Here is a 56,149-nt window from a genome sequence, read left to right as displayed (position 1 = left end):
GGGCTGCACGCCCATGACGTCTCGACGGTGATCGACCGCCGCGGCGTCGCGGTTCGGGCCGGCACGCATTGCGCCATGCCACTCTTGAAACGCTTCGGCGTCACCTCCACATGCCGTGCATCCTTCGGCATGTACAACACCCGCGCCGAGGTGGATGCCTTGGCCGACGCGCTGGAATATGCGCGCAAGTTCTTTGCATAAGGAGTGGTCCGCATGAGTTTGGACGACAGCGAACAGAAGATCGACGTGCGCGAAGGCATCGTGCATTCCAGCATTCCTGAAGATGAACTGGCGCGTCTCAGCGACGACGTCATCATGGCGCTGAAGACGGTCTACGACCCGGAAATTCCGGCCGACATCTTCGAACTCGGGTTGATCTACAAGATCGACATCGAGGACGACCGCATGGTGAAGATCATGATGACGCTGACGGCTCCCGGCTGCCCGGTTGCCGGCGAGATGCCCGGCTGGGTCGAAAATGCCGTCGGTTCCGTCGAGGGCGTCTCGGGCGTCGAGGTGGCGATGACCTTCGATCCGCCGTGGACGCCGGACCGGATGTCGGAAGAGGCGCAAGTGGCGGTCGGCTGGTATTGAGCGGCCGTTTCGACTAGCATGGTGCTGGTTGAAAAGGAGCTTTGCCAATGGGCAGCCGTGAAATCATCAGCGTGGAGCTCACGCCTGAAATGTCTGAAGCAGTAAATGCTGCGGTCAGTTCGGGGCAATTCGGCTCGGCTGGCGATGTGCTTCTTGCTGCGCTTGACCAATGGCAGTCTGGCCAACTGATTTACGGCTACACGCTTGATGAAATCGACCGTTTGATCGACGAAGGCTTGGAAAGCGGCGAACCTATTGATGGCGAGGAATCCTTTGTGCGTTTGCGCAATCGATTTATTCAGGAATTCGGGGACAAGGCGTAATGGCCTATCGCCTTCATCCGAGGGCGGAAAACGATATCTACGATATCATGGTCCATATCGGCGGGGATAATCCGGCCGCCGCCTTGAAGTGGCAGGCGGATCTCTACGAGACATTTGCGGTGCTGGGGGATTTTCCGGGCACGGGCGTCTCAAGGACGACTTTGAAACGGAAACTGCGGCTCTTTCCCAAGGGGAATTACCTGATTTTCTACCAGATTGCAGCGCGGCATGTGGTGATACTTCGCATCATCCACGCCGCCCGTGATTGGCCGAAGCAGATGCGGTGACGTCAGCCGGTTGATCGATCGCCTGCAAGCGACTACATATTCGATATAACAAGCACCGGATCTTGACCCCGGTTGCGGAAGGAGAATGGGCCCATGGGCTTTGCAGTCATGAGCATGACCGACACCGCCGCGGCGCGGGTGAAGGCGATCGTCGAGAATTCGGGACCGGAGGCGAAGGGGATTCGCGTCGGGATCAAGAAGGGCGGTTGCGCCGGGATGGAGTACACCATCGACCTCGTCACCGAGCCCAATGCCAAGGACGACCTGATCGAGCGCGATGGCGCCAAGGTCTGGATCGAGCCGTCGGCCGTTCTCTATCTTCTGGGCACGGAGATGGGCTTCGAGCAGACGACGTTGCGCTCCGGCTTCACCTTCACCAATCCGAACCAGACGTCGGCTTGCGGGTGCGGCGAATCGGTCGAGCTCAAGCCTGCCGATCTAGCGGCCCTTGCGGCGCGCGGCGACGCCGTGGCGCCGGCCTCGCGCTAGGTCCACAGCTTCTGCCCCGATGCGAGCCGCCAGCGATGGCGGCTTTTTTATTTTTACGGTCTTCGCATCTTGCGCCGTCGAATTGGCTGCGCCAAACGTTTGCCTCATATGACCCTCGACGCACTTCCCCTGCTTTTCGCCAAAGGCGCGCTTCTCGGACTGATCATCACCGTTCCGCCGGGACCGATCGCGACGCTCTGCATCAACCGCAGCCTGCGCGGCGGGTTCGGTTCGGGGACGGCGATCGGGATCGGGGCGGCGATCGGCGATGCGTTTTACGCGCTGGTGGCTCTGGCCGGGATCGCGATCGTTGCGGATGCGATCGATTCCTATGCGATGGTGATCGCCGCTATCGGCGGAATGCTGCTGATCGCGCTCGGCATTCGTGATCTGGTGACGCCGCCGGCGGACGCGGCCGATGTCGGCGGGCGCGATCTGGCACGGACGATCGCCTCGACCTTCGTGCTCGCCATTTCCAATCCCGGCGCACTGCTCTCCTTCGGCGGGCTCTTCGCAGGGCTCGGGCTGGTCGAGGGCGGCACGGCCACAGAGACGGTAACGATCGTGACCGGGGTGTTCTGCGGGGCGATGGCCTGGTGGATGGGATTGAGCGGCGCCGTGACGCTGGCCCGCGACCGCATATCGAGCGACCTGACGCTGCTGGTGCGTCGCATTTCCGGCTGGCTGATCATCGGCTTCGGCGCCGTGGTGCTCGGCTATGCCGTGGCGATGCTGTGGGGATGACGTCCTAAGAACCGGGCTAGTCGCGCTTGACTGATCGCAGCAGTTCCCAGAAATCGGCGCCCGTTTCGAACATCACCGCATTGGCCTGATAGGCCTGCTTTGCCTCGATCATGTCGGTCATCTCGGCGGTGATATCCATCGGCTGGCCGGTCTCGACGCCAGGCCTGGCGCTGTCGACCCTCGTGTAGCCCGGCGTCGTTGCATTGGCGACGTTGGTCGCGACATCCGCGAACCTGCGGGTCTGCGCGCGCATTCCCGAAAGAGCCGTGTTCATGACAGCAGAGACATTCATCGACCATACCTCGATCTCAGTGCTTCCTTCTTAGCGCCAAGGATTTAGCGAATGCTGAATCCGTCCGGCCGGCAATCTTATGCCGGCGAGGGCGGTTGGCCCGATATCGTCCCGATCCGGTACAGCCGCTGAAACAGAGGTCATGCCCGGCCGGGACGATCCCTCCGGGTGATGATGCCTGGTTCGGACGGGGCGCCAGAAACAGCCTCTAATAGTTTAGTTTAGTGACATCTTCCGGCGCCCCGTTCGCCGGTCCGCAATCGTGTCCCGGTCTCTTTACCGGGTGGTCGGCATCTTGTCAGAGATATGCTCGCGGGATTGTTCTTGCTATTGAGGCTTTCGCTGGGCGGGCATTCGGGCGCGTAGCCGCCGGCACGTGGAAATCAGGTCAGGTCGGTCGTCTCGGTTTTGTCGCGCTCATATTAACTCCGGCGGCTCGAAAGACTCGGGTCGGGTGAAGCTAGCGGTGATTTGCGACAATGCTGTTGCAGCGGTCATGAGGCAGCGCAGGTGGAGCACCTTTCCATCACCGCTTCGGCAGCTCCACCTGTTTTCGCTTCTCCATGCGGTCGACAAGCAGCGAATAGGCCACGTAGTACTTGTAGATGTTGCTGACGTATTGGACCGTTTCCCGACCGACGATGGCGGCGGCTCCGTTCTCGACATTGCCGAACCAGATGTCGGGATCGAGACCCATGGATTTTGCCTTCTCGCGGAATTTTCGCAGATTTCCGGGACCCGCGTTGTAGGCTGCGAAGGCGAAAAGCTGGCGGTCCTTGGGTGTCAGCGACTGATCGTCGATATAGGTCGCGATCAGATGGCGCAGGTATTTCGCGCCGGCCTCGACGTTCCGGTCGGGATCCTTGTCGATGCCGCTGATGTCGATGACCTTGTCCCTGGCCGTTGAGGGCAGCATCTGCATGATGCCGACGGCGCCGCGTGGCGAGTGCCGCGATTGATCGAGTTGCGATTCCTGATAGCCCTGGGCCATCAACATCAGATAGTCGAAGGAGTAGGTCCCTCCGTATTTCCGGAAAATTTCGACGAGCTTCTGGAAGCGTTCGACGTCCGAGGGGGAATAGGCGCGTTTGACGATCTTGTCCTGCTTGTAAAAGCTGTTGCGCAGGATGTTGCCGAAGGTGCTGCCGACCTTGTGGTTGGCAACGAAGCCGTTGAGCTCGGCTTTCAGCTGCGGACTGTTCTTGCGGATCGCCCAGGCGATCTTTCCCTCACTGGACAGGACGATGTCGTGACGGACCTTGATGTCGGGAAACACGTGGGACCAGATATCGGCCTTGTAGGCGTCGACGATGATGAAGGGTAGCAGGTCCGCATTGACCATCTCCATCAGGTCCTCGTCCTCCAGGCTCTCGTCCATGGGCTCGATGACGATCTCCGGCTTGCCCGCTGCGGCGAGCTCTCGGTTTCTTGCCAGAAGATGCTCGTGGTAGCTGCTCGATAGCCGCACGGCGACGTGCTGGCCGGAGAGATCGTCAAGGCTTGCGACGGGAGGGCTGCCAGGAGACGCGACCAGAATTTCCTCCGCCGCGGAATAAAGCGGGTCGGTGAAATCGACTTCCTTCGACCTCTCGTCGGTAACGGTGAGGTTGGCCATGACGATGTCACCAAGCCCCTCGTTCAACGCCGCCAGTAGCCTGTCGCGCGGCATGGGTACGAAGACGATGTTGATATGGTCGATCTGTTTCTTGCGGTCCTTGTTCAGAGCCTTTTCGAGCTCGCGCCCGAACTCGACAGCCGTGCCGAACTGCCGTCCCTTGTCGATGAAGTAGATCGTCTTGCTGAAAGGGACGAGCACGCGAACGATACGGCGTTCCTTCATGGCGCCGAGATCGATGACGTGGCTTTCGATGAGGGCGGGTTTTGCGGGCGCCTGAGCAGAAGCAGCCATCGCGCCGACGAGCGCCAAAGCTGCGGCGAGAGCAATCGACAGCTTCGAACGGAACCTCACTGCGGCCTCCCAGCATAGGCCATCATCGATCTTCGTCGCGGGAGCATTATGTTGCTCCCGCGACGATCTGCGAGAACTATTGCGGTGCCAGCCGCTCCAGTTCGTTGAGCCGCTTCAATGCGGCCTGCTGGCGTAGCAGGCCGTAGTTGATGTTGCTTGCGTTCAGGCTGCTGCCTTCCTGATAGGGGTATTGGGTGAAATCAGAGAAGAAGTCCTTGATCTTCGCCTGCACCGGCACAAGCAACCACATGTTTCGGGCGAGGAACTCAATGGCGCCGCCGCCTTCGTGCAACCCACGTTCATACGGGTCCATACGCAGGTTTGCGATGTTGGCCCAGGCTGGAACCTCACGCGTGGCCGTGGCGATATTGCCTTCGCTGTTGATCGCGAAGCTGAGTTTCCAATCGTTCCAGCGGATGGCGTTGAGGTTGCCGCCCTGGTCGAAATAATAGACGGAATCGCGTGGCCCGGTCTTCACTTCGCCCTTGAGCATGGGCGCCAGGTCATAGCCGTCGAGATGCACCTTGAAGGTCTTCGTTCCCGAGGTGAAGCCAGCCTTCATCTGCTCCTTCAGATCCGAAATGCCCGCCGCGCCGGCGAATGTCGGCATCCAGTCCATGAGGGTGACGATGTCGTTGACCTCGGTTCCGGGCTGGACGACGCCCGGCCAGCGCACCATCATGGGAATGCGGAAACCGCCCTCCCATGTGGTTCCCTTTTCACCGTGGAACGGCGTCATCGCTCCATCGGGCCACAAGGCAATTTCGGCGCCGTTATCGGTGGTGTAGAGCACGATCGTGTTATCGGTGATGCCAAGCTCGTCCAGCTGATCGAGGAGCTGGCCGACATGGCCGTCATGCTCCACCATGCCATCGGCATGGATGCCCTTTCCGGTCTTTCCGAGGGAATCCGGTTTCAAGTGGGTGAAGACATGCATGCGCGTGGCGTTGAACCAGACGAAGAACGGCTTGTCCGCTTTCGCCTGCCGGCCGATAAAGTCCTTGGCGGCGCTTAGAAACTCCTCGTCCACGGTTTCCATGCGCTTGGTGGTGAGCGCGCCCGTATCCTCGATCTTGCCGTCCGCTGAGGACTTGATCACGCCGCGCGGGCCGAACTGACGGCGGAATGCCGGGTCCTTCGGGTAGAAATACCCTTCCGGCTCTTCCTCGGCATTGAGGTGGTAGAGATTGCCGAAGAACTCGTCGAAGCCGTGCTTGGTCGGCAGATGCTGATCCTGATCGCCCAGATGGTTCTTGCCGAACTGACCGGTGGCGTAGCCCTTCGTCTTCATGACATCGGCGATCGTCGGCATCCAGTCCTGGATGCCATGCGGATCGCCGGGCATGCCGATCGTCAGCAGGCCGGTGCGGAACGGTTCCTGGCCGAGGATGAAGGAGGCGCGGCCGGCCGTGCAGCTCTGCTGGCCGTAGGAATCGGTGAAGATGGCGCCCTCGCGTGCAATGCGGTCGATATTCGGCGTCCGGTATCCCATAAGGCCCATCGTGTAGGCGCTGATCTGCGGTATGCCGATATCGTCGCCGAAGATGACGAGAATGTTCGGCGGCTTTGCCGCGCCTCCCGCCTGCGCGGGGGCAGGCTGTTCGGTCTGTGCGACAGCAGGCGGCGCAGCGCCCGCGACGGCAAAAGCCGTGAGCGCCAGCGAGGTGCCGCCCAGCAGCAAATCGCGGCGGCTAACGGAAGCAATCGGTTCATCGTGCTTTTGAATTTCGACGTCACTCATCGGAGTTCCTCCTGAGACGAAATCTGCGAGTGGATGGTCCGGCTGTATCGAGGATTGCGGAAGTACGTTACGGTAAACACCCGAGGTTTATGTGGCTGGCGACTTGGCGACCTAGTACTGGTAATGACGACATTAACTCGCCCTTAACCGTGTTGATGCAGCCTTCCATCACTGCTTCGGCAGCTATCGCCGCAGCCGGTCGTACACCAATTGCCCCTTGGTTCCGACCTCAAGGCCGCGGGTTTCCTGATGGGTTCGATTATTCGAGCCTGTCTGCAGATATTGGTGGCACAGGTCTACATGATTGGTTTTGTCGTCCGGCTGAAAACACGCGCTCACTTCAGCGTGCAGGGGAACACGAGCTTCGGGAGAAACGCGCGCGGCGCTTGCGAACAGCGGCGGCGGAGTTCCCGGCAGAGGCTGACGATGCTGATCGTCGGGCTTTCAGTGATATATCTCATCATCGGCGCGCGCCTCGTGCATTATGGCGCTAGCGAGCCCGAGGATACGGCTTCAATCCATTTCAACGGCAATGCGGTGGCGACCCGGCCCGATATCATCGATCGCAACGGTGCGCTTCTGGCGACTGACGTCAACACCGTGTCGCTCTATGCCGAGCCGCGGCGGATCGTCGATGCCGACGAGGTGGTGGAGAAGCTCGCCACCGTGCTGCCCAATCTCGACTGGAGCGACACGCACAAGAAGCTGCGTTCCGGTTCCGGCTTCCAGTGGCTGCGGCGGCAGCTGACGCCGCGGCAGCAATCGGAAATCCTGGCGCTCGGCATTCCCGGCATCGGCTTCCGCCCGGAAAAGCGGCGGTTCTATCCGGGTGCCGCCGGCGCCTCGCATATTCTCGGCCACGTCAATATCGACAATCTCGGGCTGGCCGGGATGGAGCGCTATATCGACCAGCAAGGCTATGCGGATCTGCGCGCCACCGGCCTCACCAACGATACGCGGCTGGAGCCGGTGCGGCTTTCGATCGACATGCGCGTGCAGCACATCGTGCGCGAGGTCTCGGCGCGGGCGATGGCGGAGTACCAGGCGGAGGCGGCGGGCGCGGTCATTCTCGACGTCGAGACCGGCGAGGTGATCGCCATGGCCTCGGTGCCCGACTACGACCCGAACCAGCCGTCGCGGCGGCTGCCCGACGGTTCCGTCGACAAGGAGTACGAAAAGGGCTGGTTCAACCGCATCAGTGGCGCCACCTTCGAGATGGGCTCGACCTTCAAGAGCTTCACGCTCGCCATGGGGCTCGATGCCGGGAAGATCACGCTCGACACCATCGTCGACGCCTCGCGGCCGATTCGCATGGGCGGCTTCACCATCAAGGACTTCAAGGGCAAGAACCGGCCGCTGTCTATTCCCGAGGTGTTCCAGTATTCCTCCAACATCGGCACGGCGGCGGTGGCGGACAGGGTCGGGATCGACGGGCACCGCGAGTTCTTGACGCGGCTGGGGCTGCTCTCGAAGCTGGAGACGGAGATGCCTGGTGTCGCGACGCCGACGCAGCCGAAGACGTGGAAGAAGATCAACTCTGTCACCATTTCCTTTGGCCACGGTGTTGCTACCACGCCGCTGCAGACGGCAGTGGCGGCGGCGGCGCTGATCAACGGCGGCAACCTCATCAACCCTACTTTCCTGCCGCGTTCGAAGACGCAAGCGGCGGAAATCTCGCGCGCAGTCATCAAGGATGAGACCAGCGCCGACATGCGCTTCCTCTACAACTGGAACGGTGTCAAAGGGTCGGGCAGGGGTGCGCAGGTGGAGGGTTTTCACGTGGGAGGCAAGACCGGGACGGCCGACAAGGTGGTCGACGGTCGCTATGCCAGCGATCTCAACTTCAACGCCTTCGTGGCGGGCTTTCCGATGGACAAGCCGCGCTATGTGGTGCTGACGATCATCGATGCTCCGAAGACCGGCCTGCATGGCGGCCGAACGGCGGCATCGACGGCGGCGCCGATGACCAAGGAGATCATCGCCAGGACGGGCGCGCTGCTCGGCGTCAGCCCGCGTTTCGGCATGCAAGGCGAGACGCTGCATCTGGTCAACTACTGACCGGAGTGCAGGAAAGCCACGCTCGATCACGGAAGCGACGCGGACACGAATTTGTGCGCGTCAATCTTCCGCCAGATTGTTGGCGCTTTTTGCGATTGGCGATAGAAGCGTCGCCGCGCGCGCAGTCGCGCGCCGGACGTTTCGCTGGAACGCTCGTGGCACTCTGGGGAATCCATTCATGCATCAGTCCGTCTCCCGCTTCCTGTGGCCTCTGGTCGGGGGGCTGGCATTCGCGAGCACGACGTTGTCCGCGCAAGCCGAACCACGTCCGGCTGCGCCGCCGGTAGAGGCGGCCGCGGTCAAGTCCTATCCCGTGCCGGCGCGCCGGCCGTTGCATATCGCAAGGCAGGGCGACGGCATGTCGCTGTCGACGCTGTTCGATTCCGCCGGCGGCAACCGGGCGAAGATCCTGCATGCCATGGGCGGGCTGCAGATATCCGTCAACAAGGATATCGGCGACGCGATGGAGGCCTATTACGCCGATCCGAAGGCGAAGTTGATCTGGACCGACGGCAAGGGCGCGACGGCCAAGGCTATGCAGGCGATCGGCCTTCTCAAGCAGGCCGAGGACTGGGGCCTTTCCAACAGCGACTACGTCGTCGATGCCAGCTTCGAGCAGCTGCCGCAGGGTTCCGAGCAGCGCGTCCAGGCGCTGGCGCTGTTCGAGGCATCGCTGTCGGACAAGATGCTGATGTTCCTGCAGGACAATTTTCGCGGTCGCATCGATCCTAACCAGCTCTCCAACTATTATGATTTCAAGCGCAAGCCGGTCGACATCAAGGCGACGATCGGCCAGCTTTCGGCGTCGCCCGACCTGATGCCGATCTTCGACCGGTTCATGCCGAGCAACCCGAAGTTCGCGCAGCTCGCGGCCGAACTGCATTATCTGCGCAGCTCCAACCAGGGCGGAAGCGCCACGGCCGACATCGACAAGGTGATCGTCGCGATGGAGGAGATGCGGTGGCTGCCGCAGGAGTTTCCGCAGCGCTACGTCTTCATCAACCAGCCGGAGTACATGGCCTATTACCATGAGAACGGTGAGCTGACGCTGTCGATGAAGGCGGTGATCGGCCAGCAGGACCACCAGACGAACTTCTTCGATGCCTCGATCAAGACCGTGGAATTCAATCCGGAATGGGGCGTGCCGCAGTCGATCATCCGCAACGAGATGCTGCCGCATCTTAAGCGTGATCCTGCCTATCTCGACAAGGAAGGCTACAAGGTCTCGGTGAAGGGCAAGTCGATGTCGTCCGCCAAGGTCGACTGGTCGCAGCCGCTGGAAAACATCTCCGTGATCCAGCCGCCGGGTCCCGACAATGCGCTGGGCCAGCTGAAGATTCTGTTCCCGAACCCGCACGACATCTACATGCACGACACCCCGGCGCGCGGCAAGTTCGCCTCGCAGGACCGCATGTTCAGCCACGGCTGCGTGCGTCTGGAAAACCCACGTGCGATGGCGGCGGCGGTGCTGAAGACCTCGGTCGAGTCCGTCGACCAGGAAATCGCGGGTGGCGCGAAGAAAGACGTGAAGGTGCCGGAGGAGATCCCCGTCTACGTCGCCTATTTCACCGCCTGGCCGACGGCCGACGGCACGGTGCATTATTTCGACGACATCTACGGGCGCGACGCCCAGACGCTAACGGCGATAGCGGCAACGACGGCAAGCCGAGGCTAGGCGAGGCTAATTCAGCCGACCTCTCCGAGGTGGCGTCGGACCCAAGCTGATTCCTGCGATGCGGTACGGCCGAAGTGGCGCTTGAAGTCGCGACTGAACTGGGCGGGGCTGACATAGCCGACCAGGGCCGCGACCTCGGCGATCGTGCTCTCTCCCCGCGCGATCATCAGCCGCGCCTCGTGCAGCCGCATCGCCTTGACATACTGGATGGGGCTGCTGCCGGTCAGATCCTTGAAATGGGCGTGGTAGGAGGCGACGCTCATGCCAGCGTCCTTGGCCAGATCGGCGATCGAGATTTCCGATCCGTAGTGTTCCCGCAGCCACGCGAGGCTGCGGCTGATCTTTCCGGCGGATCCCTGCTGGCGCAGCGCCGCGATCATCGCGCTGCCCTGCGGGCCGACCAGCACGCGGTAGTGCAGTTCGCGCAGGATGGCGGCGCCGAGAACGTGGGCTTCGGCGGGATCGGCGAGGGCCTTCAACAACCGCAGCAGCACATCGTCGATATCATTGGACATGCGGCTCGAGACGAGGCTTCTCGGCCTGTTGTGGACAGGCAGCACGGCATTGGCTTCCAGATGCATCGCTATTTCCGCGGCGACCTGCATGTCGAACTCGACATAGACGGCGATCAGAGGCCGCTCGGGGCTCGCGGCCGATTCCATGCGGAACGGCACGGGCACCGAGACCGCGAGATAGTGGTCCTCGTCATAGAGATAAATTTCCCCTTCAAGGATGCCCTGCTTGCTGCCTTGCAACACGAAGACGGCGCCGGGCTTGTAGAGCACCGGGATATTGTGGAGGACCGCTTCGGTGCGCAAAATGCGGACGCGGGCGAGGGCGGTCGCGTTGTAGCCGAGACGCGGGGCAAGTACCGAGGCGCGTTCAACCAATGCACGCCTTTCTCGGTTTATAGGATTTGGCAAGGCAATCATAGGATCCGCGATCGAAGAGGCGTCTTGGGTATATTATCTGTCAATCCCGTTATTATCCATGGGAGTTTGACGAGATGTCAGGGAAAACATTCTTCATCACCGGCGCCAATTCCGGCTTCGGCCTTGCCGTAGCAGCGGCTGCGTTCCGAGCCCGTCATACCGTGATCGGTACAGTCCGTTCGGATGCCTCACGCGCACAGCTTGTGGAGAAGCTGCCCGGTGTCCGCACCGTAATCTGCGACGTCACCGAGTTCGACCGCATCGACGCCGTTGTCGATGAAGCGGAGCGGGCGCATGGGCCCGTCGATGTGCTGATCAACAACGCCGGCTACGGCCATGAGGGCGTGCTGGAGGAATCGCCGATAGCGGAAATGCGCCGGCAGTTCGACGTCAACGTTTTCGGCGCGGTCGCCGTCGCCAAGGCGTTCATCCCGAAATTCCGTACGCGGCGCAGCGGCTTCATAATCAACGTGACGTCGATGGGCGGGATGATCACCATGCCGGGGATTGCCTATTATTGCGGCAGCAAATTCGCGCTGCAGGGCATATCGGAGGTCATGCGTTCGGAACTCGCGCCGTTCGGCGTTCGCGTCATGACGCTTTGCCCCGGCTCGTTCCGCACCGACTGGGCGGGGCGGTCGATGGTCCGCACCGAGCGATCGATCGCCGACTACGACACGCTTTTCGATCCGATCCGTGAGGCGCGGCAGGCCGTCAGCGGCAAGCAACTCGGCGACCCGGAAAAGCTGGCGGCGGCCGTGCTGACCATGATCGACGCGGACAATCCGCCACCGCAGCTTCTGCTCGGCAGCGATGCGCTGAAGCATGTCACCGCGCGGATCGAGCGTCTGCAGCGGGAGATCCAGGCGTGGAAGGCGGTGACGCTGTCTACCGACGGGTGACGGGCGGCTGGTGGCAGGCCACCCTTCAAACCTCACGAGACTGGATAGGCAACGCCCGCCCATCTTGTGCGTCTCGTGAAAACGCGCTTAGCTGGCGACGAGGAGCGAGGGGCGCGGCTGTCGAGGCCGGCGCGGGGGTTGATCATGGCTGTCCAGATTCCGCGTTCGCTGCTGGGCTGGTCCAGGCCGTTGCGGCTGCATCTCGGCGTGCTCGTCGTGGCGTCGCTGATCTGCACCTCGACGCCGATCATCTGGATGGCCTTCAGCCAAGGGCGCACCGCCGCCGTCGCCGCCGGGGCGCAGCAGATGCGCGAAATGAGCATGCGGCTGATCGAGGGATACCGCAACACTCTGCAGGCGGGCAACGATGCGGTGGCGCTGGCCTCGACGCTGCAGCAACTCGCTTCGCCACCGCCCGGTGACATCAGGGCGAAGGAGACGTTTCTGATCGAGGCGCTGCGCAATGTTCCCAATGCGACCAGCATCTATGCCGGCTATCCCGACGGTTCCTACCTGCAGGTGATCAGCACTGTTCGTGACGACGTGCGCCGGACGCTTGCCGTCCCCGAGGGGACCGCCTTCGCGGTCCGGACCGTCGCGCGGCGCGACCGGCCGGACGTGATCTCGACGCTGCGGTTTCTCGATAATCGCGCAGGCGAGATCAGCGCGCGAAACGTCGAATATGCATCTTTCGATCCGCGCGAGCGCCCGTGGTATCGGGCGGTGGTCCAGGACCACGCGCCGGTGTCCGTCGGTCCCTATGTCGCCGGAACGCTGCAGGCACCGACGCTGACCATCGCTGCACCCACGCGCGACGACGGCAAGGTGGTCGTCGGCATCAACATTCATCTGAGGACGGTGAGCCGGCTTCTGGACGCGAGCGCGATCTCGCCGCGGGCACGGGCCTATATCATCGACGATGGAGATTATCTGGTTGCCCATTCCGATCCCGCCATCATGGGAAGACTGATGGCGCTTTGGTCGCGAGCCAGAGGCGCCATCGGCGCGACGTCCGATGGCTTCGACAGCAGCCTTCCGACCGTGGCACGGCTGCGGCAAGATCCAGCTTTCGCGGATGGCGGGCTGGCACGCGTCACGCTCGATGGCGAACGCTATCTGATCCAGATCGCGCCGATCGCCGTCTCGGGCCTGTTTACAGGCAGCGAGGCGGCGATCGTCGTGCCGCTCGATGACCTCGTGGCGCAAGCCAACAGGCTGCTCCTCCATAACCTCCTTATCGCCGCCGGCTTCGTGATCGCCGGGGTGGCGGCATCAGTGCTTTTGTCGCGAATGGTCAGCCGGTCGCTGAACCAGCTTGCCGAGGAGGCGCGGCGGATCGGCGATCTCGATATTCGCGAGAAAGCCGTTTCGCATTCCTGGATCACAGAGATCAACATGCTGGCGACGGCGCTCGCGGCCAGCCGCCGTGCCATCGGCCAGTTCGCGCTTTATGTACCGCGCGAGGTCGTTCGGCGGATCGTCGATCCCGAGGGGCCGGCGATCGACAAGGCGAAACGGCAGGAGGTGACGGTGCTGTTCACCGACATCCGCGACTTCACCACCATTTCCGAACAACACTCGCCGGAAGAGGTGGTCGATACGCTGTCGGCCTATTTCGAACTCCTGAACGGCATCGCCGAACATCACGGCGGCACGGTCATCCAATATCTCGGCGATTCCATCTTCGTGATGTGGAACGCGCCTGTCGAGGATATCAGGCACGCCGAACACGGCTGCCGTTGCGCGCTCGCGATGAAGGCGGCGGTGGACGTGCTGAACGAGGACAGCAGGCGTGACGGGCTTCCCGAACTGGTCACGCGCTTCGGCTTGCACACGGGGCCGGCGGTGGTCGGCAGCTTTGGCGCCGCATCGCGCCAGCAGTACACGGCCATGGGCGACACCATCAACGTCGCTTCGCGGCTGGAAGGGCTGAACAAGGAGTTCGACACGTCGATCCTGGTGAGCGGGGCGACGCGAGACGCCGTGGGCGATCGCTTCGATCTTCGCCCGCGCGGACCGGTGCAGCTCAAGGGGCGCGCCGGGAAGGTGGATGTGTGGGAACTGGCAGGAGCGTCCGGCAAGGCGGGGCATCGCCAGCAGTGACATGGCCGCCTTGGCTGGGCGCAGTTAGGCTCTCGGTCATTGTCCACGCAGCCGCGGGTTGAACCTCCACGCAATCCCTATACACGGCCCGAGTATTCAGAACGGGAGGATGAAAATGGCTGTTTTGCGAATGGCTGCGCTGGCGGTGGCCCTGTCGATCTCGCTCGCGGGAGGGGCGAGGGCGGCGGATTTCCAGGCGCAGGCGGCTTCCGTCTTCGCGCCTGTCGTCAGGGAATACAACATTCCTGGACTGATCGTCGGCGTCACGCGCGGCGGCCGGCATGAATTCTACGCTACAGGTCTCGCCTCGCGGGCCGACCGCCGCGCGGTGGATCCCGATACGCTGTTCGAGCTCGGCTCGATGAGCAAGGTGTTCAACGTGACGCTGGCGGCACTCGCCGAGGGGCAGGGCAAGCTGCGTCTAGACGATACCGTCGCGCAGCACGTCTGCGCCAATGCCTGCACGATCGGCGACGGGCTGACGCTGATGGACCTCGCAACCCATCATTCGGGCGGCCTGCCATTGCAGGTGCCGGATGGCGTCACCGATGTCAGCGGGCTGGTGGACTGGCTGAAGGCATGGAAGCCGCCGCAGCCCGGCGCGCGCAGCTATTCCAATATCAGCATCGGCCTGCTCGGCCACATCTCCGCCGAGGCGCTCGGCATGGACTACCGGCAGGCGGCGCGCACGATCCTCTTTCCTGGCTTCGGGCTCGACAATACGTGGATCGACGTGCCGAAGAGCGCGATGAAGCACTATGCCTTCGGTTACGACCGGAAGACCGACAAGCCGATCCGCGTGACGCCGGGCGTTCTCGATGCCGAGGCCTATGGCATCAAATCCAGCGCGCGCGACATGCTCACATTGCTCGACGTCGAACTCGGACGCGGCAAGGCTTCGGACGAGATCCGCGCGGCTGTTCGACGGACGCAAGAGGGCCAGTTCCGCACCGAGAAATTCGTGCAGGACATGATCTGGGAGCAATATCCATGGCCGGTGGCGCTGGAAACGATGACCTCAGGCAACAGCTACGACTTCATCCTGAAGCCGCAGCCGGCCGAGCGGATCGACCCGCCGCTTCCAATGCAGAAGGATGTGATCCTCAACAAGACCGGCTCCACCAACGGCTTCGGCGGCTATCTGGCGATGCTTCCGGGCCGGGACATCGGCGTCGTCGTGCTCGCCAACAAGAACTATCCGAATGAAGCCCGGGTGAAAGCCACCTATGCGCTGATCGAAGCGTTGCTGGCGGAGTAGGGTAGCCTAAAGTAGTTCCGCTTTTCTTCGAATCTCGGAACTGCTCTATTCTTTTGTTTTCACGCAATTCCGGACGGAAAACCGCTTCGCACTTCTCCTGGAATTGCTCTAGCCGATCTCCTCGGGGATGAAGCCGCCCGTCTGGCGTTTCCAGAGGCGGGCGAACAGGCCGTCGCCTTCGGCGAGGTCGCCGGGGTGCCCCTGTTCGACGATGCGGCCCTGGTCGAGCACGACGATGCGGTCCATCATCGATATGGTCGAGAGGCGGTGGGCGATGGCGATGACCGTCTTTCCGCGCATCACCAGATCGAGCTTCTCCTGGATGGCCGCTTCGGATTCGCTGTCGAGCGCCGACGTCGCTTCATCGAGAACGAGGATCGGCGCGTCCTTCAATAGCACGCGGGCGATTGCCACGCGCTGGCGCTGGCCGCCCGAGAGCTTGATGCCGCGGTCGCCGACATAGGCGTTGTAACCCTTGCGGCCCTCGGCATCCCTGAGATCGGCGATGAAGCCGTCGGCCCTGGCCGTCTTCGCCGCCTGTTCGATCTCGTCACCGGTGGCATTCGGCCGGCCGTAGCGGATATTGTCTCCGACCGAGCGGTGGAGCATCGCCACATCTTGGGCGATGACGCCGATGTTGCGCCGAAGGCTGGCCTGGGTGATGTCACGGATGTCCTTGCCATCGATCCGGATCGTCCCCGAGCCCACATCGTAGAAGCGCAGCAGCAGGCTGACCAGCGTCGTCTTGCCGGCACCCGACAGGCCGACAAGACCGACCTTTTCGCCAGGATGGACGGCGAGCGAGAGGTTGGCGATCACGGATTTTCCGGACTTGTAGGCGAAGGTCACTTCTTCGAAGCGGATATCTCCTCCGGCGACGTCGAGATCGAAGGCACCTTCGCGGTCGGTGATGGTGGGCGGGGTCGTCATGACGGGCATGGCGTCCTTGATCGTGCCGATCGCCTGGAAGATCTGCTGGCCCATCTGCAGGAAGGTAAAGGTGTGGCCCGAGAGGCGGTGCAGGACATAGACCGCGCCGACGAATTCGCCAATCGTCAGGAATCCGCGCACGAGACCGGTGAAACCGATCGTTATCATCGCCAGCCAGAGCAGCATGTTGAGCGCCACCACGACGAGTTCCGAGGTGCGGTAGATGCGCTGCTCGCTGTGCTGGGTGCTGATCGCCTTGCCGATGACCCGGCGGATGGCGCCGGCCTCGCTGTCCTCGGCGGCGAACTGCTTGATCATCTGCATGTTGGTGTAGAGATCGGTGATGGCGCCGGCGACGAGGCTGCGCTGCTTGGCGGTGCGCCGCGACCGCTCAGTGAAGACGGGCGCCATCTTCACTGCAAGCGCAACGTTGAGCACGATCCAGATGGCGGCAGGCAGGGCGAGCTGCCAGGAAAGTGCGCTCAAGAGGATTACCGAGCCGATCATCTGCAGCAGAAAGCGCGGGATCGACTGGAAGGCTGCGATGATCTGCTGCTGCACGGCCGAGGACACCTGCTGCAGCCGCGAGGCGACCTGGCCGGCATAGAGATCGTGGAAGAAGGCGAGATCCTGCCGCTCCACCGCCTTGTGTCCCTGCCACTGGATGGCGGCGGGCATGCCGACGCCGAGCGTGTGCGAGGTCAGCGTATTGACGAGAAAGGAGGCGATCGGCATCGCCGGAAAGATCAACAGTCCGAGGAACGTGAGAAACGGCCATTCGTCGTGCAGGAAGGCGGCCGCTCCCTTCTGCGTCACGCCGTCGACGATGACGGAGAGGCCCCCGACGATCGTCAGGTTGATCGCCTCGATGGCCATCGACGACAATGCCAACGCGATCAGCACGCCCCGGAACATCGAGATGAAGTGCAGGAGGACAGCGACCGGGCCATTCGACGGCATCGGCCGGTAGGGGATGTCGAGCGGCCGGATCAGGCGCTCGAAGGGACGGTAGATGGCATCTGAAATCGACATGGTCTCGGGTCTGTTGGGGAAAAGCGGGCTCACTCAAACAGTCCCGGCGGACATTATGTCACCATGCGGTGGCTACCGGCGCCGCACGAGAAGTTCGTAGGCGGCAAACGCCAGCGACATCAGTACGAAGACGCCGAGCGCCAGCGGATAATTGACGGGTGCGCCGGGATCGAAAAACCTCGGCAGACCGATGACGGCGACCGCTAATATCAGGGCGGAAAGGGCGACTTCCTGGGCGATCATACGGGCAGTAGGGGACATGCAATCCTCCTTGGCTGGATGAACGGCGGCTTGGCGAATTGAATCCGACGAAGATTAGAGCAATTTCCGCGCGTATCAAGATTTTCCCAACATCGCTTTTAGCGCGCTGCGCGTGCATGTTTGATTGCAGGATGGCGGCACGGGTCGCAACTTGCTAGAGATTCTTGCCGGTACACCACCGCCATCTGCTTTCATCCCAAGGGCACCGCTTCATGACCATTCAGATGTCTCATTCAAAAACGAGCGAGGAGATCATCAAGATACCCGCGATCGGACTTGAACTCAGTGTTCGGGTCGACCCATCGACGACGGGCGGGGAGTTCTGCTTCATCGACACAATCAACGCGCCGGGTTTCGGACCGCCGCGCCATCGGCACAAGGAGACCGAGGTCTTCAGGGTGATGGAGGGTCGGTATCTGTTCGAGGTGGACGGCGCGCAGTTCTACGCGGAAGAGGGCGATGTCGTCACCGTGCCGGGCGGAGCCGCGCATGCATTCGTCAACGTTACCGACCGGCCGGCGCGGCAGTATATCCTGATCGCGCCGGGGCTCGATGCGCGGGCATTCTTCCTCGGGCTTGCCGGCGTCATGCGCGACGGGCGGCCGGACGCCGCGGCGCTCAACGTCTTCGCCGGGACATGGGACGTCGAATTTCTCGGACCGCCGCTGGCGGTAGCTGAGAAAGAGCTGGTTCTGCAAGGGGTAACGGATGATCTCTCGTAACATCGTACTGGTGCAGGGATCGTGGGGATCTAGCGCTGCCTGGACGCCGGTGGCGGACGGCCTTCGCCGGCTTGGCCACCGGGTGTTCGTGCCGAGCCTGACGGGGCTCGGCGAGCGCATGCATCTTGCCGGCGGGCACATCAACCTCGACACGCATATCGCCGACGTCTGCGGTCTGATCGAGGCCGAGGGCCTTGCCGATGTCGATCTCGTCGGCCATTCCTCTGGAGGCATGGTGATAACGGGCGTCGCCGACCGGTTTGCCGAGCGTATCCGCAGCCTCGTCTATCTCGACGCCTTCGTTCCCGAGGACGGCCAGTCGATTCTCGATCTGTCCGGAACCGAGATCGCGCTGTCGAGCCTGGCCGCGGCCGGGGAGAATGGCGGCACGAGCGTGCCGCCGCCGGTGCGGTCATACAGCCGCATTCCCGATCATCTCAGGCACTATACCAACGGCAGATCCGCCCAGCCCTTCGCGACGATGGTGCAGAAGATCAGCTTGACCGGCGCTTACCTGAAGATTGCGCGCAAGCTTTACGTCGCAGCGGGCATCGAGCAATCGGCGGTGTTTGCGTCGACCTATGCGCGCGTCGGCGCCGATCCGGCGTGGATGTCGATGCAGGTCGAGAGCGGCCACATGATGCAGCTGGAAATGCCCGACACGATCTGCCGGATCATCGACGAATTCGTCGGCTGACGCCGCGTGCTATTGCTTGATGTCGATGCCGGCCTCGATGGCGGCGGCGATGAAGGCCCTGCGGGCGTCCTCGTTGCTGCGCTTGCCCTTGATGACGTCGGCGCAGACGAGCAGCGCCTTGTCGAGCGCTGGGCCGTCTTCCGTCGGCCAGTCCTCGATCATCGCCCACGAGGCGGCCTGCGTGGTCGCGATGGTCACGTACTGGCCGGGTTCTTCTAGCGCCAGCATGACGGGATTCGGCCAGGGCTGCTGGGTGAGATCGCCGTCGGATTTTGCCATGGGAGTGGTCGCCTGTTGTCTTGAAATATGTGGCGTTCCTTAGCGGGGCTGGTTCTCCGCCACAAGCGGAAAGAACGCTTGCGCCAGCCACGCCGCGATGATGGCGGGTTCGCGCGGGTGCAGATCGTGGCCGGTGGGCGAGGTGTGGCTGGCGATGTCGGCTCCGGCTGCCCGGAACTGAGCGGCGACATGGTGGGCGTCCTCAGGCGCGCGCCGGTCGTCGTTTTCACCTGCAAGGATCAAAATCGGCTTGTCCCGCATCTCCGGCATGAGCGCATCGACGTCAGGCGAAAGCGGGCGAATGAGGACAGCTCCCGCGGCGCAGGCCGGATCGCGGATCAGCAGCGAAGCGGCAATGATCGAGCCGTTCGAGAAGCCGAAAAGAATTGGCGGGCGTGGGATGATGCCGGTTTCAAAGGCGGCAGAGATGAAATCGCGGAGGCGCTCCGTCTGCAGCGCGAGGTCGTCGCGGTCGAGCGTGCGGTCGGCGTTCCGGCGGAAGAAGGCGTAGCCGCCTTCCCACGGCACGCCACCGCGCAGTGACAGGTACGGCCAACCTGGTGCCGCTGTGTCGGCGAGCGGCGGCATTTCCGTTTCGTCGCGGCTGCTGCCGTGCAGGAGGAGGAGCGGCGGACGGTGGTCGGTGGCTGGTGTCGCAAGGTAGTGGAAGCCTTGGAGTTCGGGCATTGCGGTGCGGACTTCCTGTTGTCGGTTGGCGTTTTGGTCCATGACCGTTGCCGTTGTGGGGGGCGTGGTTGGATCCTCGGGACAAGCCAGAGGGTGATGATCGAGAGGGGATTATCGCTCTTAATCAATTGGTTAGCGATGGTGTGGCTTGTGGTTTTGTTCGCCTCGCCGGCGCGCTGGTCTCGTCATTCTTTCGGCCCTTGGTCCGACGTTTTCTCGGCGTTCGCATCCCCACGGCGTCTTCCTCGGGCCTGTCCCGAGGATCTAAGCACGTCGCTCGGAATGCAAGGGGGCGGATGAATTGGCGTGGGTGCAGCGGGTGGCTTTATCCATGACCGTAACCGGTTTGGTGGGCGTTGGCAGATCCTCGGGACGAGCCCGAGCATGACGGTCGATAGGGGATTGTGCTTCTCGATCAATGGGTTGGCGATGGTGTATATCGCGGCTTTCTCCGTCAACCCACCTGAAGCCGCCCCATCATACCCCAAAACACCAAAACGCCCGGACAGAGCCGGGCGTCTTGTATCGTCCTTACTCGGCCGCTTCGGCGTAGGCTTCCAGCGGTGGGCAGGTGCAGATCAGGTTGCGGTCGCCGAAGACGTTGTCGACGCGGTTGACCGGGGACCAGTACTTGTCGACGCGGAAGGCGCCGGGCGGGAAGCAGGCCTGTTCGCGCGAATATGGGCGATCCCATTCGCCGACGAGGTCTTCGACCGTATGCGGAGCGTTCTTCAGCGGGTTGTTCGTCTTGTCGGAGCGTCCTTCCTCGATGTCGCGGGCTTCCTGGCGGATCGCCAGCATGGCCTCGCAGAAGCGGTCGAGCTCGGCCTTGGTTTCCGATTCCGTCGGCTCGATCATCAGCGTGCCTGCGACAGGCCAGCTCATGGTCGGGGCGTGGAAGCCGCAGTCGATCAAGCGCTTGGCGACGTCGTCGACGGTCACGCCGGCGCTGTCGACCAGCGGACGGGTGTCGATGATGCACTCATGCGCCACGCGTCCGGCCTCGGACTTGTAGAGCACGTCATAGGCGCCCTTCAGGCGGGCGGCGATGTAGTTGGCGTTGAGGATCGCCACCTTGGTCGCCTGCGTCAGGCCTTCGCCGCCCATCATCAGGCAGTAGCTCCAGGAGATCGGCAGGATCGAGGCCGAACCGAAGGCCGCCGCCGAGACCGCGCCCGAACGGCCGTCGGTTTCCGGATGGCCGGGCAGATGCGGGGCAAGGTGCGATTTGACGCCGATCGGGCCCATGCCGGGACCGCCGCCGCCATGCGGGATGCAGAAGGTCTTGTGCAGGTTGAGGTGGCTGACGTCGGAGCCGATGTCACCAGGGCGGGACAGGCCGACCATGGCGTTCATGTTGGCACCGTCGAGATAGACCTGGCCGCCATGCTTGTGCACGAGATCGCAGATCTCCTTCACCGCTTCCTCGAACACGCCATGCGTCGAGGGGTAGGTGATCATGCAGCAGGAGAGGTTCTCCGAATACTGCTCGGCCTTGGCGCGGAAGTCGTCGAGGTCGATGTCGCCGTTTTCGCGAACCTTGACGACCACGACCTTCATGCCGACCATCTGGGCCGAGGCCGGGTTTGTGCCGTGCGCGGATGTCGGGATCAGGCAGACGTCGCGATGACCGTTGCCGTTGGCGATGTGGTAGTTGCGGATCGTCAGGAGGCCGGCATATTCGCCCTGCGCGCCGGAGTTCGGCTGCATGGAGAAGGCGTCGTAGCCGGTGACGGCGCAGAGCTTTTCGGTCAGGTCGTCGATCATTTCGCGATAACCGAGGGCCTGATCAGCCGGCACGAAAGGATGGATATCCGAAAACTCCGGCCAGGTGATCGGCAGCATTTCGGCGGTGGCGTTGAGCTTCATCGTGCAGGAGCCGAGCGGGATCATCGATCGATCGAGCGCCAGATCGCGGTCCGAGAGGCGACGGATATAGCGCGTCATCTCGCTTTCGGCACGGTTCATATGGAAGATCGGATGCGTCAGGTACTCGCTGGTACGGGCGAGGCCCTTGGGCAGGCGGTAGCTCGGCTCGAAATCCGCCACGGCGAAGTTACCGCCAAAGGCGCGCCAGACGGCTTCCAGCGTCGCCGGGCGGGTGCGCTCGTCGAGGCTCATGCCGATCTTGGTGGCACCGACCTTGCGCAGGTTGACGCCTTCTGCGACCGCCGCGCGCAGGATGACACCCTGCATGTGGCCGACATCGACGGTGATGGTGTCGAAGAAGGTTTCAGGCTCAATGGTGTAGCCGAGCTTTTCAAGGCCCTTGGCCATCAGCACGGCCTTCTGGTGGACCTGCTGGGCGATCGCCTTGATGCCCTTGGGGCCATGGAAGACGGCGTACATCGAGGCCATGACGGCGAGCAGCACCTGGGCGGTGCAGATGTTCGACGTCGCCTTTTCGCGGCGGATGTGCTGTTCGCGGGTCTGCAGCGACAGGCGGTAGGCGCGGTTGCCACGCGCATCGACGGAGACGCCGACGAGACGGCCGGGCATGGAGCGCTTGTGGGCGTCCTTGACCGACATGTAGGCCGCGTGCGGGCCGCCGTAGCCGACGGGAACGCCAAAGCGCTGCGACGAGCCGATGGCGATGTCGGCACCCATTTCGCCAGGCGACTTCAGAAGCGTCAGGGCCAGGATGTCGGCGGCGACAATGGCAATCGCACCGGTCTGGTGCAGGCGCGAGATCAGGCCGGTGAGATCATGCACATGGCCGTGCGTGCCTGGATACTGGAAGATCGCGCCGAAGACGTCGACCGGGTCGAGATCGGTGAAGGGGTTGCCTATGACGACGCTCCAGCCGAGCGGCTCGGCGCGGGTCTTGATCAGCTCGATCGTCTGCGGATGGCAGGCGGCGTCGACGAAGAAGGCCTTGGCCTTCGACTTGGAGACACGCTCGGCCATCGCCATGCCTTCGGCGGCGGCGGTGGCTTCGTCGAGCAGCGAGGCGTTGGCGACGTCGAGGCCGGTGAGGTCGCAGATCATCGTCTGGTAGTTCAGGAGCGCTTCGAGGCGGCCCTGGGAGATTTCCGGCTGGTAGGGCGTGTAGGCGGTGTACCAGGCCGGGTTCTCCAGGATGTTCCGCTGGATGACCGGCGGCGTGATGGTGCCGTAATAGCCCTGGCCGATCAATGAGGTCAGGACCTTGTTCTTGTTGGCGGTTTCGCGCAGCTTGTCGAGTGCCTCGCGCTCCGTCATCGGCGCGCCCCAGACGAGCGGCGCTTTCTGGCGGATGGAGGGCGGCACGGTCGCGTCGATCAGGTTGTCGAGGCTGTTGTAGCCGATGACCTTCAACATGTCGGTCATTTCAGCCGGCGAGGGGCCGATATGACGACGGTTGGCAAAGTCATACGGCTGGTAGTCGGTGAACTGGAATTCGGTCGGCGTCGTCATTACGCGGTGAGCTCCTTGTAGGCCGCTTCGTCGAGCAGGCCATCTGCATCGGCGGCGTTGGCGAGCTTCAGCTTGAAGAACCAGCCGGCGCCCTGCGGGTCGGAATTGACGAGCGAGGGGTCGGCGACGATGGCGGGGTTCACTTCGGTGATCTCGCCATCAAGCGGGCAGTAGACGTCGGAGGCCGCCTTGACGGATTCGACGGTGGCGGCATTGTCGTTCTTGCCGAAGGTGGCGCCGACTTCAGGCAGTTCCACGAACACCAGATCGCCGAGCTGATCGACGGCGTAATTGGTGATGCCAACGGTAGCGACGCCGCCCTCGATCTTCAGCCATTCGTGTTCTTCGGTGAATTTCAGCATGGGATGGTCCTCTCTGGGGAATGGGGTGCGATATTGAAATGAGATAGTGCGGTGGAGATCGGGAAAGACCACTCCCACCGTACCGGGGGCGAGGCGCGCGTCTCGCCCCGTCCTTGCGGACCCCCACAAAGGGGAGGGCTTAACCCGGCGGCGGTGCCGCGGATCCTCTCCCCCCTTGTGGGGGAGAGGGCCAGTAGGCCAGAGGGGGTATGACCCGGCGCAGACATCGGTTGTTCCTAGCGCTTGTAAGTCGGCGTGACGAAGGGAAGCGCCGCGACCGTGACCGGCAGGTACTTGCCGCGAACCTCGGCGTAGACGACCGTTCCAACCTCGGCCGAGGAGACCGGCACATAGCCCATGGCAACCGGGCCTTCGACGCTGGGGCCGAAGCCGCCAGAGGTCACTTCTCCGATCTCGGTCTTGCCCTCTGCGTCGGCAAAGAGCTTGGCGTGGCCGCGCACCGGCGCCTTGCCATCCGGCTTCAGGCCGACGCGGCGGCGGGTGGCGCCGTGGTCGATCTCGGAGAGGACGCGGTCTGCGCCGGGGAAGCCGCCGGCGCGCGCGCCGCCCGTCTTGCGGGCCTTCTGGATGGCCCAGACCAGCGCTGCCTCGACCGGTGTCGTCGTGGTGTCGATGTCGTTGCCGTAAAGGCAGAGGCCGGCTTCGAGGCGGAGCGAGTCGCGGGCGCCGAGACCGATCGGTTCGACGTCGGGGTGCTCGAGCAGGCGCTTGGTGACGTCCTCGGCCTTGTCTGCGGGAATGGAGATCTCGAAGCCGTCCTCGCCGCTGTAGCCCGAGCGGGAGACCAGACAGGAAACGTCGTGCAGGCGGCAGTGGCGCACGTCCATGAATTTCATGGCGGCGACGTCGGCCCAGAGTTCGGCCAGAACCTCGACGGCACGCGGACCCTGCAGCGCGACCAGCGCGCGGTCGAGCACCGTGATGTCGCAGGTGTCGGAGAGATGCTTCCTCAGGTGCGCGACGTCGGCGTCCTTGCAGGCGGCATTGACGACGACGAAGAGGTGGTCGTCGAGATGGGTGATCATCAGGTCGTCGAGGATGCCGCCGTTTTCGTCGGTGAAGAAGCCGTAGCGCTGGCGTCCCTCGGCAAGTCCGAGAATATCGACCGGCACGAGGCTTTCGAGCGCAAGTGCGACGTCCTCATACTTGCCCGACTTGGCCTTGATGACGACCTGGCCCATGTGGGACACATCGAAGACACCGGCAGCCGCACGGGTCTGAAGATGTTCCTTCATGACGCCGGCTGGATATTGCACCGGCATGTCATAGCCCGCGAAAGGCACCATGCGGGCGCCGAGCGACAGATGCAGATCGTGCAGCGGGGTTTTCTTCAGGGCAGCAGTATCGTCCAAGGACGCCTCCGGTGTTTGCGCGTGGGTTCCATGCGCGGGCTCAAATGGTCGGGCGCGGTTGCGCCTTGTTTCGAGCCCCCTCTGTCTGTTTGCCTGAGATTGTTATCCCTTCGGCGCGCGTTTCAAGAACGCGTCTCTCCAGAGTTCCGTCTGCCCCTTGCTGGTCCTTTTGCCTGAGAGTTTCCGGGGCGGTTGCTCCTTCGGCACCGGTCGCTAAAGACCGGCTTCTCCCAACAAGGTTGAGCGCAATTATCTGGCGATGGCGGTGCTTGGCAAGGGGGAATGTCGCCGCCGAACAAATTTTTGTCGCGGGCTTCGGCGGGGAGATCAGTCTTCTTCGTAGAATTTCAGCGCCTGGCTGAGGCTCGCCTGCGGCTGACGCTGACCCATCGTCATCAGGTCGAGCGCGACTTCCGTCGACTGGATGATCGAGGCGGTCTCGTCAATATCCTGGCCGGCGTCAACCTTTTCGCGCCGCTCGGAGATACGCCGCGCTTCCTTCGCCGCCGTGCTCGCGGAGACGCGCTGAGGGATCCTCAGGCTTTCGAGCGCGACGACCGCGGTATCGGCGGATATGGAGACAAGCGAAACAGACATCGCGCGACGATATCGGTCGCGCCTTGGCATCCGGCTAAGAAAAATACCGGCATTTTAACGGACTGGCGTATTTCGCCGCGGAAGCGGCTCTCACGTAAGGGGTCGCACAGAGCGATAAATGGCTCGATATGTGCTATTTTCGGTTTCAGCCGATCGTCCGCGCGAGCCGCGTTGCGGAGCGGTCTGCCCGGCACCCATTCATTTCGAGGAGGAATTCATATGCAACGATTTCGCTTCCTTTTCCTGGTCGTCGTTGTGATGGGTCCGGCCTCGATAGTGGCCGGCTGCACCTCGACGGCCGCAACCAGAAGCGATGCGACGCCGCTCAATTCAGCTTGCGCCCTCGGTTTCAACAACGATCGGCCGTGCAGTTACTGAGGGGCAAGCCGAGACGTTGGCCTGCCGGCTATTCGATGTAGATATCTACCAACGCGTTGCGCCTGTCCTCGTCGATGACGACAAGAAGATGTCCTCCAGCGGTACCAAACTGGTCGTCGTCGGCGCGATAGATGTAGTCCGCCTTGAACGGCGTGAAATAGGTGTGGTCGTCGTTCGCGTAATCGTCGCTGCGCGTATTAGGCCCGGCTTTCTCGCCGGAGAAGCGCCACCCACCCAGCATCGAAACCATGTCGTCGGGCTCGATCTCGAAGCCGCAGGTAGCCAGGACGTCCGTTGTGACAAACGTGTCCGAACACCTGATGTTCTTCACCGATGCGGGAAGTTCCTCGATCTTGAGCATGGAACGGAGTCGCTCGGGCGCGTCATCGTAGAGTGTCATCGCTGTCACCGAGGCGATTACAAGTGCGAGCCACGCCAGCGCGGCGTAAAGCCATTTTCGTCGTATCGCCAATCGTGGCTCCTCAAACTTGGAGTTACTCTGCGCGTACAATCATACGTTGGCACGTCTGTGTCTTCGATCAATGATCAAATTGGATTAGAGTGAACTATCGGTAGAGACGCGGGCAGGCGAAGGATACCGGTCGATTGGCAATTCATCCGGCCTGGGCTACACAGCAGCATGCCTCAAGTTCTTCTCGTTGCCTTCGGCGGCGCCATCGGTTCCGTGCTTCGCTATTATGTCGGCCGCTGGTCGTTACGCCTCATGGGACCGAGCTTCCCCTGGGGGACGCTCGCGGTCAATGTCGCCGGCTGCTTCGTCATCGGCGTCTTCGCCGAGATAATCGCGCGACGGTTCAACGCATCGGAGGAGCTCCGGCTGCTTCTCATTACCGGATTTCTCGGCGGCTTCACCACCTTCTCGGCTTTTTCGCTCGACGCGATCTCCCTGTTCGAGCGAGGCGCGCTCTCGGCGGCGGCGGTCTATGTCGTGGCGAGCGTCGGGCTCTCCATGTTGGCTGTGGTGGCGGGGCTTGCGCTAACGCGGGCGCTGATCTGAGATTCCGGTTTCCGTTTTCGGCGAAAATGCTCTAAAGCCACCGGCAAAGGCCGCGCCGGGCGCGCGCAACTCTTTCCGAAAGAACATGAATGGCTGGCATTGAACATATCACGGTCGAACCAGACGAGGCGGGCATGCGGCTCGACCGCTGGTTCAAGATCCATTATCCCGGCCTCGGCTTCGGGCCGCTGCAGAAGCTGATGCGCTCCGGCCAGGTGCGGGTCGACGGCGGTCGCGTCAAGACCGATGCACGCGTGCAGCCGGGGCAGGTGGTGCGCGTGCCGCCGCTCGACGTCGACGCCAAGAAGACCGGGCCGATCGCCAGCCACGACCTGAAGCATGGCGGCGATTACGAACTTTTGCAGCGCATGGTGTTGCATGAGGACGACAAGGTGATCGTGCTCAACAAGCCCGCCGGCCTTGCCGTGCAGGGCGGCTCCGGCGTGACGCGCAACATCGACAAGATGCTGGAGGCCTGGACGAGCCCGAAGGGCGAGAAGCCGCGCCTGGTGCATCGTCTCGACCGCGACACATCCGGCGTGCTCGTGATTGCCCGCACGCGCGGTGCTGCGCAGAAGCTGACGGCGGCTTTTCGCGAGCGTGACACCAAGAAGACCTACTGGTCGCTGGTCAAGGGCGTGCCGCGCAAGCACGAGGACAAGATCTCGACCTGGCTTGTCAAGGAACAGACGCCCGATGGCGACCGTATGCGGGTCTGCAAGCACGGCGAGGAGGGCGCGGATCACGCGATCTCCTACTATCGTGTACGCGAGACGGCGGCGCAGAACCTCGCCTGGCTGGAGATGGAGCCCTATACGGGGCGCACGCACCAGCTCCGCGTCCACGCGCTCTACATCGGCCATCCCATTATCGGCGATCCCAAGTATTTCGACGACGACCTGAACTGGCCTTTCCCGGGCGGCGTGCAGAAGAAGCTGCACCTGCATGCACGCAAGATCGATATTCCACATCCGAACGGTGGCCGGCTTCGCGTCACGGCGCCGCTGCCGCCGCACATGGTCCAGACCTGGAACCTGCTCGGCCTCGATCTCGCCTCCGCGGACAGGGAAGACTACGAATGAAGCTCGGAATGAAACTGGGAATGAAACTCGCTCTCTTCGATTGCGACGGCACACTGGTCGACAGCGCGGCTCTTATCCATGAGGTGATGGCGCGCACCTTCGTGCATTTCGGTTACGACCGACCGCCGCTCGAAAGCACCAAGTCGATCATCGGCCTGACGCTCGATATCGCCATTGCCCGCATGCAGGGCAAGCAGCATGTCGACGACGAAGCCATCGCGATGACGGCGCACTACAAGAAGATCTACATGGATGTTCGCAACGAGCCGGGCATGGACGTGCCGCTGTTCGACGGCATCAAGCCTGTCATCGCCGCACTTGCGGGCCGTGACGACATCCTGATCGGCGCGGTGACGGGCAAGTCGCGGCGCGGGCTCGTCAACATCCTCGAGACCCACGGCTTCACGCCCGACTTCATCGTGTCGCGGACGGCCGACGATTGCCCGTCGAAGCCGCATCCGGCGATGGTCACCGAGTGCTGCGACGAAACCGGCATGAATCCCGCCGACGCCATTGTCATCGGCGACGCGGTTTACGATATGCAGATGGCGAAGGCCGCAGGCGCCACGGCGATCGGCGTGTCTTGGGGCTATGCGTCGGTCGAGGATCTCGTCGGCGCCGGCGCCGATGCGATCGTCCACCATCCGGACGATATTCTGAGACATTTTTCCTGAGGTGACGCCATGCGCGATCTGCTGAACGACCTTTCCGAAGGACTGAGCCATCCCGATCCGATCCGCCGCGCGCAGATCCAGATGGCCAAGCCGCTGCCGAAGCGCTTCTACAAGGCGGTTTCCGTAGCCGGGCACGAGGACGGTTTCGCGATCGAGCTCGACGGCAAGGCTGTCAGGACGCCGGCGCGCAATGTTCTCGTCGTGCCGACGCGGGGACTGGCTGAGCTCGTTGCCCGTGAATGGGACGCGCAGGCGGAAGTGATCGATCCCGGCTTCATGCCGGTGACGCGTCTCGTCAACACCGCGATCGACGGCATTGCCGCCGACCCGCAGGCGGTGTTCGAGGACCTGCTGCGCTTTTCCGGCACCGACATGCTCTGCTATCGCGCCGACGGCCCGGAAGAGCTGGTGGCGCGCCAGGCCGAGCAATGGGATCCGGTGCTCGACTGGGCCGCCGACAAGCTCGGCGCGCGCTTCATCCTGGTCGAAGGCGTGATGCACCACGAACAGCCGAAAGAGGCGATAGCGGCCGTCTCGGCGACGCTGCGCCGGCACGACAGCGCCATGGCGCTGGCGGCGCTGCATGTCGTCACCGCGCTGACCGGTTCGGCCGTGCTGGCGCTTGCATTCGCCGAGGGCGAACTGCCGATGGAGACCGTCTGGGCGCTCGCGCATCTCGACGAGGACTGGACGATCGAGCATTGGGGAAGCGACGAGGAAGCCGAAGCGCGGCGGGCGCAGCGTTTCATCGATTTCCAGGCCGCGACGGACGTTTTTTCGGCACTAAAGACCTGAAACAGGTTGCTTTGGACCGGGATATGGGATGATCTGCGACTCTATTTGGGGTGGACGCGGATTTCTTGAAATGAATTGGCTCAAGTCGTGCTTTTGTCGGGTCGCGGTTATTTGCGTTGCCCTTACCTCATGCGCGATGTTCTCGTCCAAGCAGGAACCGTCTCCAATCTATGATGTTCGCAGCGCCGTGGTGCTGTCGAGCGTGAAGATGTCGCCGACGATCCTCAACGGCGTCGCCGATCGGTTGACCACCGCTATCAACGCGACCGTTCGCACCGAGGTCTATCCGCGCGTGGTACTGACGGTGCGCATTCTCTCGGTCGAGATGGGGCAGGGTTTCGACAAGAGCCGCAACGTCGCCAAGGTGCGCATCGATGCCGCGTCCGTCGACGACGGATCGGTGATCGCCGTCAGCTCCTTCGAGGTCACCAGCTTCTCCAAGACCGGCGCGGCCGATGAAATTCTCGCGGAAGACATCGCCGCGCGTATCCGCTCGGTGTTCTCGCTCAGCAACAGCCAGCGCGGCTGAACCAACCGCGTCTTTCGCGGTGAGGAGGATCGATGAAGGACATTCTCGAAGAACTCGAACGCCGCCGCGGTATAGCAAGGCTCGGAGGCGGAAAGGCGCGGATCGAAGCCCAGCACAAGCGCGGCAAGCTGACGGCGCGCGAGCGTATCGATCTCATTCTCGACGAAGGGTCTTTCGAGGAGTTCGACATGTTCGTCGAACACCGCTCGACCGATTTCGGCATGGAGAATAGCCGCATTGCAGGCGACGGCGTGGTGACGGGGTGGGGCACCGTGAACGGCCGCACGGTCTTCGTCTTCGCCAAGGACTTCACGGTGTTCGGCGGCTCGCTGTCCGAGGCGCATGCCGAGAAGATCATGAAGGTGCAGGACATGGCGCTGAAGAACCGGGCGCCGATCATCGGCATCTACGACGCCGGCGGCGCACGCATCCAGGAAGGCGTGGCGGCGCTCGGCGGCTATGCCGAGGTGTTCCAGCGCAACGTTTTGGCATCAGGCGTCATTCCGCAGATATCCGTCATCATGGGGCCGTGCGCGGGCGGCGACGTCTATTCGCCGGCGATGACTGATTTTATCTTCATGGTGCGCGATACCTCCTACATGTTCGTGACCGGGCCTGATGTGGTCAAGACGGTGACCAACGAGACGGTGACGGCGGAGGAGCTCGGCGGCGCTTCGGTGCACACGACGAAATCCTCCATCGCCGACGGCGCTTACGACAACGACGTCGAGGCGCTGCTGCAGGTGCGCCGGCTGATCGATCTGCTGCCGCAGTCGAACACGTCACCTTTGCCCGAGATCGAATGTTACCAGTCGGTGACCGATACGGATGCCTCGCTGGATACCCTGGTGCCCGCCAACGCCAACAAGCCTTACGACATCAAGGAACTGATCCTGAAGACGGCGGACGAGGGGGATTTCTTCGAGATTCAGGCGAGCTTTGCAAAGAACATCGTCTGCGGCTTCGGGCGGATCGAGGGTTCGACGGTCGGCTTCGTCGCCAACCAGCCGATGGTGCTGGCAGGCGTCCTCGACAGCGACGCATCACGCAAGGCGGCGCGCTTCGTACGCTTCTGCGACTGCTTCAACATTCCCGTCGTCACCTTCGTCGACGTGCCGGGCTTCCTGCCGGGGACGGCGCAGGAATATGGCGGGCTGATCAAGCACGGGGCGAAGCTGCTTTTCGCCTATGCCGAGGCGACCGTGCCGAAACTCACCGTCATCACCCGAAAGGCGTTCGGCGGCGCTTACGATGTCATGGCGTCGAAGCATCTGCGTGGGGATCTGAACTACGCCTGGCCGACCGCGCAGATCGCGGTCATGGGCGCCAAGGGCGCGGTCGAGATCATCTTCCGCAAGGATATTGCCGACCCGGAAAAGATCGCCGAACACACCAGAATGTACGAGGAGCGGTTCCTGTCTCCGTTCGTGGCGGCCGAGCGCGGCTATGTCGACGAGGTGATCATGCCGCACTCGACACGGCGGCGGCTGGCCCGCGGATTGAGGATGCTGCGCAACAAGGACCTCACCAATCCTTGGAAGAAACACGACAATATTCCCCTCTAAGATGAATAAGTCGTGGAAAATTGATGAAAATCAAGCGGATGTGATCGGAGTGCCCGATAACGTGACTTCTGTGTTTTCAACCGGATCGCTAACGCTCCTCTGTCTTATGACCTAAGGAGAGACTCATGCCCAGTTTCGAACGCCTTAACGCGTACCAGCCGTACGCCTTGGCCGCCCTCCGTATCATCACCGCGCTGCTCTTCATCGAGCACGGCACGATGAAGCTGTTTGCCTTCCCGATTCCTCAAGGCGATGGAGGCCCGCTTTCAACAATCGCCCTGATCGCCGCTCTGCTCGAAGTGATCGGCGGCATTGCAATCCTCGTCGGCTTCCTGACCCGTCCTGTCGCCTTCATCCTGTCTGGTGAAATGGCTGTTGCCTATTTTATGGCGCACAACCCGCGTGGCTTCTTCCCGGCTGTCAACGGCGGCGGCGAAGCGATTCTTTACTGCTTCATCTTCCTGTTCCTGGTCTTCGCAGGCGCAGGCGCCTTTGCGATCGACAAGCGGACCGCGTAGCCACTCGCAAGATATGAGCGTGTTCGGGACGGAACGCGCTGACCAATCGGCCCCTTCGGGGCCGATTGTGTTTTCAGGATCAGCCGAGGCGCTCGGCGTGCCACTTCAGGTGATCGTCCATGAAGGTCGAGATGAAGTAGTAGGAGTGGTCGTAGCGTTCGTGCATGCGCAGCGTCAGCTTGATGTCGGTGCCCTTGATCGCTTCTTCGAACAGCCAGGGGCGCAGCCCGTTCTCAAGGAAGCCGTCGGCCTTGCCCTGGTCGATCAGAAACTCGGGGAAGCGCGCGCCGTCCTTGACCAATGCGCAGGCGTCGTACTGGCGCCATGCGGCGCGGTCGGCGCCGAGATATTTTTCGAAGGCGGGGGCGGACCAGTCGGCGGTCGAAGGTTCGACGATCGGCGCGAAGGCCGAGCAGCTCTTGAAGCGGCCGGGGTTCTTCAGCGCGATGGTCATGGCGCCGTGGCCCCCCATGGAATGGCCGAAGATGCCTTGGCGGTCCATATCCATACGGAAGTGCGGGCTGACAAAGGCGGGCAGTTCCTCGGTGATGTAAGTGTACATCTGGTAGTTTTCGGCCCAGGGCTTTTCGGTGGCGTTCAGATAGAAGCCGGCACCCTTGCCCATCTGCCAGTTGGTCAGTTCATCCGGCACGTCGTTGCCGCGCGGGCTCACGTCGGGGCAGACGATGATCAGGCCGAGCTCGGCCGCCATTCGGCGATACTCGCCCTTTTCCATGACGTTGGCGTGGGTGCAGGTGAGGCCGGAGAGATACCAGAGAACGGGGCAGGGCTTTTCGATCGCCTGCGGGGGGACGAAGATCGCGAAGGTCATGTCGCACTTCAACGCCTCCGATGTGTGCGTGAAGACGCCCTGCATGCCGCCGAAGGTGGTCGCCTGGGATAGGATGTTCATTTTACTCTCCTGATGGTGGCGTGACGGCCTTGGCGCGCCGGCACAGCCGATCGAACGTTTCGAGAAAACGCGAGCGGTCTTTCGGGCCGAAGGCGGCGTTGTAGCCCTTGCTTTCGCCGGTTTCGCGTAAGTGCGCGCCGAGATCACGCATGGCGCTCGCCATGCCGATATTGGTGTCATCGAAGACGCGGCCGGTCGGGCCGGTGACCTGCGCGCCTGCCGCGACACAGCGCACCGCGAGCGGCACGTCGGCGGTGACCACGACGTCGCCGGGGCCGCAATGTTCGGCGATCCAGTTGTCGGCGGCGTCGAAGGCGTTGGAGACGATGACATTGTGCACCATCGGGTCGCGCGAAGGGCGCAGTCCGGAATTGGCGACGAAGGTCACTTCGATGCCGAGGCGTTCGGCGACCTTGAGGACCTCGGGCTTGACCGGGCAGGCGTCTGCGTCAACGTAGATGTGGTGCATGGGTGTTTGTCGGTGTCCTGTCGATGCGCTCGTACGATGGCTCCCGGTCCGCCGCGTGGCGGCGACGAGGGAGCGCGGGGGCTTGGTACCAAATATTTCAACCATTTGCGAGGGGAACCAGCGACGTCATCGTCCGATGACACCGCTGGCTTCATCGATCCTGAGCCGTATCCTCACGCCTCCTTCAACGTACCGGCCTTCTTCGCGGCGAAGGTCGCCAGTACGTCCATCAGCGTGGGGTTAAGGCAATCGTAGGGCGTCAGCCCGAGCTCGTTCAACCGACTGCGAACGCCGGCCATGGCCGAAGGGGGCGTCCCGCTCTCGATGATCGAGGAGACGAAGGCGGCGAAGGTCGGCTCGGGCCAGCCCGCTTCCTCAAAGCGTTCGGGGTGGACGAAGGACAGTCCCTTGAAGGCGTGGTCGCGCTCGACGGGTCCGTACATGTGGACGCCGCACTCCCTACAGGCGTGGCGCTGGATCAGCGCCTCCTTGTCGACGACGGCGAGCTTGTCTCCATTTTCGAGAACGGTGACGTTGTCGGTCGAGGCGACCGCGACCACCGAGAAGGCAGCTCCATTCGGCTTCCAGCACTTGGTGCAGCCGCAGGCATGGTTGTGCGCGACCGTACCCTTAACCGCGACCTTCACCGGACGGCTGGCGCAGGCACAGACAAGCGTGCCGCCACCGAAATTCGGCTGGCCTTTCTTGACCCCGCCATCGAGCGCGGGGTGGATCGATACTTGATGTGCCATGCTCAGCTTCTCCTCCTCAGCTGCCGATGGCTCCCAAATCAGGACCGATTTGTGAAAAAGCCGCCGGCCATTTCAAAGTCGTGCCGCATTGCGTGGTGGGTGTGTCTTGGCGCTCCCTGAGCCCTGTTGGGCAGGGTCGGATGCTGGATGCAAATCTAACAAACCGGCCTTGTGAAAACCAGCGAATCCGCATGGCGGGATTCGCTGGTTTGGGTCGTCAGGTCAGCGTACTGCCCTGATCATGTCGACGTGCGGAATGCCGTCCTCGAGATATTCCTCGGACGTCGTCTCGAAGCCGAAGCTGCCGTAAAAGCGGGAGAGGTGGCTTTGGGCGGAGAGGTAGATCGGGGCTTGCGGATAGCGTTCTTCGCAGACGGAAATCGCCTCGCGCATCACCGCTTCGCCGAGGCGTTTGCCGCGATGATCAGGAGAGACGACGACGCGGCCGATCTTGGCGGGCGCGTCTTGGTCTGCCGGTGCGAAGATTCGGGCCGCAGCGATCAGGTCGCCGTCCTGCAGCAGGCGCAGATGCAGGGCGTCCGCATCCTTGCCGTCGAGTTCGGGATAGGGGCAGTTCTGCTCGACGACGAAGACGTCGACGCGCATCTTCAGCAAAGCGTAGAGCTCGACGGCGGAGAGATCATCGAGCCTCCGCGCGTCGACCGTGTAGCTGGGCAAGATCGTCAATAGACCACCACGCCGCGGATCGATTCACCCTTGTGCATCAGGTCGAAGCCCTTGTTGATGTCCTCGAGCGGCATGGTGTGGGTGATCATCGGATCGATCTGGATCTTGCCTTCCATATACCAGTCGACGATCTTCGGCACGTCGGTGCGGCCGCGTGCGCCACCGAAGGCGGTGCCCATCCAGTTGCGGCCGGTGACCAGTTGGAACGGACGCGTGGAGATCTCCTGGCCGGCGCCGGCGACGCCGATGATGACGGACTTGCCCCAGCCGCGATGCGAGCTCTCCAGCGCCTGACGCATGACCTTGGTGTTGCCGGTGCAATCGAAGGTGTAGTCGGCGCCGCCGATCAGGTCGCCGTGGCGCTTCGTCATGTTGACCAGATAAGGCACGATGTCGTCGCCGACTTCCTTCGGGTTGACGAAGTGGGTCATACCGAACTTTTCGCCCCATTCCTTCCGGTCCGGGTTGATGTCGACGCCGATGATCATGTCGGCGCCGGCAAGGCGCAGGCCCTGCAACACGTTGAGGCCGATGCCGCCGAGGCCGAAGACGATCGCCGTGGAGCCGATCTCGACCTTGGCGGTGTTGATGACGGCGCCGATGCCCGTGGTCACGCCGCAGCCGATGTAGCAGACCTTGTCAAAGGGTGCGTCGGGGTTGATCTTGGCGAGCGCGATCTCCGGCAGAACGGTGAAGTTGGCGAAGGTCGAGCAGCCCATGTAGTGATGGATCTTGTCCTTGCCGATCGAGAAGCGGCTGGTGCCGTCAGGCATGACGCCCTGGCCCTGGGTCGAGCGGATCGAGGTGCAGAGGTTGGTCTTGCGCGACGTGCAGGAGTAGCATTCGCGGCATTCCGGCGTATAGAGCGGAATGACGTGGTCGCCCTTCTTCAGCGAGGTGACGCCCGGCCCGACGTCGACGACGATGCCGGCGCCTTCATGGCCGAGGATCGCCGGGAACAAGCCTTCCGGGTCGGCGCCCGACAGCGTGAAGTCGTCGGTGTGGCAGATACCGGTGGCCTTCACCTCGATCAGCACTTCGCCGGCCTTGGGGCCTTCGAGCTGCACGGTCATCACTTCGAGTGGTTTTCCTGCCTGTACGGCAACAGCGGCGCGAACGTCCATTGTAGTCTCCAATGCTGATTTGATCGGGCGGACTTTTGCACGCTGGCGAAGCCAGGCTCAAGGAAAAACGGATCTGAACGATGAAATTCATAGGCGAGCGTGCGGCCAACGCCGCTTACTGTGCGATTTGCGTCAGAACAGCTTTTCGGCTGCGAAAATAATGGCATAGCCGTGCATAGCGATGGCCGCATAGAGGCCGAAGGCAACCATCATGCGCTCTGGTTCGCTCATCTCGTCTAGCTTGCGGCGCGGTTTGACCGAGCCGGCGCCAATCAGGCTGACGATCGTGAAGACGAGCAGACCGGCGGTGAGGTAGCGCGCCGGTAAACCAATCTCGAAACCGACGCCGAGTATGCAGAAGGTGACGAAGAAGCTCGCAAGGATCTGCGACCTGCGCGTCCGGAATATCTGCCGCAGCACCTGCCCGCCGTCGAAGCGATGCATGGGCAGCAGGTTCAGAAGATTGAAGGCGCCGAGGATGAGCAGGAAGATCAGCACCGACTTTCCCGTCACCGGAAAAACGTCATGTTCCGTCAGCTGGTAGGCGAGAACGAGGATCGGGATCAGGAAGGCGGACATACCAGCACCCATCAATGCGCAGGTGGCGACCTCGAACAGCGAACGATAGGGCCGGCCGCCGATCGCGATTCCGCCGAGCAGCGGCACGAAGATCATCCTCACGGAGGCGTGGCCGAACATGCGGTAGGCTGCCATGTGCCCGAGCTCGTGGAGAACGATGACGAGCGTCAGGAAGATCGACAGCATCAATCCCTGCATGGTGAACCCGAGAAAAGGCCAGAGCAGCAGCGTCGACAGGACGGCGAGAGCGGCCTGCACCAGCGGATGTTCGAAATAGCCTTGTGGCTGCGAATGGCCGGTTTTCAGCCATCCGTCCAGCGACTTCAGTTCGCGTCTGAGCGCGAAGTAGCGGAACAGAAGGAAGGCGAGGCCGCGATAGCGGTCGGTCTGGGCGATCTCCAGTTCTGCGCCGTCGGGCGTTGGTCGCACGATGCGTCGCTCGCGATAGTCGGACCAGAAGGATGGGTCCAGCGTGCTGTCCTCGATGATACGGGACTGGAAGCCGTGGGCGTTGGCGGCGACCGATGCCAGCGGCTCCAGCGCCAGCAGGCGGCGAATGGGGGCACCATCCTTGTCCAGTTGCTTATAGGTCTGTTCTACGATGCCGTTGCGGTTGGCGACCGCCTTGCTCGATATCACTCCGTGGTGCCAGCTCGCGGCTACACCGACCGGATCCATGGCGCTCCAGAGCGTTTCGGGCGCGCAGCGGTAGGTGCGGCTTAGCTGGATGGTTCGGCTTCCGAGCGGCGCGCGCATCATCAACCAGAGCAGGCCGAGATTGATCGATAGCAGCAGGATCGTCGATTGCAGGACTGTCATATGCCTATTCCGTCGATGCCGACGGAAACAATCTAGCAAGCGGCCGTTAACAAAGCGCGGCGCGGCGGCTGCTTGGCCTGTGCCGTTTCGGGTCAAGCGAATTCCATGATGACGGCATCGACGGCGAGGCTCTCGCCAGCCTTGGCGTTGATCTTGCCGACGACGAGATCGCGTTCGGCGCGCAGCACGTTCTCCATCTTCATCGCCTCGACCACGGCGAGCGTCTCGCCGGCCTTCACCTCCTGACCCTCGGCAACCGCGATCGAGACCACAAGACCGGGCATCGGGCAGAGCAGGAGCTTGGACGTATCCGGCGGCAGCTTCACCGGCATCAGCCTGTCGAGCTCGGCGTGGCGGGGGATGAAGACCTTGGCCAGGACGGAAAGACCCTGCCAGTCGATCCTCATGCCGTTCAGGATCGGGCGGATCTGCGCGACGACTGCTTGCCGTGCGACCTTGCCGCGCCAGACGGCATCGCCGGGTCTCCAGTCGGTGACGACATTGGCGAGCGAACCCGCGATCTCGATATCCATGTCGAAGGGTATGGTCTGGTGGCCATCGGCGAGGCTGGCCGGGACGTAGTCATCGCCGAGCTTTACCGTCCAGTCGCGGCGCAGGCCGCCGGTCGGCGCCCGCAACCGGTCGCTGAAGCGTTCGCGGCGCCCGGCTTCGATCAACGATGCAGAGAGCGCCACGGCGGCAAGGACCGCCTGCTGCGTGGCGTCGGGCGCAACGGGCGCGAAACCTTCGGGATACTCCTCGGCGATGAAGCCCGTGGACAGGCGACCGTCGCGCCAGCGCGGATGTTTCATCAGCGCGGTCAGGAAGGGAACGTTGTGCTCGATGCCATCAACCACGAAGCCGTCCAGAGCTTCGCCCATCGCCTCGATCGCCTCGGCGCGTGTCGGCGCCCATGTGCAGAGCTTTGCGATCATCGGGTCGTAGTACATCGAGATCTCGGCGCCCTCGAAGACGCCGGTGTCGTTGCGGATCACCGCGTTGCCGACCTTTCCTTCCGTCGGCGGGCGGTAGCGCGTCAGGCGGCCGATCGAGGGCAGGAAGTTGCGGTAGGGGTCTTCGGCATAGATGCGGCTTTCGACCGCCCAGCCATCGAGCCGGATATCGGATTGGGTGAAGGGCAGCTTTTCGCCGGCCGCCACGCGGATCATCTGCTCGACGAGGTCGATGCCGGTGACGAGTTCGGTCACTGGGTGCTCGACCTGCAGACGGGTATTCATTTCGAGGAAATAGAAGTTGCGATCACGATCGACGATGAACTCGACCGTGCCGGCGCTTTGGTAATCGACGGCTTTCGCAAGCGCCACGGATTGGGCGCCCATGGCGGCGCGGGTGGCTTCGTCGAGGAAGGGCGAGGGCGCCTCTTCGGCGACCTTCTGGTTGCGGCGCTGAATCGAGCATTCGCGCTCGCCGAGATAGACGACGTTTCCATGCGCGTCGGCGAGAACCTGGATCTCGATATGGCGGGGATCGACGACGTATTTCTCGATGAAGACGCGGTCGTCGCCGAACGAACTCCTGGCCTCTGAACGGGCACGGTCGAAGCCGTCGCGCCCCTCATCCCTGGTCCAGGCGATGCGCATGCCCTTGCCGCCGCCGCCAGCGGACGCCTTGATCATGACGGGATAGCCGATCTCGGCCGCTATCGTCTCGGCCTGTTCGGCATTATCGATGACGCCGAGATGGCCGGGGACAGTGGAGACTTTCGCGGCGCTGGCAAATTTCTTCGATTCGATCTTGTCACCCATGGCCTCGATCGCCTTGGGCTTGGGACCGATGAAGACAATGCCCTCCTTCTCCAGCGCCTCGCAGAAGGAGGCGCGCTCGGAAAGGAAGCCGTAGCCGGGGTGGACGGCCTCGGCGCCCGTCTGCTTGCAAGCGGCGATGATCTTCTCGGCGACGAGATAGCTTTCCGCGGCCGGCGCCGGGCCAATGTGGACGGCCTCGTCGGCCATCTCCACGTGGAGCGCGTCCCTGTCGGCATCCGAATAGACCGCGACGGTGGCGATGCCCATGCGGCGCGCCGTCTTGATGACGCGGCAAGCGATCTCGCCGCGGTTCGCGATCAGGATTTTCTTGAACATGGAGACTCCCACCCGTGACATGCGATCAAAGTTTTACGCATAAACGGGTGGGGAAACAATCGGGTAGGCCGGGCCGGGAGAAACCGCGGAATGCCAAGGTATCAGGCGACGGCATGCCCAGTCTCGGCGGTGTCTTCTACGATCCTCAGCCAGCGGCTGCGGCGCGGGGCATGGGCGAATTCGACCAGCCGTACAGCCGACAAGATCTGGGCCCAACGCGGATGATTGGCCGCCGGGTCCGTCGCCTCGGCAAGCCGCATCACGACATCGTAACTCACCCGCGACAGGCTGATGACGCCGCCGTCGGAGACGCCACGCAGCACGCGCATGACGAAATCGATATCCTGGCGGGTGATGCCAGCCCGGTCGGTAGCGCGCGACAGCTTATAGCCGCCGATACTTTCGCAAAGCGCCAGCCGAAGCTGGTCAAGCGCGAAGCCGCGCAGCTCGTCCGGCACGAAGGCTGCCATCTCGATGACATGCAGGACCAGCTCGAGCTCAAGCGCCGAGTTGATCACGCCATCGGTCGAGACCACTCGCATCAGCCAGGTTGTATTGACGTCGTCGAGCGAGCCTTGCGGGTAGCTATAATCGACGATGAATCCGGCGAGCTGCTCCACGAAGAAAGCATTCCACTCCGGACATTTTTCAGGACAGGAATTGTTGAGCGCGAGCATCGTGACCACGTCGTCGGCGGTTCGGATTCCATCCGGGAACGTATGCTTGCGCAGCAGGCCGATATCTTCCACGGCCAGCCGATGCTTTGCGGCAATGACACATGCCGGAAAAGCGAGGCGGAATTCGCTCATCTTTTATCTCCAGACCTCATCATGAGGCCTGAAATGCTTTTACTGCCAGCGAATTGAAGATGCCTCAACAAGTGCAGTTAACACCCTGTTCATCGGGTCACGGCGTTTCTAACGATCGGGCCTGGACCCGTTCACGCCAGATGATGAATAAGCCTGATGCGACGATGATGGCGATGCCCAGCCATTTGGATGGAGTGGGGAAGTCGCCGAAGAGTGCATAGCCGAGGATGGTGGCGGATATGATCTCGAAATACTGGAACGGCGCGAGGAGTGACAAAGGCGCCATGCGGAAGGCCTGCACGACGATCATGTGCACGTAGCCGGAGAGCGAGCCGAGAATGAGGAGCAGGACGAGGCCGAGAAGCGAGGTGGGCAGCGACACCTCGAAATCCGGAATGGCGAGGCCGTTGCCGACGAGGAGGGCGCCTGACATGAAGAGCGTTCCACCGACGCCCGCCATGGTCTGCATGGTGAGAGGGGTGTCGGCCTCGCCGATCGCCCGGTTCATGAAGAGGTAGAGCGAGAACAGGAAGGCGCAGAAGACGGGAAGCAGCGCCTTGGCGCCGAAGATCTCGTAGCTCGGCTGGATGACGATCATCGCGCCGCCGAAGCCGACGACGATCGCCGCCCAGCGCCGCCAGCCGACCTTGTCGCCGAGAAACAACGCGGAAAGACCGGCCAGCATGAAGGGCTCGACGAAGTAGATGGCGAAGACATCGGCGAGCGGCATGTATTTGACCGCGGCGAAGAACAGCAGCGAGGCGGCGCCGTGCAGCGCGCCGCGCAGTAGGTTCATCCAGGGCCGCTTGGCCGACAGCGCGCCTTTGCCGAAGATGATCAGCAGCACCGGAACGGTGCAGACCAGCTGGAAAAAAAAGCGGTAGAAGGTGACCTGCGCCGGCGACATGGCCTCGAATGTCGCCATATATTTGGCGATCGCATCCATGGCGGGCAGGACCATCATGCAGCCGGCCATGAGAGCCATGCCCTGCAGTGGGTTGTGAAATTGTGAAGGCTGGGACATGGCGGGAAAACTTCTGCTTGGGGGTGCAACCGCTATAGCGAAAAGCCACATGTACGGGAAGGGGCGGTCGAATGGATAAGCGATCGCGCATGGTTGGCGGTTCGGCTGGCCCGGGTGTATGAAGGTCGGATGACACGATGCGGTGCACACGCATCGAAATCGCATGGAGTATGAGTTTGGCCGTAGCCTTCACCAAGGAAGAGAGTTTCGAGACGGCGTCGGAGACGCTGTTGCCCGACCGTCCGATTTCGCCGCATCCCAACCTGGTGACCGAGGCGGGCCTGAAGGCACTCGAGGATCAGCTGCGGGAAGCGCGCGCGGCCTATGAGGTGGCGAACACCATCGACGACGTCAATGAGCGCAGACGCCAGTCGGCCAGCCCGCTGCGCGACGCGCGCTACCTGACGGCCCGCCTGCGCACCGCGCAGCTGGTACCGCCGCCCGAGACGAACGAAGTGGTCGCCTTTGGCAGCACGGTGACCTTCAGCCGTGACGACAGGCGGGTACAGACCTACCGGATCGTCGGGGAGGACGAGGCCGACCCGAAGAGCGGAACGATCTCCTTCGTCTCGCCGGTGGCGCGCTCGCTCATGGGCAAGGGCGTCGGCGATGTCGGTGGCGCGGGCGAACAAGAGCTGGAAATCGTCGCGATCCGCTAGGAGCTTTGCCCAACACGGCATCGCATCAATGTCACACGAATTTAGTTGACTAGGAAACAACATCATGGTAGTTTCCTAGTCAACAAGTTGGAGCAGGAATGGCGAACCGCAAAACGACTTCGGCGCTCGACGAACATCTGGGTTACTGGCTGCGAATGGTTTCGAACCACGTCTCGAACGGTTTCGCCCGCAAGCTCGAGGGGCACGGCGCGACTGTGGCGGAATGGGTATTGTTGCGCGAACTCTTCGATGTGGAGGCGCTTGCGCCGAGCCGGCTTGCCGAGCGCATGGGCATGACGCGTGGCGCGATCAGCAAGCTTGCGGACAGGCTGACGGAAAAAAAGCTCGTCGCGCGGGCCGATGATCCTGATGACCAGCGGGCACATCGCCTCAGCCTGACCGTAGCGGGAAGGGAATTGGTGCCTGAACTGGCTGCGCTGGCGGACGAGAACGATGCGTCGTTTTTCGCAGACCTGACGGCTCTTGAGCGCGCAAATATCGAGGCGATCCTGAGGAAGATCGTGGTGCGACGCGGGCTGAAAGACATTCCGGTCAGCTGATCGTCGTCCGGACAATCTGACATAGCAAAGGAAGGAGAGCGCCATGGACGCGCAACGGAGAACGATTGCCGAAAATTGCATGCGGGCATCCTATGAAGCGACGATGGATTTTCCCGATATTATCAGCACGTTGGTTGGCGCCGGTTTCGAAGGCTATCACGTCGACTACAGGAGCGGTACGACTGCGTACTATCATGGCGAAGGCGACAGCATTGTTGTCGACAATATCAAGACGGAAGGTGCGGTCGGCACGCGCTTTCTGCCATCCGCCGTCGAGGCAAATGTGCGACAAGCCCAAGCGCATGCGGATGGGTATAGCTACCGCGGTTTTTGCGAGAACGTGAAAGCTGCCGGATGCGCAGGCTATCTCGTCTCTTTCTCGGGCAGGCGGGTGGTCTATTATGGTCGCAACGGCGAGTGCCACATCGAGCATTTTCCGAAATAGCGTCCGAGCACGGACCCTAGCTAGATGATGTGTGACAGGATGAGGCCGAGCACGAACATCAATGCGACACCTGCAAGCAAGGACCAGAGGATTTCTTTCGCCGGCGCATCGAGTTCCACGCGTGGCATTAGGCGCCGTGTCCGCGGTGTGGGCAGTCTATGCCTTGGATAGAAGTGACGTGCCATCGGGTTCTCCTCGGCCGATAACGCCCAATGTTGACGACTGTTCCCGCGGCAACCGGTCGCGGTTCGCTCTCGTTTTACCGCGCCCGCACATCGGGCCCACATCGGATTGAACCCTTTCGCGGCTTCAGGCGTTTAGCCGCCGGAGAGGTTCAACAACCGTGGCGGGACGACATGAAGACCATTGCATCGATCACATTCGGGATAGCTAGCGCCGTGGGTGCCTGTATTGCCGCGGCGTCGGTCGCCTCCATCGTTGTCGCCGACGCACCATCGCAGCGGTTGACCAGCATTTCGGGTCCCGACCTCTGGACAGCGACGCCGGTGAAGATCGATCGTTCGGCGCAGACGTTCGAACGGCTGCCGCCCGTGCTATCGAGCTATGCGGTCAACGCGCCAGCTTCCCCTCTGCACCCGGAACGGGCGTTGGCTAACGCCACTTCGACCTCCACAGCCATCTCTGCGCCGCAGACGGCATTTTCCAGCGACCACATGACCTGGTGCGCCGGCCAGTACCGATCCTATGATCCGGCCACGAACAGCTACCGTTCGTTCAGCGGCGAAACCCGTAGCTGCGTGTCGCCATTCGACGGTGCGGAGCCGGTCGCCAACGCCGCGGTGTCCGAGCCTTCGGTCGCGCCGTCTTCGGTCGATGCTGCGATGGCATCATGGTGCTCAGCGCGATACAAATCCTATCGGGCGGAAGACAATAGCTACCAGCCGTATGATGGACCAAGAAGGGTCTGCGAGGGGCCGCGCGCCGGCGATCAGGTCGCCTCCCGCCTTTAGACAGGCCGCGCCGCCTTGTCATCGACTCATGCTAGATCGACATGGCCCTCGATGTATCGGTCTCGCCAAGGGAGCACCAATGTTTCAAACACCTTCGAATTTGAAAATCCTACGTGAATCCCTTTCGGATCATTTGGATATGTCCGAATATTTTCTGGGCATACATGCATTCTTTGACGGCGAGGTCATCTTCGCTCGCGATGTCGTTCAGCTGAATTTGGAACTGCCGCCGTTTCCCGTCGATTTCGAGAGTGTGTGGGTCTGGATGCGCGAACAGCTTGGCGGTTCGCCGCAGCAGCAGACGTTCGTCTATGAGTTGGCGTTCGGTGTCGAGGACGAGGAAGATCCGGCGATGGAACGTCTGGTGGAGATAACGCTAGAGGCGCCGTTGACCGTATGGATGATCGATCTCGCCCATCAGGACACGCCCAGGGAAGGCCGGCGGTTCGTGATCGTGACCGTTCCGGACAAGAAGCGGGCCAACGAATTTCGCGAGACCTATCACGGTAAGGAAGTCGCGCTCGCCTAGCCGGCGCGTGATGGGCCTCGGTTGGGAACCATCGACCGCACGCGACGTTTGACAAAGGCATCTTTCAAGGAGGAAACGATGATCTCTGCACAACAGGTTCGCGAACATATGGAAGTAATCGCTTCCGATGGCACGCATATCGGTACCGTCGATCACATGGAAGAATCGTCACGCATCAAGCTCACCAAAGGCGATTCCGAGGACGGCAAGCACCACCTCATTCCGCTCGACTGGGTAGATCATGTCGATGCGCATGTGCACCTGACGAAAAACGCCGCCGATGTCCACAGCCAGTGGTCGACGATGAACTGAATGACAGGAGCCGCCACGCGCGGCTCCTTCTCTTTGGAGACGCACGATGGGCGAAGAGCTCAAACAGGGCGACAAGGTTTCCTGGAACACCAGTCAGGGCAGGACCGAGGGCAAGATCGTGCGCAAGCAGACCACGCCGACGAAGATCAAGAGCCATGTGGTGAAGGCTTCGAAGGACAATCCCGAATATATCGTCGAGAGCGAAAAATCGGGGAAGCGGGCGGCGCACAAGCCTGAAGAGCTGAAGAAAACCGGACGGTGACATGCGCGCCGCCTTTCAAGGCTCTCCGACAATTCGGTCCGGAATATCGAGTTCGATCATGACAGGCGCGTGGTCGCTGGTGTGCTCCCATCCCCTCGGCGTCCGGCAGACGGCAGCCTTGCGAAGCCACGGCGCCGCCATGGGCGACAGCAGGATATGGTCGATGCGCAGGCCCGCGTCACGCTCGAACGAATTCCGCCAGTATTTCCAGAAGGTATAAATCCGCTCATCCGGATGCAGGTGGCGGATCGCGTCGGTCCAGCCCTGGTCGACGAGGCTCGCATAGGCCTTGCGCACCTCCGGTCGAAAGAGCGCGTCATCGCGCCAGCGTTCGGGTTTGTAGACGTCGAGATCGGTGGGCATGACATTGAAATCACCGGCGAGAAGGACGGGAATGTCGAGATCGAGCAGTTCGGCGGCGTAGGAGTCAAGCCGGCGGAACCATTCGAGCTTTCCCTTGAACTTCGGACCCGGCGCGGGATTGCCGTTCGGCAGATAGAGGCATCCGATGAGCAGGCCGTCGATCGCCGCCTCGATATAGCGGCTGCCGGCGGCGTCGGTATCGCCGGGAAGCCCCTTGCGCGTGCGCAACGGTTGCCTGTCGCGGGCGAGGATGGCGACACCGTTCCATGACTTCTGCCCGTGCCAGATGGCGCCATAACCGGCGCGCTCGATCTCCTTTTTCGGAAAGTTGTCGTCCGCAGCCTTCAGTTCCTGAAGACACACGACATCCGGCTTATCCATCTTCAGCCAGCGCAGCAAAACCTCCAGCCGGCCGTTGATGCCGTTCACGTTATAGGTCGCGATCTTCACCTGCTTCCCCTCCGGGCGAGGCGGTGCCGGACAGGTGGGGCGCTCGTCTGCCGTTTCGTTGGCCATGACGGGAAACCGGAAAAACCGCCATGTTCACCATCCCTGTCGCGTCCGGTTGACACGGTCCGCTCTCGATAGGGGAATGAGCATGCCCCGGAAATGTTCCTCGCGGTTCCGGCTGATCACCAATCGTCGCGGGGACGCTGTTATTGACTGCGCTCAATGCCCCCCGCGATGACATCGGTTAGATTTCCCGGCGCAAATCCATCCTTTCGAGGGCGCCACGATGATCAAGCTAGCCGCAGTTCTTGGAATTATAGTTCCGGCCGCCATGTCGGCTTGTCCCGTGGATGCGCAACAGACACGACAGGAATATCGGCGCATGAACTGGAGCGAAAACCTTCCCGAATATGTCCGCACCTATCACGGCAAGCGGATTTCCGTGGTCAGCTACAGCACGGCGGTCGAGACGGGTGCCCATCCGTCGCCGGGTGACGAGAAGCACGTGAAGCAGATCAGGGACGCCGCGCGGCAGAACAAGTGGCTAGTCGGCCAATTAAAGGCCAAGAAGCTTACGCCGGATGACATCGAATGGGTGATGAGAGCGCGCAACGGCAACATGGTTTTCTACGTCGAGTAACGGACATGCGGATCGGCCTGACAATCACCGATCGGTGACTTACAAAGCGCCGGGCATTGCGCGCGATCAATGACACCGCCGATCCCGTCGACCTAACGTCGAGTTGGCCGTATGCCATGCCCATCAGGGAGGCGGCGCGAGCGGATCGAGGGGAAGCCAGGGGGATTTCATGCGCGGTTTTGGCGTTCATTCCGAGGTCGGCAAACTCAGGACCGTGATGGTTTGCCGACCATCGCTCGCGCATCAGCGTCTGACGCCGGGCAATTGCCACAGCCTGCTCTTCGACGACGTGCTCTGGGTGCATGAGGCGCAGAAGGATCACTACGATTTCGTGCTGAAGATGCAGGAAAGGGGCGTGGAAGTTCTCGAACTCCACGACCTGCTCGGACAGACGCTGGCCGACAGGCAAGCGCGCGACTTCGTGCTCGACCGGCGCATCACCCCCAACGTGCTGGGGTCGCAGATCGCGGAGGCCATGCGTCCGTGGCTCGACGAGATGAATCCCACCCAGCTGGCCGCCTTCATGATCGGCGGCATTTCCATTTCGGACCTGCCTGACGTCCGGGCGAAGGCATTGATGCTGAGCGCTCTGCCGGAAAGCGAATTCGTCATTCCGCCGATCCCGAACACGCTGTTCCAGCGCGATCCGTCCTGCTGGATCTATGGCGGCGTGACCGTCAATCCGATGTTCTGGCCGGCGAGAAGGGCCGAGACCCTTATCCAGCGCGCCATCTACAAGTTCCATCCGATCTTCCGCGACGGCGATTTCAAGATCTGGTGGGGCGACAGCGATCAGCAGTTCGCCAATGCCTCGATGGAGGGCGGCGACGTCATGCCGATCGGAAACGGTACAGTGCTGATCGGCATGGGCGAGCGCACGACTTACCAGGCGGTGGGGCAGGTGGCGCAGGCGCTGTTTCGAAACAAGGCGGTGAAGCGTGTGATCGGCTGCCTGATGCCGAAGAGCCGAGCGGCCATGCACCTCGATACGGTCTTCAGCTTCTGCGACCGTGATGTCGTGACGCTGTTTGCCGAAGTGGTGGACCAGATACGCTGCTACAGCATGCACCCCAAGGACGACGACGGCACATTCGAGATCCACCAGGAAAACGCGCCGATGCTGGAGGTGGTCGCCGAAGCGCTCGACCTGCCGATGCTCAGGGTCGTCGAGACGGGCGGCAACTCTTATCAGGCGGAGCGCGAGCAGTGGGACGACGGCAACAACGTCGTGGCGCTCGAGCCCGGCGTCGTCGTTGCCTATGATCGCAACACCTACACCAACACGCTGCTACGCAAGGCCGGGATCGAGGTTATCACCATTCGTGGATCGGAACTCGGCCGCGGTCGCGGCGGCGGACATTGCATGACGTGCCCGATCTGGCGCGACCCGGCGTACTGACGCCTTCACCCACGAAACAGACCCGACGGAGCAAGACAATGAGTTTCAATCTGCGCAATCGTTCGCTTCTGACCGTGCAGGATTATACGCCGCGCGAGTTCCGCTATCTGCTCGATATCGCCCGCGATCTGAAGCGGGCGAAATATGCCCGCACGGAGCAGCAGCACCTCAAGGGCAAGGAAATCTGCTTGATCTTCGAAAAGACCTCGACGCGCACGCGCTGCGCTTTCGAGGTCGCCTGCTCGGACCAGGGCGCCAACGTGACCTATCTCGATCCGTCGGGCTCGCAGATCGGCCACAAGGAATCCTTCAAGGACACGGCACGGGTGCTGGGCAGAATGTATGACGCGATCGAATACCGCGGCTCGGCGCAGACGGGCGTGGAAACGCTCGCCCGCTATGCCGGAGTACCCGTCTATAACGGCCTGACCGACGAGTATCACCCGACGCAGATGCTGGCCGATGTGATGACCATGCGCGAGCACAGCGACAAGCCGGTCGCCGATATCAGGTATGCCTATGTCGGCGACACGCGCTCGAACATGGGTCACTCGCTGCTGATCGTCGGCTGCCTGATGGGCATGGATGTCCGTATCTGCGGCCCGAAATCGCTGTGGCCTTCGGAAGAATACATGAAGATCGCCAGGGACCTGCAGGAGCGCTCCGGTGCGCGGTTGCTCGTGACCGACGATCCCAAGGAAGCCGTGAAGGACGTCGATTTCATCCATACCGACGTCTGGGTATCGATGGGCGAGCCGAAGGATGTCTGGCGCGAGCGCATCAAGCTGCTGACGCCCTACCAGGTCAACACCAGCCTGATGAAGGCGTCAGGCAATCCGCAAACGAAGTTCATGCACTGCCTTCCGGCCTTCCACGACACAGAGACGGTCCTGGGCAAGCAGATCGCCGAGGACTACGGGATGAAGGATGGTCTCGAGGTCACCAACGACGTCTTCGAATCCGAGGCCAATGTCGCCTTCGAGCAGGCGGAAAACCGCCTGCACACGATCAAGGCACTGCTCGTCGCGACCCTGGGAGATTGAGATGCGTGTCGTTATCGCGCTAGGCGGCAATGCGCTTCTCCGGCGTGGAGAAGCGATGACCGCCGATGTCCAGCGGCGCAACGCGCGTACTGCCGCCGAGGCGATCGCGCCGCTTGCCGCCGAGCATCAGCTGATCATCACACACGGCAACGGTCCGCAAGTGGGCCTGCTGGCGCTTCAGGGCGCGGCCTACAAGCCCGACGAGGCCTATCCGCTCGACGTCCTCGGCGCCGAGACAGAGGGGATGATCGGCTACATGCTCGAACAGGAACTCGGAAACCTTCTGCCGTTCGAGCAGCCGCTGGCGACACTGCTGACGATGGTCGAGGTGGACGCCGAGGACCCCGGTTTCCAGAACCCGACCAAGTTCGTCGGTCCGGTCTATGACAAGGTCGATGCCGATCGCATTCGGACGGACAAGAGCTGGACGTTCAAGCAGGATGGCGACAAGTGGCGGCGCGTGGTCGCGTCGCCGCTGCCGAAGCGCATCTTCGAGGTGCGCCCCGTCCGGTGGCTGCTGGAGCAGCGCACGATCGTCATCTGCGCCGGCGGTGGCGGCATCCCCACCATGTACGAGAAGGGTGCCGACCGTAAACTGGTCGGCGTCGAGGCCGTCATCGACAAGGATCTCTGCTCCGAACTTCTAGCGCGCGAGCTGGATGCCGATCTGCTGATCATGGCGACGGATGCGCCTGCTGTCTGCACAGACTGGGGAAAGCCGTCGCAGAGGTCGATCCACAGGGCGCGCCCGGGGGATATGAAGCAGTTCTCCTTTCCGGCGGGCTCGATGGGGCCCAAGGTGGATGCTGCGTGCCATTTCGCTGAAGGTCCTGGGCGCAGCGCTGCCATCGGATCGCTCGCCGACATCGCCGGCATGGTGCGCGGCGAGCGCGGGACGATCATCAGCAGCGCCTTTTCCAGCCTCAGCTGGCACGACTGACGCAGCAGCACTTCCCAGGAGAAATCATGAGGGAACGGCCGGGCGCGTGATGGCGCCCGCTGTCGTCTCCGGCAGTTCGGCGGGCGCCGGCGCACCGTTTCGCCGCTGCCAGACATAGACAGGAATGCCGAGCATCAGCAATACGAGACCGTAGAGCACCGGCTCGGCGCCCGCGCCGTAAAGCGTGAACATCGCAAAGATGAAGGCAACGAGTTCGATCGGGCTGACACCCGGCATCCGTTCGCCAATTCGGGCGGCGACGAGGCCTGATGCGAGCGAGCAGAAGGCGTAGGGCACCACCGCCGTCATCGTGCTCAGCCCGACCATCAGCCGGTAGACGGCCGCAAAGCCTTCGCCGCCCATCGCCTGGACGAGGACCAGCAGAGTCGCAAGGCATGCCGAGACCACCATGCCGATTGCCGGCACGCCGCGCGAGGAAAGGCGGGCGAACAGCGATGGAAACAACCCGTCGCGGGCGGCGGCCATCGGCACCTGGCCCATCAGCAGCGTCCAGCCGTTGAGGGCGCCGATGGAGGAGACCACGACCGCAATCGAGATCGCCAGCTCGCCGCCACGGCCCCACATCGCACGGGCGGCCTCCGGGAAGGGGGCGATGGAATGAGTGAGCTGTTCGCGCGGCAGGACGCCCATCACGACGATGGTGCCGAGCACGTAAAGCGTGGCCGCTATCGATATGCCGAGCACCGTCGAGCGCGGGATGGTGTGCTTTGCGTCACGGACGTCGCCGGCGGGAACGGTGGCCGATTCCAGGCCGAGATAGGCAAACATCGTCAGCGGCGCCAGGGCAGCGATCGACTTCAGGATCGGCTGGCCGCTCGGGTTGAAGTCCGAGAAATGCGATGTGTCGACATAGAGCAGGCCGATAATCGCGACCGCGCCGAAGGGCAGAAGCTTGGCGTAGGTGGTGACCTGCGCGAAGAGCCCGGCGGCATGGACGCCGCGAAGGTTGACGAGGACGATCGCCCATATCACGCCAAGCGTGAGAATAGTGGCCGCCAGGCGATTGCCGAGCGCCGGGACGAGATCGATGATCACCCCGGTAAAGGCGATGGCGATGACGGGCAGCGATGTCCAGATCGAGATCCAGTAGCCCCAGGCGATGAGGAAGCCGGCGAAATCGCCATAGGCGAGGCGGGTATAGGCATAGGGGCCGCCGACAGCGGGCACGAGGCTTGCCAGCCGCGCGAAGGTGAGGCCAAGGCAAATCGCGCCCGCACCCATGATCAGCCAGACTAGAATCGCCAGGTTGCCATAGGGGGCGACGGCGGCGGGAGAAAGATAGAAGCCGGAGCCCACCATGTTGCCGACGACGATGGCGGTACAGGCTGCAAGTCCGAGGCTCTTGCCATCAGGCGATGTCGTCATCCGGTGCCCTCCCACGAGACCGCCACGCCGGAACCAGAAGCTCCGTCGGACCGCCTTTGCCGGACCGATTTTCACTGCAAAACGGAAAGGTCGCAATTCGTGGCAATGCGTAGTTGCCGACTGTTCTGCCGGCCTTCACATTCCCGTAGCAACGCGCGTATTACTGCGGAACGAATGAAGCATGGGAGGTAGCGATGTCGAACGAGCAAGGGTTTCTGCGAATCTCGATCGTAGCCACCGTCGTCGTCGCGGCGCTCGGCATCTTCTTCGGCATTCTCTCCGGCTCGTTCTCGATCGCCTTCGACGGCGTCTATTCACTCGCCGACGCCGCCATGACCGGGCTCGCGCTCTGGGTATCGAGCCTGATCGTGCAATCGGCGCGCAACGACGCCAGGTCTGGCCGCATCCGCAACCGCTTCACCATGGGTTTCTGGCACCTCGAGCCGATCGTGCTTTTGCTCAACGGCTGCCTGTTGGTGACGGTCGCCGTCTACGCGCTGATCAACGCGATTATCAGCATCATCAATGGCGGCCACGAACTGCATTTCGGGGCGGCGATCATCTATTCCGGCGCGACACTTGTCGTCTGCGCGATCATGGCGGGGATCGGGACGGCGGTGAACCGGCGGCTGAAATCGGATTTCGTCGCGCTCGACATCAAGGCCTGGATCATGTCCGGCGGCATCGCCTTCGCGCTGCTCGTCGCCTTCGTGATCGGCCTTGCCGTACAGCCGACGCCGCTTGTCTGGATCGCACGATATGTCGACCCCGTGGTGCTTGCCCTGGTCTGCCTCGTGATGATCCCGATCCCGATCACCACCATATTGAAGGCGCTGAGCGAGATTTTGCTGATCGCGCCTGTCGATCTGCAGGAGCACGTCGATCGCGTCGCGTCCGATACCGTCCGCCGCCTCGGCTTTTTGTCTTATCGCGCCTATGTCGCGCGTGTGGGGCGCGCCACCGAGATCGAGCTCTATTTCATCGTTCCCGAGGGACTGCCGCCGAAGCGGCTCGAGGAATGGGACGCACTGCGCGACGAGATCGGCGCGGCGATCGGCGACGAGAGCGTCAATCGCTGGCTGACAATCGCCTTTACCGCCGATGTCGAGTGGGCCGAATAGGCTGCCGCATCGCCTTTCGGCCGCACGTTGATTGCGATCAACGACGCCTGTGCGCCTGCCGTGTAGGCTCCTTCCAGCCGAGATGAGCACGCCGCCGAGCACCTGTTGCCGTGGCCCGAGGAGGGACGCATGGATTTCCAGAAGGCATTTCCCATTGCCGTCATCGATGAGGATTTCGAGGGCAAGAGCGCTGCCGGGCGCGGCATGCGCGATCTGGCCGCGGCGATAGAGGCCGATGGTTTCCGCATTGTCTCAGGCGTCACCTATGAGGACGCGCGTCGGCTGGTGCATATCTTCAACACGGAGTCCTGCTGGCTGGTTTCCGTGGACGGCAGCGAGGACAAAACTTCGCGCTGGCAGGTACTGGAAGAAATCCTGAGCGCCAAGCGCAAGAAGAACGACCGCATTCCGATCTTCCTGTTCGGCGACGACACGACCGCCGAGGACGTGCCGGCGAGCGTGCTGCGCCACGCCAATGCCTTCCTACGCTTGTTCGAAGACTCCGCCGAGTTCATGGCGCGCGCCATCGTCCAGGCAGCGCGCAACTATCTCGATCGGCTGCCGCCGCCGATGTTCAAGGCGCTGATGGATTACACGCTCGAGGGCGCCTATTCCTGGCATACGCCGGGCCACGGCGGTGGCGTTGCCTTCCGCAAGAGCCCTGTCGGGCAGATGTTCTACACCTTCTTCGGAGAGAATACGCTGCGCTCGGACATCTCAGTGTCTGTCGGCAGCGTCGGCTCGCTGCTCGACCATGTCGGCCCGATCGCCGAAGGCGAGCGAAATGCCTCCCGGATATTCGGAACCGACGAGACGCTGTTCGTCGTCGGCGGCACGTCCACGGCCAACAAGATCGTCTGGCACGGCATGGTCGGGCGTGGCGATCTCGTGCTCTGCGACCGCAACTGCCACAAGTCGATCCTGCACTCGCTGATCATGACCGGCGCGACCCCGATCTATCTTATACCGTCGCGCAACGGTCTCGGCATCATCGGCCCGATCTCCAAGGACCAGTTCACACCCGAAGCGATCGCCCGCAAGATCGCGGCAAGCCCCTTTGCCGGGCAAACGAGCGGCAGGGTGCGGCTCATGGTCATTACCAACTCGACCTATGACGGGCTCTGCTACAATGTCGATGCGATCAAGGCGTCGCTTGGTGACGCCGTCGAGGTGCTGCACTTCGACGAGGCCTGGTACGCCTATGCGAACTTCCACGAGTTCTACGACGGCTTCCACGGAATCTCGTCGACGCAGCCCGCTCGCTCGAAGAACGCCGTCACCTTTGCGACGCATTCGACGCACAAGCTTCTGGCGGCGCTTTCGCAGGCCTCGATGATCCATATCCAGCACGCGGAAAACAAGCGGCTGGACGTGACCCGCTTCAACGAAGCCTTCATGATGCACACCTCGACCTCGCCGCAATATGGCATCATCGCCTCCTGCGACGTCGCCGCCGCGATGATGGAGCAGCCGGCCGGGCGTTCGCTGGTGCAGGAGACGATCGACGAGGCGATCAGCTTCCGCCGCGCGATGAACGGTGTCCGAAGCCAGACCGAGGGCGGCTGGTGGTTCGACGTCTGGGAGCCGACGGTTGCCGAGCAGACGCCGAGCGACCGGCACGAGGATTGGGTGCTGAAGCCCGGCGACGGCTGGCACGGCTTTACCGGACTTGCCGAAAACCACGTGATGGTCGATCCGATCAAGGTGACGATCCTGTCACCCGGCCTGTCCGCCAGCGGCTTCATGCAGGAGCATGGCATCCCGGCCGCGGTGGTGACGAAATTCCTGTCGTCGCGCCGTATCGAGATCGAGAAGACCGGCCTCTATTCCTTCCTGGTGCTGTTCTCGATGGGGATCACGCGCGGCAAGTGGAGCACGCTGGTCACCGAACTCCTCAACTTCAAGGATATCTACGACAGCAACGCACCGCTGACGCGGGCACTGCCGGCGTTGGTCGCCGCGCATCCAGAGGCCTATGGCAGCATGGGGCTCAAGGATCTCTGCGAGCAGATCCACGCCGTCTATCGCAAGGACGACGTGCCGAAGGCGCAGCGCGAAATGTACACCGTGCTGCCCGACATGGCGCTACGGCCCGCCGATGCCTATGACCTGCTGGTCAAGGGCAAGATCGAGAGCGTCGAAATCGACAATCTCATGGACCGAGTGCTTGCCGTGATGATCGTTCCCTATCCGCCGGGCATTCCGCTGATCATGCCGGGCGAGCGGATCACGCAGTCGACCAAATCGATACAGGATTACCTGCTCTACGCTCGCGAATTCGACAGTAAGTTCCCTGGCTTCGAGACCGATATTCACGGCCTGCGCTTCACGCCCGGTCCGAATGGCCGCCGCTATCTCGTCGATTGCATCGCAGAGGGGGCGTAGCGATGATCCCGCGCGACGTGAAATCGCCGACCGTTGCCATTCCCTTCCACAAGATGCTGAAGGTCGTGGCGATCGTCGATCGCGCCAACAGCCAAGTGCAGGAATTGCTGGCGCAGATCGCGGCCGACGGCTTCGAAGTGGAAATCCGTGACGACTATTCGGCCGACGTATCCGAGGACGCCTCGGTGGGGGCCTATATAGGCTCGGTCGAGGGCGGACGGCTGGGCGATGCGCGGACGTTTCTCCGCTCTGTCAGGGAAAGCGGCTTCCGCACGCCGATCTGGGCTTTGGCCGATGCGCTCGGGGTCGCAGATCTCGACGTCGTCGAAGGCGTGGGGGAGGTGGACGGCTTCGTCTATCTCGGCCAGCAGACTCCCGTCTTCTACGCCAAGCAGATCGTCTCCAGCCTGATCAACTACGGCAAGTCGCTGCTGCCGCCCTTCTTCGGCGGCATGATGGCCTATGACGGCGAGGCGAACATCGCGTTTGATTGCCCCGGCCACCAGGGCGGGCAGTTCTATCGCAAGTCTCCGGCCGGCCAGCTGTTCTTCAAATATTTTGGCGAGAGCATCTTCCGAAACGACCTCTGCAATGCAGATGTCGATCTTGGCGACCTGCTGATTCATGAAGGGCCGGCCGCGGAGGCGCAGAAGCAGGCGGCGCGGATATTCGGCGCCGACCGGACCTATTTCATCCTGAACGGCACCAGCACCTCCAACAAGGTGGTGACCAACGCGGTGCTGCGGGCCGGCGATCTCGTGCTCTTCGACCGCAACAACCACAAGTCCCTGCATCAGGGCGCGCTGGTGCAGGCCGGCGCCATTCCGATCTTTTTGCCGACGGCCCGCAACGCCTTCGGTATGATCGGCGCCGTCGACTGGGCGGCCTGGGACGAGGGCTGGCTGCGCAAGCAGATCGAGGCGCATCCCCTGGTCACCGACAAGAGCCAGGCCAAGGCCGAACGGCCGTTCCGGCTCGCCTGCATCCAGCTCGCTACCTATGACGGCACGATCTACAATGTCCGCCAAGTCATGGAGAAGATCGGCCATCTCTGCGACTACGTCCTCTGGGACGAGGCCTGGATCGGCTACAACGCCTTCCATCCGCTGTTCAAGGGCCACAGCCCGATGCGGCTGAAGGACCT

58 protein-coding genes and 1 riboswitch (2 of these 59 only partly in view) are annotated in these 56,149 nt (G+C 62.5%); of the genes, 34 read left to right on the top strand and 24 right to left on the bottom strand.

Translation table 11 applies throughout. The features are described 5' to 3' along the window. The 6 genes from QTL95_RS20060 to QTL95_RS20035 form a co-directional block, all read left to right on the top strand. Positions 1-201, top strand: partial view of a cysteine desulfurase gene (locus QTL95_RS20060; protein WP_289721680.1) — the 3' portion only. It extends 1,038 nt beyond the left edge of the window; the window shows 201 of its 1,239 coding nt (coding positions 1,039-1,239); its start codon lies off the left edge, out of view; the stop codon is at positions 199-201. 12 nt (positions 202-213) lie between these two features. After that, a complete protein-coding gene (locus QTL95_RS20055; RefSeq protein WP_018902236.1) occupies positions 214-594 on the top strand; it encodes an SUF system Fe-S cluster assembly protein in 381 nt (126 codons plus the stop codon). Positions 595-641: 47 nt separating this feature from the next. Beyond that, entirely contained in the window at positions 642-917 is a 276-nt protein-coding gene (locus tag QTL95_RS20050; RefSeq protein ID WP_289721679.1) for a ribbon-helix-helix domain-containing protein, read from the top strand. Further along, positions 917-1,204 carry a type II toxin-antitoxin system RelE/ParE family toxin gene (locus tag QTL95_RS20045; RefSeq protein WP_289721678.1) on the top strand — a complete coding sequence of 96 codons (288 nt, stop codon included), beginning with the start codon at positions 917-919 and terminating at the stop codon, positions 1,202-1,204. The genes QTL95_RS20050 and QTL95_RS20045 overlap by 1 nt, the downstream gene beginning before the upstream one ends. 93 nt (positions 1,205-1,297) lie before the next feature. After that, a complete protein-coding gene (gene sufA / locus QTL95_RS20040; protein WP_289721677.1) occupies positions 1,298-1,693 on the top strand; it encodes a Fe-S cluster assembly scaffold SufA in 396 nt (131 codons plus the stop codon). A gap of 108 nt (positions 1,694-1,801) precedes the next feature. Next, positions 1,802-2,437, top strand: a complete 636-nt coding sequence (locus QTL95_RS20035) for a LysE family translocator (RefSeq protein WP_289721676.1) — start codon at positions 1,802-1,804, stop codon at positions 2,435-2,437. 16 nt (positions 2,438-2,453) lie between these two features. On the opposite strand, the gene QTL95_RS20030 is transcribed toward QTL95_RS20035, so the two are convergent. The 3 genes from QTL95_RS20030 to QTL95_RS20020 all read right to left on the bottom strand — a co-directional run bounded on the left by QTL95_RS20030 (position 2,454) and on the right by QTL95_RS20020 (position 6,439). After that, positions 2,454-2,729: a flagellar basal body rod C-terminal domain-containing protein gene (locus tag QTL95_RS20030; protein WP_289721675.1), complete on the bottom strand. Its 276-nt coding sequence runs from the start codon at positions 2,727-2,729 to the stop codon at positions 2,454-2,456. A gap of 526 nt (positions 2,730-3,255) precedes the next feature. After that, the gene (locus tag QTL95_RS20025) at positions 3,256-4,698 is read right to left on the bottom strand and encodes a transglycosylase SLT domain-containing protein (protein WP_289721674.1); all 1,443 of its coding nucleotides are present in this window, start codon (positions 4,696-4,698) and stop codon (positions 3,256-3,258) included. A 76-nt stretch (positions 4,699-4,774) separates the two neighbouring features. Further along, entirely contained in the window at positions 4,775-6,439 is a 1,665-nt protein-coding gene (locus tag QTL95_RS20020; RefSeq protein WP_289721673.1) for an arylsulfatase, read from the bottom strand. Positions 6,440-6,739: 300 nt separating this feature from the next. Between QTL95_RS20020 and QTL95_RS20015 the strand changes: the two genes are divergently transcribed. Both QTL95_RS20015 and QTL95_RS20010 read left to right on the top strand, forming a co-directional pair. Beyond that, positions 6,740-8,497: a peptidoglycan D,D-transpeptidase FtsI family protein gene (locus QTL95_RS20015; protein ID WP_289722419.1), complete on the top strand. Its 1,758-nt coding sequence runs from the start codon at positions 6,740-6,742 to the stop codon at positions 8,495-8,497. Positions 8,498-8,675: 178 nt separating this feature from the next. Then, positions 8,676-10,172, top strand: coding sequence for a L,D-transpeptidase family protein (locus QTL95_RS20010; protein ID WP_289721672.1), 1,497 nt, complete (start codon positions 8,676-8,678; stop codon positions 10,170-10,172). A gap of 11 nt (positions 10,173-10,183) precedes the next feature. Here QTL95_RS20010 and QTL95_RS20005 read toward each other — a convergent pair whose 3' ends face one another. Next, positions 10,184-11,104, bottom strand: a complete 921-nt coding sequence (locus QTL95_RS20005; protein ID WP_289721671.1) for an AraC family transcriptional regulator — start codon at positions 11,102-11,104, stop codon at positions 10,184-10,186. Between the two features lie 74 nt (positions 11,105-11,178). Between QTL95_RS20005 and QTL95_RS20000 the strand changes: the two genes are divergently transcribed. The 3 genes from QTL95_RS20000 (at position 11,179) to ampC (ending at position 15,367) form a co-directional block, all read left to right on the top strand. Continuing rightward, the gene (locus tag QTL95_RS20000) at positions 11,179-12,006 is read left to right on the top strand and encodes an oxidoreductase (protein ID WP_289721670.1); all 828 of its coding nucleotides are present in this window, start codon (positions 11,179-11,181) and stop codon (positions 12,004-12,006) included. Positions 12,007-12,150: 144 nt separating this feature from the next. After that, positions 12,151-14,109 (top strand): adenylate/guanylate cyclase domain-containing protein, encoded by a 1,959-nt coding sequence (locus QTL95_RS19995; RefSeq protein WP_442981325.1) that lies wholly within the window; start codon positions 12,151-12,153, stop codon positions 14,107-14,109. Between the two features lie 115 nt (positions 14,110-14,224). Beyond that, a complete protein-coding gene (ampC, locus tag QTL95_RS19990) occupies positions 14,225-15,367 on the top strand; it encodes a class C beta-lactamase (protein ID WP_289721669.1) in 1,143 nt (380 codons plus the stop codon). A gap of 108 nt (positions 15,368-15,475) precedes the next feature. Here ampC and QTL95_RS19985 read toward each other — a convergent pair whose 3' ends face one another. After that, the gene (locus QTL95_RS19985) at positions 15,476-17,329 is read right to left on the bottom strand and encodes an ABC transporter ATP-binding protein (RefSeq protein WP_289721668.1); all 1,854 of its coding nucleotides are present in this window, start codon (positions 17,327-17,329) and stop codon (positions 15,476-15,478) included. 72 nt (positions 17,330-17,401) lie between these two features. After that, positions 17,402-17,590 (bottom strand): hypothetical protein, encoded by a 189-nt coding sequence (locus tag QTL95_RS19980; protein WP_289721667.1) that lies wholly within the window; start codon positions 17,588-17,590, stop codon positions 17,402-17,404. A 212-nt stretch (positions 17,591-17,802) separates the two neighbouring features. Here QTL95_RS19980 and QTL95_RS19975 point away from each other — a divergent pair, with 212 nt between their 5' ends. Both QTL95_RS19975 and QTL95_RS19970 read left to right on the top strand, forming a co-directional pair. Beyond that, complete coding sequence (locus QTL95_RS19975; RefSeq protein ID WP_289721666.1) at positions 17,803-18,312, top strand: cupin domain-containing protein; 510 nt, start codon at positions 17,803-17,805, stop codon at positions 18,310-18,312. Continuing rightward, positions 18,299-19,009, top strand: coding sequence for an alpha/beta fold hydrolase (locus QTL95_RS19970; RefSeq protein WP_289721665.1), 711 nt, complete (start codon positions 18,299-18,301; stop codon positions 19,007-19,009). The genes QTL95_RS19975 and QTL95_RS19970 overlap by 14 nt, the downstream gene beginning before the upstream one ends. 9 nt (positions 19,010-19,018) lie before the next feature. On the opposite strand, the gene QTL95_RS19965 is transcribed toward QTL95_RS19970, so the two are convergent. The 7 genes from QTL95_RS19965 to QTL95_RS19935 all read right to left on the bottom strand — a co-directional run bounded on the left by QTL95_RS19965 (position 19,019) and on the right by QTL95_RS19935 (position 26,553). Next, positions 19,019-19,288 (bottom strand): DUF982 domain-containing protein, encoded by a 270-nt coding sequence (locus QTL95_RS19965; RefSeq protein WP_289721664.1) that lies wholly within the window; start codon positions 19,286-19,288, stop codon positions 19,019-19,021. Positions 19,289-19,327: 39 nt separating this feature from the next. Continuing rightward, positions 19,328-19,975, bottom strand: a complete 648-nt coding sequence (locus tag QTL95_RS19960) for an alpha/beta hydrolase (RefSeq protein WP_289721663.1) — start codon at positions 19,973-19,975, stop codon at positions 19,328-19,330. Between the two features lie 531 nt (positions 19,976-20,506). After that, on the bottom strand, positions 20,507-23,371 hold the full coding sequence (gene gcvP / locus QTL95_RS19955) for an aminomethyl-transferring glycine dehydrogenase (RefSeq protein ID WP_289721662.1): 2,865 nt from the start codon (positions 23,369-23,371) through the stop codon (positions 20,507-20,509). Beyond that, the gene (gcvH, locus tag QTL95_RS19950) at positions 23,371-23,733 is read right to left on the bottom strand and encodes a glycine cleavage system protein GcvH (protein ID WP_065693824.1); all 363 of its coding nucleotides are present in this window, start codon (positions 23,731-23,733) and stop codon (positions 23,371-23,373) included. Before gcvH ends, gcvP begins: the two co-directional genes overlap by 1 nt. Before the next feature lie 236 nt (positions 23,734-23,969). Then, the gene (gcvT, locus tag QTL95_RS19945) at positions 23,970-25,106 is read right to left on the bottom strand and encodes a glycine cleavage system aminomethyltransferase GcvT (RefSeq protein WP_289721661.1); all 1,137 of its coding nucleotides are present in this window, start codon (positions 25,104-25,106) and stop codon (positions 23,970-23,972) included. Between the two features lie 151 nt (positions 25,107-25,257). Continuing rightward, positions 25,258-25,349: riboswitch (glycine riboswitch) on the bottom strand. Between the two features lie 84 nt (positions 25,350-25,433). Beyond that, complete coding sequence (locus QTL95_RS19940) at positions 25,434-25,703, bottom strand: hypothetical protein (protein ID WP_289721660.1); 270 nt, start codon at positions 25,701-25,703, stop codon at positions 25,434-25,436. Between the two features lie 406 nt (positions 25,704-26,109). Continuing rightward, positions 26,110-26,553 (bottom strand): hypothetical protein, encoded by a 444-nt coding sequence (locus QTL95_RS19935; RefSeq protein WP_289721659.1) that lies wholly within the window; start codon positions 26,551-26,553, stop codon positions 26,110-26,112. A 168-nt stretch (positions 26,554-26,721) separates the two neighbouring features. On the opposite strand from QTL95_RS19935, the gene crcB reads away from it, so the two are divergent. The 7 genes from crcB to QTL95_RS19900 all read left to right on the top strand — a co-directional run bounded on the left by crcB (position 26,722) and on the right by QTL95_RS19900 (position 32,262). Continuing rightward, complete coding sequence (gene crcB, locus QTL95_RS19930) at positions 26,722-27,099, top strand: fluoride efflux transporter CrcB (protein ID WP_289721658.1); 378 nt, start codon at positions 26,722-26,724, stop codon at positions 27,097-27,099. 89 nt (positions 27,100-27,188) lie between these two features. Then, positions 27,189-28,181, top strand: coding sequence for an RluA family pseudouridine synthase (locus QTL95_RS19925; protein ID WP_289721657.1), 993 nt, complete (start codon positions 27,189-27,191; stop codon positions 28,179-28,181). Positions 28,182-28,201: 20 nt separating this feature from the next. Continuing rightward, entirely contained in the window at positions 28,202-28,855 is a 654-nt protein-coding gene (locus tag QTL95_RS19920) for an HAD-IA family hydrolase (RefSeq protein ID WP_289721656.1), read from the top strand. Between the two features lie 9 nt (positions 28,856-28,864). Next, entirely contained in the window at positions 28,865-29,650 is a 786-nt protein-coding gene (locus QTL95_RS19915) for an ATP12 family chaperone protein (protein WP_289721655.1), read from the top strand. A gap of 70 nt (positions 29,651-29,720) precedes the next feature. Next, positions 29,721-30,179, top strand: coding sequence for a hypothetical protein (locus tag QTL95_RS19910; protein WP_289721654.1), 459 nt, complete (start codon positions 29,721-29,723; stop codon positions 30,177-30,179). A 32-nt stretch (positions 30,180-30,211) separates the two neighbouring features. Further along, a complete protein-coding gene (locus QTL95_RS19905; protein WP_289721653.1) occupies positions 30,212-31,744 on the top strand; it encodes an acyl-CoA carboxylase subunit beta in 1,533 nt (510 codons plus the stop codon). Between the two features lie 125 nt (positions 31,745-31,869). Next, positions 31,870-32,262, top strand: coding sequence for a DoxX family protein (locus QTL95_RS19900; RefSeq protein ID WP_289721652.1), 393 nt, complete (start codon positions 31,870-31,872; stop codon positions 32,260-32,262). A 79-nt stretch (positions 32,263-32,341) separates the two neighbouring features. On the opposite strand, the gene fghA is transcribed toward QTL95_RS19900, so the two are convergent. The 9 genes from fghA to QTL95_RS19855 form a co-directional block, all read right to left on the bottom strand. Beyond that, the gene (gene fghA, locus QTL95_RS19895; protein WP_289721651.1) at positions 32,342-33,175 is read right to left on the bottom strand and encodes an S-formylglutathione hydrolase; all 834 of its coding nucleotides are present in this window, start codon (positions 33,173-33,175) and stop codon (positions 32,342-32,344) included. Position 33,176: 1 nt separating this feature from the next. Beyond that, the gene (locus QTL95_RS19890; protein ID WP_289721650.1) at positions 33,177-33,644 is read right to left on the bottom strand and encodes a YaiI/YqxD family protein; all 468 of its coding nucleotides are present in this window, start codon (positions 33,642-33,644) and stop codon (positions 33,177-33,179) included. Positions 33,645-33,817: 173 nt separating this feature from the next. Beyond that, positions 33,818-34,396 (bottom strand): S-(hydroxymethyl)glutathione synthase, encoded by a 579-nt coding sequence (gene gfa, locus QTL95_RS19885; protein ID WP_289721649.1) that lies wholly within the window; start codon positions 34,394-34,396, stop codon positions 33,818-33,820. Positions 34,397-34,618: 222 nt separating this feature from the next. Beyond that, the gene (locus QTL95_RS19880; RefSeq protein ID WP_289721648.1) at positions 34,619-35,083 is read right to left on the bottom strand and encodes a GNAT family N-acetyltransferase; all 465 of its coding nucleotides are present in this window, start codon (positions 35,081-35,083) and stop codon (positions 34,619-34,621) included. Next, positions 35,080-36,207: an S-(hydroxymethyl)glutathione dehydrogenase/class III alcohol dehydrogenase gene (locus QTL95_RS19875; protein ID WP_112534344.1), complete on the bottom strand. Its 1,128-nt coding sequence runs from the start codon at positions 36,205-36,207 to the stop codon at positions 35,080-35,082. The genes QTL95_RS19880 and QTL95_RS19875 overlap by 4 nt, the downstream gene beginning before the upstream one ends. Before the next feature lie 132 nt (positions 36,208-36,339). Then, positions 36,340-37,605 carry a hypothetical protein gene (locus QTL95_RS19870; protein WP_289721647.1) on the bottom strand — a complete coding sequence of 422 codons (1,266 nt, stop codon included), beginning with the start codon at positions 37,603-37,605 and terminating at the stop codon, positions 36,340-36,342. Between the two features lie 92 nt (positions 37,606-37,697). Then, positions 37,698-39,707, bottom strand: coding sequence for an acetyl-CoA carboxylase biotin carboxylase subunit (locus QTL95_RS19865; protein WP_289721646.1), 2,010 nt, complete (start codon positions 39,705-39,707; stop codon positions 37,698-37,700). A gap of 101 nt (positions 39,708-39,808) precedes the next feature. Next, positions 39,809-40,516: a hypothetical protein gene (locus QTL95_RS19860; RefSeq protein ID WP_289721645.1), complete on the bottom strand. Its 708-nt coding sequence runs from the start codon at positions 40,514-40,516 to the stop codon at positions 39,809-39,811. Positions 40,517-40,613: 97 nt separating this feature from the next. After that, positions 40,614-41,540, bottom strand: coding sequence for a DMT family transporter (locus tag QTL95_RS19855; RefSeq protein WP_289721644.1), 927 nt, complete (start codon positions 41,538-41,540; stop codon positions 40,614-40,616). Positions 41,541-41,716: 176 nt separating this feature from the next. Here QTL95_RS19855 and greA point away from each other — a divergent pair, with 176 nt between their 5' ends. The 7 genes from greA (at position 41,717) to QTL95_RS19820 (ending at position 45,278) form a co-directional block, all read left to right on the top strand. After that, positions 41,717-42,199, top strand: coding sequence for a transcription elongation factor GreA (gene greA / locus QTL95_RS19850; protein WP_289722417.1), 483 nt, complete (start codon positions 41,717-41,719; stop codon positions 42,197-42,199). Positions 42,200-42,297: 98 nt separating this feature from the next. Then, on the top strand, positions 42,298-42,759 hold the full coding sequence (locus QTL95_RS19845; protein ID WP_289721643.1) for a MarR family winged helix-turn-helix transcriptional regulator: 462 nt from the start codon (positions 42,298-42,300) through the stop codon (positions 42,757-42,759). 43 nt (positions 42,760-42,802) lie between these two features. Next, the gene (locus QTL95_RS19840) at positions 42,803-43,204 is read left to right on the top strand and encodes a DUF1398 family protein (protein WP_289721642.1); all 402 of its coding nucleotides are present in this window, start codon (positions 42,803-42,805) and stop codon (positions 43,202-43,204) included. A gap of 356 nt (positions 43,205-43,560) precedes the next feature. Further along, entirely contained in the window at positions 43,561-44,175 is a 615-nt protein-coding gene (locus QTL95_RS19835; RefSeq protein WP_289721641.1) for a BA14K family protein, read from the top strand. A 139-nt stretch (positions 44,176-44,314) separates the two neighbouring features. Next, positions 44,315-44,704 carry a hypothetical protein gene (locus QTL95_RS19830; RefSeq protein WP_289721640.1) on the top strand — a complete coding sequence of 130 codons (390 nt, stop codon included), beginning with the start codon at positions 44,315-44,317 and terminating at the stop codon, positions 44,702-44,704. A gap of 78 nt (positions 44,705-44,782) precedes the next feature. Next, entirely contained in the window at positions 44,783-45,016 is a 234-nt protein-coding gene (locus QTL95_RS19825) for a DUF2171 domain-containing protein (protein WP_289721639.1), read from the top strand. A 46-nt stretch (positions 45,017-45,062) separates the two neighbouring features. Then, positions 45,063-45,278, top strand: a complete 216-nt coding sequence (locus QTL95_RS19820) for a DUF2945 domain-containing protein (RefSeq protein WP_289721638.1) — start codon at positions 45,063-45,065, stop codon at positions 45,276-45,278. A gap of 15 nt (positions 45,279-45,293) precedes the next feature. Here the strand turns inward: QTL95_RS19820 and xth are convergent, their stop codons facing one another. Further along, positions 45,294-46,091 (bottom strand): exodeoxyribonuclease III, encoded by a 798-nt coding sequence (xth, locus tag QTL95_RS19815; protein WP_289722416.1) that lies wholly within the window; start codon positions 46,089-46,091, stop codon positions 45,294-45,296. A 286-nt stretch (positions 46,092-46,377) separates the two neighbouring features. Between xth and QTL95_RS19810 the strand changes: the two genes are divergently transcribed. The 4 genes from QTL95_RS19810 to arcC all read left to right on the top strand — a co-directional run bounded on the left by QTL95_RS19810 (position 46,378) and on the right by arcC (position 50,113). Further along, positions 46,378-46,731, top strand: coding sequence for a hypothetical protein (locus tag QTL95_RS19810; protein WP_289721637.1), 354 nt, complete (start codon positions 46,378-46,380; stop codon positions 46,729-46,731). A gap of 169 nt (positions 46,732-46,900) precedes the next feature. Continuing rightward, positions 46,901-48,130, top strand: a complete 1,230-nt coding sequence (gene arcA, locus QTL95_RS19805; protein WP_289721636.1) for an arginine deiminase — start codon at positions 46,901-46,903, stop codon at positions 48,128-48,130. A gap of 38 nt (positions 48,131-48,168) precedes the next feature. Next, positions 48,169-49,173 carry an ornithine carbamoyltransferase gene (locus QTL95_RS19800; RefSeq protein ID WP_289721635.1) on the top strand — a complete coding sequence of 335 codons (1,005 nt, stop codon included), beginning with the start codon at positions 48,169-48,171 and terminating at the stop codon, positions 49,171-49,173. Between the two features lies 1 nt (position 49,174). Continuing rightward, a complete protein-coding gene (arcC, locus tag QTL95_RS19795) occupies positions 49,175-50,113 on the top strand; it encodes a carbamate kinase (protein WP_289721634.1) in 939 nt (312 codons plus the stop codon). A 24-nt stretch (positions 50,114-50,137) separates the two neighbouring features. On the opposite strand, the gene QTL95_RS19790 is transcribed toward arcC, so the two are convergent. Then, positions 50,138-51,499 carry an amino acid permease gene (locus tag QTL95_RS19790; RefSeq protein WP_289721633.1) on the bottom strand — a complete coding sequence of 454 codons (1,362 nt, stop codon included), beginning with the start codon at positions 51,497-51,499 and terminating at the stop codon, positions 50,138-50,140. 194 nt (positions 51,500-51,693) lie between these two features. Between QTL95_RS19790 and QTL95_RS19785 the strand changes: the two genes are divergently transcribed. From QTL95_RS19785 to speC, 3 genes are all read left to right on the top strand, one after another. Beyond that, positions 51,694-52,620, top strand: a complete 927-nt coding sequence (locus QTL95_RS19785; RefSeq protein ID WP_289721632.1) for a cation diffusion facilitator family transporter — start codon at positions 51,694-51,696, stop codon at positions 52,618-52,620. Between the two features lie 129 nt (positions 52,621-52,749). Further along, entirely contained in the window at positions 52,750-55,005 is a 2,256-nt protein-coding gene (locus QTL95_RS19780) for an arginine/lysine/ornithine decarboxylase (RefSeq protein ID WP_289721631.1), read from the top strand. 2 nt (positions 55,006-55,007) lie between these two features. Then, positions 55,008-56,149, top strand: the 5' portion of a protein-coding gene (speC, locus tag QTL95_RS19775) for an ornithine decarboxylase (protein ID WP_289721630.1). Its footprint extends 1,222 nt past the window's final position; the window shows 1,142 of its 2,364 coding nt (coding positions 1-1,142); it begins with the start codon at positions 55,008-55,010; its stop codon lies off the right edge, out of view.

It is taken from the genome of Rhizobium sp. S152 (assembly GCF_030380735.1).
GTDB lineage: Bacteria > Pseudomonadota > Alphaproteobacteria > Rhizobiales > Rhizobiaceae > Rhizobium.
This window is presented reverse-complemented; position numbering and strand designations above follow the sequence as displayed.

Excerpts from the sequence above, each read along its gene's own strand:
- QTL95_RS19890 (WP_289721650.1), bottom strand. The coding sequence starts at position 33,644 with ATGCACCACATCTACGTTGACGCAGACGCCTGCCCGGTCAAGCCCGAG.
- QTL95_RS19980 (WP_289721667.1), bottom strand. The coding sequence starts at position 17,590 with ATGTCCCCTACTGCCCGTATGATCGCCCAGGAAGTCGCCCTTTCCGCC.
- QTL95_RS20020 (WP_289721673.1), bottom strand. The coding sequence starts at position 6,439 with ATGAGTGACGTCGAAATTCAAAAGCACGATGAACCGATTGCTTCCGTT.
- QTL95_RS19810 (WP_289721637.1), top strand. The coding sequence starts at position 46,378 with ATGATCAAGCTAGCCGCAGTTCTTGGAATTATAGTTCCGGCCGCCATG.
- QTL95_RS19855 (WP_289721644.1), bottom strand. The coding sequence starts at position 41,540 with ATGTCCCAGCCTTCACAATTTCACAACCCACTGCAGGGCATGGCTCTC.
- QTL95_RS19825 (WP_289721639.1), top strand. The coding sequence starts at position 44,783 with ATGATCTCTGCACAACAGGTTCGCGAACATATGGAAGTAATCGCTTCC.
- QTL95_RS20000 (WP_289721670.1), top strand. The coding sequence starts at position 11,179 with ATGTCAGGGAAAACATTCTTCATCACCGGCGCCAATTCCGGCTTCGGC.
- QTL95_RS19800 (WP_289721635.1), top strand. The coding sequence starts at position 48,169 with ATGAGTTTCAATCTGCGCAATCGTTCGCTTCTGACCGTGCAGGATTAT.
- QTL95_RS19840 (WP_289721642.1), top strand. The coding sequence starts at position 42,803 with ATGGACGCGCAACGGAGAACGATTGCCGAAAATTGCATGCGGGCATCC.
- gcvP (WP_289721662.1), bottom strand. The coding sequence starts at position 23,371 with ATGACGACGCCGACCGAATTCCAGTTCACCGACTACCAGCCGTATGAC.
- QTL95_RS19975 (WP_289721666.1), top strand. The coding sequence starts at position 17,803 with ATGACCATTCAGATGTCTCATTCAAAAACGAGCGAGGAGATCATCAAG.
- QTL95_RS20045 (WP_289721678.1), top strand. The coding sequence starts at position 917 with ATGGCCTATCGCCTTCATCCGAGGGCGGAAAACGATATCTACGATATC.
- QTL95_RS19985 (WP_289721668.1), bottom strand. The coding sequence starts at position 17,329 with ATGTCGATTTCAGATGCCATCTACCGTCCCTTCGAGCGCCTGATCCGG.
- QTL95_RS19920 (WP_289721656.1), top strand. The coding sequence starts at position 28,202 with ATGAAACTCGCTCTCTTCGATTGCGACGGCACACTGGTCGACAGCGCG.
- QTL95_RS19820 (WP_289721638.1), top strand. The coding sequence starts at position 45,063 with ATGGGCGAAGAGCTCAAACAGGGCGACAAGGTTTCCTGGAACACCAGT.
- sufA (WP_289721677.1), top strand. The coding sequence starts at position 1,298 with ATGGGCTTTGCAGTCATGAGCATGACCGACACCGCCGCGGCGCGGGTG.
- QTL95_RS20055 (WP_018902236.1), top strand. The coding sequence starts at position 214 with ATGAGTTTGGACGACAGCGAACAGAAGATCGACGTGCGCGAAGGCATC.
- fghA (WP_289721651.1), bottom strand. The coding sequence starts at position 33,175 with ATGAACATCCTATCCCAGGCGACCACCTTCGGCGGCATGCAGGGCGTC.
- QTL95_RS20030 (WP_289721675.1), bottom strand. The coding sequence starts at position 2,729 with ATGAATGTCTCTGCTGTCATGAACACGGCTCTTTCGGGAATGCGCGCG.
- QTL95_RS20005 (WP_289721671.1), bottom strand. The coding sequence starts at position 11,104 with ATGATTGCCTTGCCAAATCCTATAAACCGAGAAAGGCGTGCATTGGTT.
- QTL95_RS20015 (WP_289722419.1), top strand. The coding sequence starts at position 6,740 with ATGATTGGTTTTGTCGTCCGGCTGAAAACACGCGCTCACTTCAGCGTG.
- QTL95_RS19915 (WP_289721655.1), top strand. The coding sequence starts at position 28,865 with ATGCGCGATCTGCTGAACGACCTTTCCGAAGGACTGAGCCATCCCGAT.
- QTL95_RS19830 (WP_289721640.1), top strand. The coding sequence starts at position 44,315 with ATGTCCGAATATTTTCTGGGCATACATGCATTCTTTGACGGCGAGGTC.
- QTL95_RS19845 (WP_289721643.1), top strand. The coding sequence starts at position 42,298 with ATGGCGAACCGCAAAACGACTTCGGCGCTCGACGAACATCTGGGTTAC.
- QTL95_RS19925 (WP_289721657.1), top strand. The coding sequence starts at position 27,189 with ATGGCTGGCATTGAACATATCACGGTCGAACCAGACGAGGCGGGCATG.
- ampC (WP_289721669.1), top strand. The coding sequence starts at position 14,225 with ATGGCTGTTTTGCGAATGGCTGCGCTGGCGGTGGCCCTGTCGATCTCG.
- QTL95_RS19900 (WP_289721652.1), top strand. The coding sequence starts at position 31,870 with ATGCCCAGTTTCGAACGCCTTAACGCGTACCAGCCGTACGCCTTGGCC.
- QTL95_RS19865 (WP_289721646.1), bottom strand. The coding sequence starts at position 39,707 with ATGTTCAAGAAAATCCTGATCGCGAACCGCGGCGAGATCGCTTGCCGC.
- QTL95_RS20010 (WP_289721672.1), top strand. The coding sequence starts at position 8,676 with ATGCATCAGTCCGTCTCCCGCTTCCTGTGGCCTCTGGTCGGGGGGCTG.
- QTL95_RS19910 (WP_289721654.1), top strand. The coding sequence starts at position 29,721 with ATGAATTGGCTCAAGTCGTGCTTTTGTCGGGTCGCGGTTATTTGCGTT.
- QTL95_RS19870 (WP_289721647.1), bottom strand. The coding sequence starts at position 37,605 with ATGACAGTCCTGCAATCGACGATCCTGCTGCTATCGATCAATCTCGGC.
- QTL95_RS20050 (WP_289721679.1), top strand. The coding sequence starts at position 642 with ATGGGCAGCCGTGAAATCATCAGCGTGGAGCTCACGCCTGAAATGTCT.
- QTL95_RS19780 (WP_289721631.1), top strand. The coding sequence starts at position 52,750 with ATGGATTTCCAGAAGGCATTTCCCATTGCCGTCATCGATGAGGATTTC.
- arcC (WP_289721634.1), top strand. The coding sequence starts at position 49,175 with ATGCGTGTCGTTATCGCGCTAGGCGGCAATGCGCTTCTCCGGCGTGGA.
- QTL95_RS19835 (WP_289721641.1), top strand. The coding sequence starts at position 43,561 with ATGAAGACCATTGCATCGATCACATTCGGGATAGCTAGCGCCGTGGGT.
- QTL95_RS19995 (WP_442981325.1), top strand. The coding sequence starts at position 12,151 with ATGGCTGTCCAGATTCCGCGTTCGCTGCTGGGCTGGTCCAGGCCGTTG.
- QTL95_RS20035 (WP_289721676.1), top strand. The coding sequence starts at position 1,802 with ATGACCCTCGACGCACTTCCCCTGCTTTTCGCCAAAGGCGCGCTTCTC.
- QTL95_RS19960 (WP_289721663.1), bottom strand. The coding sequence starts at position 19,975 with ATGCCCGAACTCCAAGGCTTCCACTACCTTGCGACACCAGCCACCGAC.
- QTL95_RS19875 (WP_112534344.1), bottom strand. The coding sequence starts at position 36,207 with ATGGACGTTCGCGCCGCTGTTGCCGTACAGGCAGGAAAACCACTCGAA.
- QTL95_RS19785 (WP_289721632.1), top strand. The coding sequence starts at position 51,694 with ATGTCGAACGAGCAAGGGTTTCTGCGAATCTCGATCGTAGCCACCGTC.
- crcB (WP_289721658.1), top strand. The coding sequence starts at position 26,722 with ATGCCTCAAGTTCTTCTCGTTGCCTTCGGCGGCGCCATCGGTTCCGTG.
- gcvH (WP_065693824.1), bottom strand. The coding sequence starts at position 23,733 with ATGCTGAAATTCACCGAAGAACACGAATGGCTGAAGATCGAGGGCGGC.
- QTL95_RS19970 (WP_289721665.1), top strand. The coding sequence starts at position 18,299 with ATGATCTCTCGTAACATCGTACTGGTGCAGGGATCGTGGGGATCTAGC.
- QTL95_RS19860 (WP_289721645.1), bottom strand. The coding sequence starts at position 40,516 with ATGAGCGAATTCCGCCTCGCTTTTCCGGCATGTGTCATTGCCGCAAAG.
- QTL95_RS19905 (WP_289721653.1), top strand. The coding sequence starts at position 30,212 with ATGAAGGACATTCTCGAAGAACTCGAACGCCGCCGCGGTATAGCAAGG.
- QTL95_RS19790 (WP_289721633.1), bottom strand. The coding sequence starts at position 51,499 with ATGACGACATCGCCTGATGGCAAGAGCCTCGGACTTGCAGCCTGTACC.
- QTL95_RS19940 (WP_289721660.1), bottom strand. The coding sequence starts at position 25,703 with ATGTCTGTTTCGCTTGTCTCCATATCCGCCGATACCGCGGTCGTCGCG.
- gfa (WP_289721649.1), bottom strand. The coding sequence starts at position 34,396 with ATGGCACATCAAGTATCGATCCACCCCGCGCTCGATGGCGGGGTCAAG.
- QTL95_RS19965 (WP_289721664.1), bottom strand. The coding sequence starts at position 19,288 with ATGGCAAAATCCGACGGCGATCTCACCCAGCAGCCCTGGCCGAATCCC.
- arcA (WP_289721636.1), top strand. The coding sequence starts at position 46,901 with ATGCGCGGTTTTGGCGTTCATTCCGAGGTCGGCAAACTCAGGACCGTG.